Annotated in this window: 46 protein-coding genes and 4 pseudogenes (1 of these 50 running past the window's edge); 25 read left to right on the forward strand and 25 right to left on the reverse strand. The window is 73.0% G+C overall.

Annotated features, from left to right (window positions below):
- From ACIA6T_RS31610 to ACIA6T_RS31635, 6 genes are all read left to right on the forward strand, one after another.
- On the forward strand, nt 1-657 hold a 657-nt coding region (locus ACIA6T_RS31610), incomplete at its 5' end, for a DUF5753 domain-containing protein (RefSeq protein WP_399449944.1).
- Nucleotides 657-863 carry a DUF397 domain-containing protein gene (locus tag ACIA6T_RS31615; RefSeq protein WP_399449945.1) on the forward strand — a complete coding sequence of 69 codons (207 nt, stop codon included), beginning with the start codon at nt 657-659 and terminating at the stop codon, nt 861-863. The genes ACIA6T_RS31610 and ACIA6T_RS31615, both read left to right, overlap by 1 nt.
- Entirely contained in the window at nt 860-1,489 is a 630-nt protein-coding gene (locus tag ACIA6T_RS31620; protein ID WP_399449946.1) for a hypothetical protein, read from the forward strand. Before ACIA6T_RS31615 ends, ACIA6T_RS31620 begins: the two co-directional genes overlap by 4 nt.
- A gap of 67 nt (nt 1,490-1,556) precedes the next feature.
- Nucleotides 1,557-1,979 (forward strand): acyl-CoA thioesterase, encoded by a 423-nt coding sequence (locus ACIA6T_RS31625; protein WP_399449947.1) that lies wholly within the window; start codon nt 1,557-1,559, stop codon nt 1,977-1,979.
- A 228-nt stretch (nt 1,980-2,207) separates the two neighbouring features.
- A complete protein-coding gene (locus ACIA6T_RS31630; RefSeq protein ID WP_399449948.1) occupies nt 2,208-3,092 on the forward strand; it encodes a lysozyme in 885 nt (294 codons plus the stop codon).
- A gap of 86 nt (nt 3,093-3,178) precedes the next feature.
- Nucleotides 3,179-3,838, forward strand: coding sequence for a peptidoglycan recognition family protein (locus tag ACIA6T_RS31635; protein ID WP_399449949.1), 660 nt, complete (start codon nt 3,179-3,181; stop codon nt 3,836-3,838).
- Nucleotides 3,839-3,871: 33 nt separating this feature from the next.
- Here the strand turns inward: ACIA6T_RS31635 and ACIA6T_RS31640 are convergent, their stop codons facing one another.
- The 7 genes and pseudogenes from ACIA6T_RS31640 to ACIA6T_RS31670 all read right to left on the reverse strand — a co-directional run bounded on the left by ACIA6T_RS31640 (nt 3,872) and on the right by ACIA6T_RS31670 (nt 9,635).
- Nucleotides 3,872-5,257, reverse strand: coding sequence for a nucleobase:cation symporter-2 family protein (locus ACIA6T_RS31640; RefSeq protein ID WP_399449950.1), 1,386 nt, complete (start codon nt 5,255-5,257; stop codon nt 3,872-3,874).
- Nucleotides 5,258-5,463: 206 nt separating this feature from the next.
- A complete protein-coding gene (locus tag ACIA6T_RS31645; RefSeq protein ID WP_399449951.1) occupies nt 5,464-6,843 on the reverse strand; it encodes an 8-oxoguanine deaminase in 1,380 nt (459 codons plus the stop codon).
- A 111-nt stretch (nt 6,844-6,954) separates the two neighbouring features.
- Entirely contained in the window at nt 6,955-7,851 is an 897-nt protein-coding gene (pucL, locus tag ACIA6T_RS31650; RefSeq protein ID WP_399449952.1) for a factor-independent urate hydroxylase, read from the reverse strand.
- A gap of 7 nt (nt 7,852-7,858) precedes the next feature.
- Complete coding sequence (gene uraH / locus ACIA6T_RS31655) at nt 7,859-8,263, reverse strand: hydroxyisourate hydrolase (protein ID WP_399449953.1); 405 nt, start codon at nt 8,261-8,263, stop codon at nt 7,859-7,861.
- Nucleotides 8,264-8,379: 116 nt separating this feature from the next.
- Nucleotides 8,380-8,886: pseudogene (gene uraD / locus ACIA6T_RS31660) on the reverse strand (2-oxo-4-hydroxy-4-carboxy-5-ureidoimidazoline decarboxylase); the annotation flags it as partial.
- 132 nt (nt 8,887-9,018) lie between these two features.
- Nucleotides 9,019-9,387: a helix-turn-helix domain-containing protein gene (locus ACIA6T_RS31665; RefSeq protein ID WP_399449954.1), complete on the reverse strand. Its 369-nt coding sequence runs from the start codon at nt 9,385-9,387 to the stop codon at nt 9,019-9,021.
- Nucleotides 9,384-9,635 (reverse strand): hypothetical protein, encoded by a 252-nt coding sequence (locus ACIA6T_RS31670; protein WP_399449955.1) that lies wholly within the window; start codon nt 9,633-9,635, stop codon nt 9,384-9,386. Before ACIA6T_RS31670 ends, ACIA6T_RS31665 begins: the two co-directional genes overlap by 4 nt.
- Before the next feature lie 864 nt (nt 9,636-10,499).
- Here ACIA6T_RS31670 and ACIA6T_RS31675 point away from each other — a divergent pair.
- From ACIA6T_RS31675 to ACIA6T_RS31700, 6 genes are all read left to right on the forward strand, one after another.
- Nucleotides 10,500-16,160, forward strand: a complete 5,661-nt coding sequence (locus ACIA6T_RS31675; protein WP_399449956.1) for a hypothetical protein — start codon at nt 10,500-10,502, stop codon at nt 16,158-16,160.
- Nucleotides 16,157-17,800, forward strand: coding sequence for a hypothetical protein (locus ACIA6T_RS31680; RefSeq protein WP_399449957.1), 1,644 nt, complete (start codon nt 16,157-16,159; stop codon nt 17,798-17,800). Before ACIA6T_RS31675 ends, ACIA6T_RS31680 begins: the two co-directional genes overlap by 4 nt.
- A 1,283-nt stretch (nt 17,801-19,083) precedes the next feature.
- Nucleotides 19,084-19,905, forward strand: a complete 822-nt coding sequence (locus tag ACIA6T_RS31685; protein ID WP_399449958.1) for a TIM barrel protein — start codon at nt 19,084-19,086, stop codon at nt 19,903-19,905.
- 33 nt (nt 19,906-19,938) lie between these two features.
- A complete protein-coding gene (locus ACIA6T_RS31690) occupies nt 19,939-20,853 on the forward strand; it encodes a 2-hydroxy-3-oxopropionate reductase (protein ID WP_399449959.1) in 915 nt (304 codons plus the stop codon).
- 421 nt (nt 20,854-21,274) lie between these two features.
- On the forward strand, nt 21,275-21,514 hold the full coding sequence (locus tag ACIA6T_RS31695) for a hypothetical protein (protein WP_399449960.1): 240 nt from the start codon (nt 21,275-21,277) through the stop codon (nt 21,512-21,514).
- A 163-nt stretch (nt 21,515-21,677) separates the two neighbouring features.
- Nucleotides 21,678-22,379, forward strand: coding sequence for a TIGR04222 domain-containing membrane protein (locus tag ACIA6T_RS31700; protein ID WP_399449961.1), 702 nt, complete (start codon nt 21,678-21,680; stop codon nt 22,377-22,379).
- 229 nt (nt 22,380-22,608) lie between these two features.
- Here the strand turns inward: ACIA6T_RS31700 and gcl are convergent, their stop codons facing one another.
- Nucleotides 22,609-24,393: a glyoxylate carboligase gene (gene gcl, locus ACIA6T_RS31705; protein WP_399449962.1), complete on the reverse strand. Its 1,785-nt coding sequence runs from the start codon at nt 24,391-24,393 to the stop codon at nt 22,609-22,611.
- A 201-nt stretch (nt 24,394-24,594) separates the two neighbouring features.
- Here gcl and ACIA6T_RS31710 point away from each other — a divergent pair, with 201 nt between their 5' ends.
- From ACIA6T_RS31710 to ACIA6T_RS31720, 3 genes and pseudogenes are all read left to right on the forward strand, one after another.
- Entirely contained in the window at nt 24,595-25,263 is a 669-nt protein-coding gene (locus ACIA6T_RS31710) for a hypothetical protein (RefSeq protein ID WP_399449963.1), read from the forward strand.
- Nucleotides 25,264-25,393: 130 nt separating this feature from the next.
- Nucleotides 25,394-25,678, forward strand: a pseudogene (locus ACIA6T_RS31715) (GNAT family N-acetyltransferase); the annotation flags it as partial.
- A 117-nt stretch (nt 25,679-25,795) separates the two neighbouring features.
- Entirely contained in the window at nt 25,796-26,323 is a 528-nt protein-coding gene (locus ACIA6T_RS31720) for a GNAT family N-acetyltransferase (RefSeq protein ID WP_399450009.1), read from the forward strand.
- Here ACIA6T_RS31720 and ACIA6T_RS31725 read toward each other — a convergent pair.
- Nucleotides 26,320-26,550, reverse strand: a pseudogene (locus tag ACIA6T_RS31725) (AMP-binding protein); the annotation flags it as partial. The gene ACIA6T_RS31720 and the pseudogene ACIA6T_RS31725 sit on opposite strands and share 4 nt — an antisense overlap.
- A gap of 351 nt (nt 26,551-26,901) precedes the next feature.
- On the opposite strand from ACIA6T_RS31725, the gene ACIA6T_RS31730 reads away from it, so the two are divergent.
- The 3 genes from ACIA6T_RS31730 (at nt 26,902) to ACIA6T_RS31740 (ending at nt 31,364) form a co-directional block, all read left to right on the forward strand.
- On the forward strand, nt 26,902-27,420 hold the full coding sequence (locus tag ACIA6T_RS31730) for a hypothetical protein (RefSeq protein ID WP_399450010.1): 519 nt from the start codon (nt 26,902-26,904) through the stop codon (nt 27,418-27,420).
- A 156-nt stretch (nt 27,421-27,576) separates the two neighbouring features.
- The gene (locus ACIA6T_RS31735) at nt 27,577-30,387 is read left to right on the forward strand and encodes an AAA family ATPase (protein WP_399449964.1); all 2,811 of its coding nucleotides are present in this window, start codon (nt 27,577-27,579) and stop codon (nt 30,385-30,387) included.
- A 185-nt stretch (nt 30,388-30,572) separates the two neighbouring features.
- Entirely contained in the window at nt 30,573-31,364 is a 792-nt protein-coding gene (locus tag ACIA6T_RS31740) for a S1 family peptidase (protein WP_399449965.1), read from the forward strand.
- Nucleotides 31,365-31,465: 101 nt separating this feature from the next.
- Here ACIA6T_RS31740 and ACIA6T_RS31745 read toward each other — a convergent pair whose 3' ends face one another.
- Entirely contained in the window at nt 31,466-32,560 is a 1,095-nt protein-coding gene (locus ACIA6T_RS31745; RefSeq protein WP_399449966.1) for a winged helix DNA-binding domain-containing protein, read from the reverse strand.
- 100 nt (nt 32,561-32,660) lie between these two features.
- Between ACIA6T_RS31745 and ACIA6T_RS31750 the strand changes: the two genes are divergently transcribed.
- Nucleotides 32,661-33,590 (forward strand): polysaccharide pyruvyl transferase family protein, encoded by a 930-nt coding sequence (locus ACIA6T_RS31750; protein ID WP_399450011.1) that lies wholly within the window; start codon nt 32,661-32,663, stop codon nt 33,588-33,590.
- 63 nt (nt 33,591-33,653) lie between these two features.
- Here ACIA6T_RS31750 and ACIA6T_RS31755 read toward each other — a convergent pair whose 3' ends face one another.
- The 8 genes and pseudogenes from ACIA6T_RS31755 to ACIA6T_RS31790 all read right to left on the reverse strand — a co-directional run.
- Entirely contained in the window at nt 33,654-34,550 is an 897-nt protein-coding gene (locus ACIA6T_RS31755) for a glycosyltransferase family 2 protein (protein ID WP_399449967.1), read from the reverse strand.
- Nucleotides 34,547-35,422 carry a glycosyltransferase family 2 protein gene (locus tag ACIA6T_RS31760; RefSeq protein ID WP_399449968.1) on the reverse strand — a complete coding sequence of 292 codons (876 nt, stop codon included), beginning with the start codon at nt 35,420-35,422 and terminating at the stop codon, nt 34,547-34,549. The genes ACIA6T_RS31755 and ACIA6T_RS31760 overlap by 4 nt, the downstream gene beginning before the upstream one ends.
- Nucleotides 35,423-35,582: 160 nt before the next feature.
- Nucleotides 35,583-36,581: a glycosyltransferase family 9 protein gene (locus ACIA6T_RS31765; protein WP_399450012.1), complete on the reverse strand. Its 999-nt coding sequence runs from the start codon at nt 36,579-36,581 to the stop codon at nt 35,583-35,585.
- 224 nt (nt 36,582-36,805) lie between these two features.
- Nucleotides 36,806-37,756 (reverse strand): glycosyltransferase, encoded by a 951-nt coding sequence (locus ACIA6T_RS31770; protein WP_399449969.1) that lies wholly within the window; start codon nt 37,754-37,756, stop codon nt 36,806-36,808.
- Nucleotides 37,753-38,748 carry a glycosyltransferase family 9 protein gene (locus ACIA6T_RS31775; protein WP_399449970.1) on the reverse strand — a complete coding sequence of 332 codons (996 nt, stop codon included), beginning with the start codon at nt 38,746-38,748 and terminating at the stop codon, nt 37,753-37,755. Before ACIA6T_RS31775 ends, ACIA6T_RS31770 begins: the two co-directional genes overlap by 4 nt.
- Nucleotides 38,745-39,665 (reverse strand): HAD-IIIA family hydrolase, encoded by a 921-nt coding sequence (locus ACIA6T_RS31780; protein WP_399449971.1) that lies wholly within the window; start codon nt 39,663-39,665, stop codon nt 38,745-38,747. Before ACIA6T_RS31780 ends, ACIA6T_RS31775 begins: the two co-directional genes overlap by 4 nt.
- Complete coding sequence (locus tag ACIA6T_RS31785; RefSeq protein WP_399449972.1) at nt 39,662-40,666, reverse strand: glycosyltransferase family 2 protein; 1,005 nt, start codon at nt 40,664-40,666, stop codon at nt 39,662-39,664. Before ACIA6T_RS31785 ends, ACIA6T_RS31780 begins: the two co-directional genes overlap by 4 nt.
- Nucleotides 40,663-40,971 (reverse strand): annotated as a pseudogene (locus ACIA6T_RS31790) (carbamoyltransferase C-terminal domain-containing protein); the annotation flags it as partial. The pseudogene ACIA6T_RS31790 and the gene ACIA6T_RS31785, both read right to left, overlap by 4 nt.
- A 602-nt stretch (nt 40,972-41,573) precedes the next feature.
- Between ACIA6T_RS31790 and ACIA6T_RS31795 the strand changes: the two are divergent.
- Together ACIA6T_RS31795 and ACIA6T_RS31800 are read left to right on the forward strand one after the other, a co-directional pair.
- Complete coding sequence (locus ACIA6T_RS31795) at nt 41,574-42,350, forward strand: polysaccharide deacetylase family protein (protein ID WP_399449974.1); 777 nt, start codon at nt 41,574-41,576, stop codon at nt 42,348-42,350.
- Nucleotides 42,351-42,433: 83 nt separating this feature from the next.
- A complete protein-coding gene (locus ACIA6T_RS31800; protein WP_399449975.1) occupies nt 42,434-42,874 on the forward strand; it encodes an SRPBCC family protein in 441 nt (146 codons plus the stop codon).
- 14 nt (nt 42,875-42,888) lie between these two features.
- Here the strand turns inward: ACIA6T_RS31800 and ACIA6T_RS31805 are convergent, their stop codons facing one another.
- The 4 genes from ACIA6T_RS31805 to ACIA6T_RS31820 all read right to left on the reverse strand — a co-directional run bounded on the left by ACIA6T_RS31805 (nt 42,889) and on the right by ACIA6T_RS31820 (nt 48,067).
- A complete protein-coding gene (locus ACIA6T_RS31805; protein WP_399449976.1) occupies nt 42,889-44,040 on the reverse strand; it encodes an XdhC family protein in 1,152 nt (383 codons plus the stop codon).
- Nucleotides 44,041-44,214: 174 nt separating this feature from the next.
- Nucleotides 44,215-46,602: a xanthine dehydrogenase subunit D gene (gene pucD / locus ACIA6T_RS31810; RefSeq protein ID WP_399449978.1), complete on the reverse strand. Its 2,388-nt coding sequence runs from the start codon at nt 46,600-46,602 to the stop codon at nt 44,215-44,217.
- A 2-nt stretch (nt 46,603-46,604) separates the two neighbouring features.
- Nucleotides 46,605-47,177: a (2Fe-2S)-binding protein gene (locus ACIA6T_RS31815; RefSeq protein WP_399449980.1), complete on the reverse strand. Its 573-nt coding sequence runs from the start codon at nt 47,175-47,177 to the stop codon at nt 46,605-46,607.
- Nucleotides 47,177-48,067 carry an FAD binding domain-containing protein gene (locus ACIA6T_RS31820; RefSeq protein ID WP_399449981.1) on the reverse strand — a complete coding sequence of 297 codons (891 nt, stop codon included), beginning with the start codon at nt 48,065-48,067 and terminating at the stop codon, nt 47,177-47,179. The genes ACIA6T_RS31815 and ACIA6T_RS31820 overlap by 1 nt, the downstream gene beginning before the upstream one ends.
- A 344-nt stretch (nt 48,068-48,411) precedes the next feature.
- On the opposite strand from ACIA6T_RS31820, the gene ACIA6T_RS31825 reads away from it, so the two are divergent.
- Nucleotides 48,412-50,100, forward strand: a complete 1,689-nt coding sequence (locus ACIA6T_RS31825) for a PucR family transcriptional regulator (protein WP_399449982.1) — start codon at nt 48,412-48,414, stop codon at nt 50,098-50,100.
- 160 nt (nt 50,101-50,260) lie between these two features.
- Nucleotides 50,261-51,022, forward strand: coding sequence for a hypothetical protein (locus ACIA6T_RS31830; protein WP_399450013.1), 762 nt, complete (start codon nt 50,261-50,263; stop codon nt 51,020-51,022).
- A 200-nt stretch (nt 51,023-51,222) separates the two neighbouring features.
- Here the strand turns inward: ACIA6T_RS31830 and ACIA6T_RS31835 are convergent, their stop codons facing one another.
- Entirely contained in the window at nt 51,223-52,056 is an 834-nt protein-coding gene (locus ACIA6T_RS31835) for a GntR family transcriptional regulator (RefSeq protein WP_399449983.1), read from the reverse strand.
- Between the two features lie 167 nt (nt 52,057-52,223).
- Here ACIA6T_RS31835 and ACIA6T_RS31840 point away from each other — a divergent pair, with 167 nt between their 5' ends.
- The gene (locus ACIA6T_RS31840; protein ID WP_399449984.1) at nt 52,224-53,084 is read left to right on the forward strand and encodes a (2Fe-2S)-binding protein; all 861 of its coding nucleotides are present in this window, start codon (nt 52,224-52,226) and stop codon (nt 53,082-53,084) included.
- A 303-nt stretch (nt 53,085-53,387) separates the two neighbouring features.
- Entirely contained in the window at nt 53,388-54,431 is a 1,044-nt protein-coding gene (locus tag ACIA6T_RS31845) for a DUF2637 domain-containing protein (RefSeq protein WP_399449985.1), read from the forward strand.
- Between the two features lie 37 nt (nt 54,432-54,468).
- Here the strand turns inward: ACIA6T_RS31845 and ACIA6T_RS31850 are convergent, their stop codons facing one another.
- Both ACIA6T_RS31850 and ACIA6T_RS31855 read right to left on the reverse strand, forming a co-directional pair.
- On the reverse strand, nt 54,469-54,870 hold the full coding sequence (locus ACIA6T_RS31850; protein WP_399449986.1) for an ATP-binding protein: 402 nt from the start codon (nt 54,868-54,870) through the stop codon (nt 54,469-54,471).
- 167 nt (nt 54,871-55,037) lie between these two features.
- Nucleotides 55,038-56,393 carry the 3' portion of a pyruvate dehydrogenase gene (locus ACIA6T_RS31855; protein WP_399449987.1) on the reverse strand. The gene runs 387 nt beyond the window's last position, so 1,356 of the gene's 1,743 nt are visible here — the last part of the coding sequence; the start codon falls outside the window, past its right edge; it ends in the stop codon at nt 55,038-55,040.

Raw genomic sequence — 56,393 nt, forward strand, 5'->3', positions numbered from 1 at the left:
TCGACACCCTCCCCAAACGACGTCGGCTCCCAAGACCACAACCGGGTCTTGGGAGCCGACGTCACGCGAGGGCCCGAATTAACCAACAGCATCCCGAAGAAGGTACGGGACTTGGCCAAGCTGGAGGAAGAAGCGGTCGAGCTGTGCGCCTACGCGAATCACGTCGTGCACGGCTTGCTTCAGACGCCGGAGTACACGCGGGCCATCTATGGCATGCGGCGGCCTCCATATACCGAGGAGCAGGTGGACGAACTCGTCGAGGCTCGCTTGGCGCGCCAGAAGATCTTCGACCAGCAACCCGCTCCCGTCTTCGGATTCGTCCAGGAAGAGGTGACGCTGCGCCGCCCGCTCGGGGGCAGAATGGTGATGCGGAGGCAGCTCGAACGCTTGTTGGAGGTCGGTCAGCGGCGGAACGTGGAGATCCAGGTGCTGCCCACGGACCGCGAAGACCACGCGGGGCTCGCGGGGGCGCTTCAACTACTGCGGCTGAAGGAGGGGGCCACCGTGGGCCACATCGAAGTGCAGCTGATCAGTCGACTGCTCTCCGACCCCAGGGAGATCCAGATCCTCGAGATCCGCTATGGCATCATCCGAGCCCAAGCTCTCACACCCCGTGAGTCGCTGGCCTTCATCGAGAAACTGCTGGGAGAGACGTGATGACCAACCGCCCGACCGGGAACGGTCCCGCGCTGGAGTGGTTCAAGAGCAGCTACAGCACGAACGACGGCCCGGAGTGTGTCGAGGTCGCCCTCACCCCCGAAACCATCCACGTCCGCGACTCGAAGCACATACAAGGCCCCCGCCTGACCTTCGCCCCCCACCAGTGGACCGCCTTCCTCCCGTACGCCTCCGGACGACGATGACCCGACCGCTCACCGCCGCGCAGCGCCGCCTCGTCGATGCCGCCGATCCCGGCACGGGGCGGCTGAAGGGTACGCCGGCACAGCTCGCCGCGTTGGTGAAGCGCGGGCTCGCGTTCCGGCATCCGAGGCCGCCGCACGATCACTTCCTGACCCCGGCGGGGCACCGGGCGCGCGAGGCGGAGGCGGAGACGGCACCCGAGCCGGTGACTGCACCGGCCGCGACCGGGGTGTTCGCCGCGCGCGTCGGCGGTGAGCACCCCGCGCCGGAGTCGGGCCCCGCCCGGCTCCGGGAGGTGCGCGGCGCCTGGCAGGGGATGCTGGAGCTGCGCCGGATGACCAATCCCGACGGGGCGACGGACCGGCCCTGCGGCTGGGAGCGTTCGCATCTGGCGCAGGCCGCCGCGCTCGCCCTGGAGGCCGCCGGACACCGCCCGGCCACCGACGGTGAGGGCGGTTACCGCGTGCGGGAGACCCCGCAGCCGGAGGCGGTCGCCGTGCACGAGCCGGACGGTGAGGCGCTGCGGGCCTGCGCGGCCACGCTGGAGGGGGCCGGCTGGCAGGTCGGGGAGTACACGGAGCCGAGGACGCGGGCGCGCTATCTGCTGGCCTCCCCGCGCCGGGTGTGAGGGACATGCCAAGATCGGTGGGTCGGGCAACGGACTCGGCCGAGCAGGCGTGAAGGGGACAGACACCGTGAGCGAGCCGTTCTCCGTACGGGTGACCGTGCGCGGATACGAGACCGACGTGCAGGGCCACCTCAACCAGGCCGTGTACCTCAACTACGCGGAGCACGCGCGCTGGTCGCTGCTCCAGGAGGCCGGGATCACCCAGTCCGGCCTCATCTCCCAGGGCGTGGGACCGGTCGCCCTGGAGACCACCATCCGCTACAAGCGTGAGCTCCTCGCCGGCGACGAGGCCGACGTGAGCTGCGTCTTCACCTGGGGCGGTGGCAAGGTCTTCACCATCGAGCAGACGATCACCAAGGCCGACGGCACCCTGGCGGCCGAGATCGCGGCGGTCGGCGGGCTGATGGACCTCAAGCGGCGCAAGCTCGTGCCGCATCCGCAGGACGTCTTCCGGGACCTGGCGAAGGACCCGGGCCTGTTCGGGCTGTGACCGAGGTTTCACGCGCTGAAAGTTTCCGCCGCCCGGTTCCCAAGTTTCCAGGCCATCCACTCCTACAGTGGGCCAGACCACCAGAGAGGAACGAAGGCTCTTTACAGGCCCGGAATCTACGTGCGTAACTAATGACGCGCGCACGTCAATCAGCACGGATCTGCCCAGGTGGCAGCGGCCGACGTCACCTCCTTCGCTCATCCCCACATGTGTCAGGAGGCAGTCCCCATGTTCTCTGTCCCCCGCCCCTTAACCGGCCCCCGCAGACGGATCGCCACGGCGCTCGGCGTCCTCGGTGCCGCCCTCGCGCTGACGGCCACCACCGCGGGCGGCGCGACCGCCGCACCCCGGCCCGACCGGGACCGTGTCCACGTGGAACCCGGCGAGGCGTACATGGGTGTGGGCACCCGTGTCCACGAGGGCGGCCCGGCCGGCGCACCGTCGCTGAACGCCCTCGCCCCGACCGACGGTGTCCAGGGCATCGACGTCTCGCACTGGCAGGGCGCCATCAACTGGACCTCGGTGCGGGGCGCCGGCATCCAGTTCGCCTGGATCAAGGCGACCGAGGGCACCACCTACAAGGATGACCGGTTCAACAGCAACTACCCCGCCGCGTACCACGCGGGCGTGGTCCGGGGCGCGTACCACTTCGCGCTCCCCAACGCCTCCAGCGGCGCCACCCAGGCGAACTACTTCGCGAGCAGCGGCGGCGGCTGGTCGCGCGACAACCTCACCCTGCCGGGCGTCCTGGACATCGAGCACAACCCGTACGGGGCGATGTGCTACGGCCTGTCCACCACGCAGATGCGCAGCTGGATCAACGACTTCTACACCACGTACAAGGCGCGCACGAGCCGCGACGTCGTCATCTACACGACGGCGAGCTGGTGGAACACCTGCACCGGCAACTGGACCGGCATGTCCGGCAAGAGCCCGCTGTGGGTGGCGCACTGGACCTCGGCGTCGTCGCCGACCATCCCGAGCGGATTCCCCACCTGGACGGTGTGGCAGTACACCAGCACCGGTTCGGTCTCCGGCGTCTCGGGCAGCGTGGACCGCAACCAGTTCAACGGCTCCCGCGACCGGCTGCTGGCGCTCGCCAACAACACCTGACGCGCGATCACGCGGTGGGGCCGGCGGCCGTCCGTCGCCGGCCCCTTCACCTCCCCCCACCCCGCCTCCGTCCCCGAGGAGTGATCGTGCATCCCGAGAACGCCCTCCGGCGCCGTCTCCTGCTCGCCGGTGCGGCCGGGCTGGCCGCCGCCACCGCCGTGCCGGGCACCGCGCAGGCACGCGACGTCGACGCCATGGAGCCGGACATCGACTCCACCGGGACCTGGGACGCCCGTTCCCCGCAGGGGGACATCGGCGTCCTGCAGTACCGGCCGAGCAGGATCGTCGTCCACCACACGGTGAGCGCCAACACCTCCGACTTCTCCCGCGCCCAGGCGCACACGCACGCCCACTGGGTGCAGGACCTGCACCTGGACAAGAACGGCTGGGTCGACACCGGCTACCACTTCCTGGTCAGCCGGGGCGGCTGGATCACCGAGGGCCGGCACGGCAGCCTCCAGGCGCTCACCGGAGGCCGGAACTTCGTGCTCGGCTCCCACACCTCCGGGCAGAACGACCAGGCCGTCGGCATCGCGTGCGAGGGCGCGTACCACGCGGGCGCGGTACCGCCCGGCGCGCAGTGGGACGTCCTGGTGGTCCTGTGCGCGTACGTGTGCGAGCGGTACGGCATCCCCTCCGCGCAGCTCTACGGCCACAAGGACTACGGCGGGACGCTGTGCCCGGGCGTGTACCACGACATGCTGCCCCTGCTGCGGGAGGAGGTGGCGGCGGCGCGGGCGGCGTAGCCTGCGGCCGGGGGGCGGTGGTCGGGATGAACTCTATGGTGCGGCCGGGGTCTTCACGCCCGTGAGTTCCCCGCCCGCCTCCATCGGGTGGGTGACGTCGGTGGCCTCGCGGCGGCCGTCGCCGAGGTGGTTGAAGACGAAGTTCAGGAGGACCGCCACCACACAACCCGTGGAGATGCCCGAGTCGAGGATGATCCGGGCGGTCTCCGGGGCGGAGTGGTAGAACTCCGGCGCGCTGACGGGGATGATGCCCACGGCCAGCGAGACGGCCACGATCAGGACGTTGTTGTCCTTCTCCAGGCCGGCCCGGACCAGGGTCTGGATGCCGCTCGCCGCGACCGAGCCGAACAGGACCACGCCCGCGCCGCCGAGCACCGGGCGCGGTACGACGGCGATCAGCGAGGCGGCCATCGGGCACAGCCCCATCAGGACGAGGAAGCCTCCGCCGGTGGCGACGACGTACCGGCTGCGGATCCGCGTCATCGCGACCAGGCCGATGTTCTGGGCGAAGGCGCTGCACATGAAGCCGTTGAACAGCGGGCTGAGGGCGGAGCCGAGGGTGTCGGCGCGCAGGCCGGCCGCGATGGTCCTCTCGTCGGCCGGACGGTCGACTATCTCGCCCAGCGCCAGCATGTCGGCGGTCGACTCGGTCATCGACACCACCATCACCACGCACAGCGAGACGATCGCGGCGAGCTGGAACTGCGGTGCGCCGAAGTGGAACGGGGTCGGGAAACCGACGATGTCCGCGTCCGCCACCGGAGAGAAGTCGGTGACCCCGAACGGGATCGCGAGGAGGGTGCCGGCCACCAGGCCGAGCAGGACGGCGATCTGCTTGACGAAGCCGCGGGTGAAGCGGCGCAGGAGGAGGACGATCACGAGGGTGGCGGCGGCCAGGCCCAGGTTGGTCGCCGAACCGAAGTCGTCGGCCGAAGGGCTGGGTCCCTGGGCCCAGCCGAAGGCGACCGGCAGCAGCGAGACGCCTATGAGCGTGATGACCGTGCCGGTGACGACCGGCGGGAAGAAGCGGACCGCCTTGCTGAAGAACGGTGCCGCGAGGAAGCCGAGGAGTCCGGCGACGATCACCGCGCCGAAGATGACCGGCAGGGCGTCGTTCCTGTCGTCGGTGGAGACGACGATCGCGGTCATCGGGGCGACACCGGCGAAGGTGACGCCGTTGACGAAGGGCAGCCGGGCGCCGATCCTCCAGACGCCGAGGGTCTGCAGGAGGGTGGCGAGGCCCGCGGTGAACAGGCAGGCGCCGGTGAGGAAGGTGAGTTCGGTGCCGGTGAGACCGATGGCCGCGCCGACGATCAGGGGTGGGGCGACGACGCCCGCGTACATGGCGGCCACGTGCTGCAGGCCGGTCGTCGCCATCTTGAGTGCGGGGAGTTTCTCGTCAACGGGGTGGTCGGCCACTGCGGCTCTCCTCCGGTCGGGTACGCGTCGGCTCTGACGCGGGTGTCAAGGAGGTGGTGCGGGTGGTCGTGCGGGACCGGGGACGGGGGAGGTGGGTGGCCGTCTCCGGGACGTACACGCCCCGGAGACGGCCGTCGCGGACCCCGATGGGCGTCCGCGGGCGCCGGCCGGGAGCCGTCCCTCCCGGCCGGAGACTTCGACGGGGCTCAGCCCTGCGCGGCGATCCGCGCCAGCCGCTGGGCCTCCGTACGGGTGGAGCGGGCGATCTCGTCCTCGTCGGCCGTGAGCAGGCGTCCGTTCTCCACGATCTGCCGGCCGTTCACGAAGGACGCGGTGACCGGGGCCGCCGCGCCGAGCACCAGCGCGGTCACCGGGTCGGCGATGGAGGCGTGCGCGAGGGTGTCCATCCGCCACAGCACCAGGTCGGCGAGCTTGCCCGGCTCCAGGGAGCCGATCTCCCCCGCGCGGCCCAGCACCCGGGCTCCGCCGTACGTGCCGAGGCGCAGCGCCTGCCGGGCGTTCAGGGCGGCCTCGCGGTGGGCGCCGAGGCGGTTGACGAGGAGGGCGTTGCGCAGTTCGGTGTGGAGTTCGCCGGACTCGTTGGAGGCGGTGCCGTCGACGCCGAGGCCGACCGGGACGCCGGCCGCGAGCATGTCGGGGACGCGGGCGATGCCGGCCGCCAACCGTGCGTTGGAGGACGGGCAGTGGGCGACGCCCGTCCCCGTACGGGCGAAGGCGGCGATGTCGGAGTCGTTCATGTGGACGCAGTGCGCCATCCAGACGTCCTCGCCGAGCCAGCCGGTGGACTCGAAGTAGTCGGTCGGGCCCATGCCGAACAGCTCGTGGCAGAACTTCTCCTCCTCGACGGTCTCCGAGCCGTGCGTGTGCAGGCGTACGCCGAGCCGCCGGGCCGACTCGGCTCCGTACCGCATCAGTTCGGTGGAGACGGAGAAGGGGGAGCAGGGGGCGACGGCGACCTGGGTCATGGCGTCGGAGGAGGTGTCGTGGTGCCGCCGTACCGTCTCCTCGGTTGCGGCGAGCGCGTCGTCGAGGGTCTCGACGGCGAAGTCCGGGGGCAGTCCGCCGTCCTTCTCGCCGCGGTCCATGGAGCCGCGGGCGAGGGTGAAGCGCACGCCCATGTCCCGGGCGGCCCCGATGATGGCGCCGGACAGGTCGCCGGCGCCCCGCGGGAAGACGTAGTGGTGGTCCATGGCGGTGGTGACGCCGCCGCGGGCCATCATCGCGAGCGAGCCCCGGGCCGCCGCGCGCACCATCGGCTCGTCGATGCGCGCCCAGGTCGGGTAGAGGGCGACGAGCCAGTCGAAGAGGTTGTGGTCGGTGGCCAGGCCCCGGGTGATCCACTGGTAGAAGTGGTGGTGGGTGTTGACCAGGCCGGGGGTCGCGAGGTGGCCGGTGGCGTCGATCCGCCGTACGACGTTCTCCAGGCCCTCGGGGGCCGTGCCCGTGCCGAGCGACTCGATGCGGTTGCCGGCGAGGACGAGGTGACCGGAGGCGTACTCGGTGTCCTTCGCGTCGACGGTCGCGATCGCGCAGTTCTCGATGACGGTGCGCCGGGTTGCTGCCATGGTTCGTCCTTTTCGCGTACGTGGAGAGGGCACGGCAGGACCCTGGAGGTCTGAGTGCCGCGGCCGGTCGGCGGACCGTCCGGCCGCGGGTGCCGAAAGGGGTTCGCGGGCTTACAGGTTGGTGAGGTCCACCGGTATCCGCGCCTCGCAGCCCTCCCGCAGGACGGTGGCCTCGATCAGGCCGTAGGGGCGGTCGGCGGCGAAGTACACCTCGTTGTCGTTCTCGAGGCCGAACGGCTCCATGTCCACCAGGAAGTGGTGGCTGTTGGGGAGGGAGAAGCGGACCTCGTCGATCTCGCCGCGGTGGTCGATGATCCGCGTGCCCATCTGGTACATCGTCTGCTGCAGGGACAGGGAGTAGGTCTCGGCGAAGGCCTGGAGCATGTGCTTCCTGGTCTCCTCGTACGACGTCTCCCAGTCGGGCATCTCCTGCTCGTCGTCGGTCCAGTTGAACCGCCAGCGGCCGGAGACCGAGGTGGCGAGGACACGGTCGTAGGCCTCCTTGAGCGTCGTGTACCCGTCCTTGACGTAGCCCCAGAACTCGGAGTCGGTGGAGTTCAGCACCGTCAGGTCCTTCAGACCGGAGACGACCTCCCACTTCTCCCCGTCGAAGGTGATCTGGGCGAGCCGGGTCTCCTGGCCCTTGCGGACGAAGGAGTGCTCGCCCTCGCCGGCCGCCCCGATCCGCTCCCAGGCGTACTCCTCGACGCGGATGCGCGCCCGGTGTATGGGCTCCTGCGAGGTGACGAAGTGGCGGGCGAGGTGGATGCCGAACTGCTCGGCGGACTCGATGCCGTGCTCCTTGGCGAACGCGTACACCGTGTTCTTGGTGGTGTCGGTCGGCAGGACGTTGGCGTTGGAGCCGGAGTAGTGGACCTCGTCCATGTCGCCGGACAGGGCGACGGAGACGTTCAGGTCCTTGATGTGGTGGGTGGTGCCGTCCCGCGTGATCCTGACGACTCGGTTCTCTGCTTTGCCGTACTGGTTCTGGCCCAGAATCGTAGGCATGTGTCTGCTAGCTCCCTCGGTAAACGGAGTAGCCGAACGGGTTGAGCAGCAGCGGTACGTGGTAGTGCTCGCCCGGTGTGACGGCGAACGTGACCGCCACCTCCGGGAAGAACACTCCGGTGCCGCCGTCCCGATGCGCGGGGGCGTCCTGCCGTGCCTCGGCTTGGTTCCTCGCTGACGGTTCGAAGTACGCCTCGACCTCGAAGTCGAGCCGTACGTGGGTGGTTCCCTCCGGCAGGGCCGGCAGGTCCTTGCACCGCCCGTCCGCGTCGGTCGCGGAGCCGCCGAGCGCCCGCCAGTCCGCGTCCCGGCCCGAGCGGGCGGCGAGGCGGACGGCGACGCCCCCGGCGGGGCGGCCGACGCTGGTGTCCAGGATGTGCGTGGACACGGAGGTGGTGGTGTCGGTGCTCATGCGGGTCGGTCCTCTTCGGCTTCGGCTTCGGCTTCGAGTCCGGCTCCGGCCTCGACTTCGGTTTCGGCCTCGGCTTCAACTTCGGCCTCGGCCTCGGCTTCGGCTTCGGCTTCGGCTTCGGCTTCGACGAGACGGGCCAGCCGGATGCGGTTGATCTTCCCCAGTTCGGTGCGGACGATCTCGCGCTCCCGCTCCGGCGCGTTGCCGAGGCGTTCCCGGAGGGCGTCGCGCATCTGCTCGCCGGTCCGGCCGGTGGCGCAGATGAGGAAGACATGGCCGAACCTCTCCTGGTAGGCCAGGTTCAGTTCGAGCATCTCGGCCTTCAGCGCCTCCGGGGCGCCGGCCATGCCGCTCTGTTCCCTGGCGGAGGTCGGGTCCCCCGGTTTCGGGCGGCCGATCGGCGGGTGCCCGGCCATCGCCTCTTCCAGGCCGGCCGTGGTCAGACCGGCCGTGGCGGCGTCACTGGCGGCGTACAGGTCGTCGGCGGTGGGGTACGGGCGGGCGGCGAGCAGTCGCCGGGCCCATGCCGTGGAGGCGCAGGCCTCGTGGAGTGCGGCGAGGGCCGCGTGCTCCTCCAGGGCGTTGAAGCGGGCCAGGCCCGGAGGTGGGGAAGTCGACGTCACGGAAGCCTCCGTGGCCGCGAGCGGCCTTCGTGTCGAACGGGCGTGCCGACAGTGAACGCCGTCACGAACAACACGTCAACAGTTTGTTGAAAATTCGGCGTGACAAAGAGGAGCGCCCGTCGTCCGGGAGGTTCAGGCGCCCTTCTCGCGGTTGAGGTAGTTGTAGACGGTGAAGCGGCTGACCCCCAGCGCGCTCGCCACGGTCTCCACGCCGTGCCGCACGGCGAAGGCGCCGCGCGCCTCCAGACCGCGCACGATCTCCTGCTTGGCCCTGCGGTCCAGGTCCGCGAGCGGTCTGCCCTTCCGGCGTTCCAGCGCCGCGAGGATGTGGTCGAGGGAGTCCGCGAGCTGCGGCAGCCGTACGGCGACGACGGCGGCGCCCTCCCAGGAGAGCACCACGCCGTCGGTCCCGGCCTCGTCCGGCGGGACCATCTCGCCGCCCATGGCGTCGACCAGTGGTTTCACCGCCGCGATGAAGGCCTCGTCACCGGCGGCGGTCACCGGTCGCCCTCCTCGACGACGTTGACCTGGAGCGAGATCCGGGTGGCGCCGGCCGCCAGCGCCCTGTGCAGCATCGCGTCCACGGCGCCGAGCACCGCGGCGGCGCCGCCCTCGGCGGTGTTGCCGAACGGTCCGACGTCCACCGCGTCCAGCTCGGCCGCCTCGACGACCTCCCGCGCGACCACCGCGTGCGCGGGCGCCTCGTCGAGGTCGAAGGGCTCGGTCGTGAACTCCACTCTCAGACGCATCAATCTCACTGCACCCCATGCCGTCGGCTCTGACCTGCACGTTCTCTCAGTCCTCCGACCAAGAGGGCACACCCGGAGCACATTCCCCGTCAGGGCACCGAACGTCCGGCCCACCGCCGCCCTGACCCGCTCCCCCCGCTCGGGGAAGAGACGGCTGCAGACGTCCGGGGGCATCGCGGCGCTGGTGTGCCCCAGTCGTTCCGGCACGACCTTAACGGACTCTCCCACGGCGATCGGCGGAGATGCATGGGCAGGCTATGAATCCGGTAATCCGTACCGTCGAAGGTGGGGAAAAGATGGCCGCGGCTCTGAGCGAGACACCCGTCCAGCTGACCGACCGATCCGTCATGGAGCCTATCCGACTGAACCGTTCCGGATGCGATGGAGGACCGCATCGGGCGGTCGGCGGGAATAGCAGGGGAAGTATGGCCTACGGGAGGTCGTGGCAGCTCAGGGAAGACGGATTCCGTGCTGACGACTGCTCATTGTCGGTCTCCTCTGGTAAGACTGCTGCACATCACACTTATCGGTGCGAGGCCCGGCAGGAGTGACCATCGGAGGAGGTGGGTCCGCCGGGTTGCTGGCCTGCTAATCAGGGGTTGGGCACCGGGGACGCAAGGAGATCGGGCGATGCATTCCGTTTCTGGGTTCCGGCAGTGGCTTCTCGCGAGACCGCAGCTGGCGGTACGGATGATGCGCCACGTCGAGAAGGCTCACAGTCCGGCACTCCTGAACTACCCGGGTGCTCCCGCCCCTGCAGCCCGCCGGCGACCACCGGGCGCGCGGCTCTGGATTAGCCGGGCCCCGGAGGAAGCTCTGCACCTCCTGTGCTACTGCGGTCTGAGTGTCGGCTGTTCGCAGCTGGTGGAGCTGGGGCAGGGGGATTTCCTTGAGGACCCGGATCTGGACCAGCTCGTCCGGATGCTCGAGATGCTGCCGCCCGAACTCGCGCAACTGGTCTTTTACGGGCTGACGTTCGCGTCACACCTGCCGGCTCACCGGTTCACGGAAAGCCATGCCGAGGAACTCCGGAAGGCGGTGGCCATCGAGGGGGAACCAGTGGCGGCGGACATCTGGGAGCGCCCGTCCTGCATCCCGGCGATGTGGGGTGATGAGGCCGAGGGCGGGGCGGCGACCGGCGAGGGCGCCGGTTCGGTGGCGGAGACTCAGGCGCTGGCCGTGCCGGACTCTGACGTCCTGTCGCTGCGAACCACCGCGCTTCGCGAGGAAGCCGCTGAACTCGTGGACAAGCTGGGGGTGTTCATGGCTGCCGTCAGGGAGGGACGGCAGCCTGACGGACACGAGGCCTTGCTGAGCGCCGTGACGTCCTGGACACGGGAGCGGCAGTTCCTGGTCGAGGCCTTCGCCGAAGCGGTGCCTGCGACGGCCGAAGACGCGGAGCCTTCCGGTCCCTGGGGTCCGGAGGCCGGCTGGGTCGAGGCCGAGGCGCTGATCGAGCGGCTGTGCGAGGAGGAACGGGAACGGGAACGGATCACTCAGGAGATCGCCAAAGTCATGCAGGCGCGCGACGAGGCGGTGGGGTTGCTCGAGCAGGCCGTCAGTGACCTCATGCGGCAGACCCTCGTCGACCAGGTCGCGCAGTTCGACCGGAAGCTCCGTGAGCTCCGTGGTGACCCGGTGGCCGACACCACGTCGTCCGGCGTGGAGGGCGACTCCGCGACGGACGCCAGTGCGGACCGTGTGTCTCCAGACGAAGGGAGCGGTGAGACGGCCCCGGGGCCGACCCTCGGTCCCGGTCCCGGCGCGGACCACGAGGTTCGCAGCCAGGGTGACGCGCCCGCTCCTCAGGACGGGGGAGCCGGGGACTCGTTCGGTAGCGGGAACACCCCGGAACCGGTCGCGGTGGCGACGACGGGGGACGCGGTCCCCGGCCCGGAGGCCGAAGCCGACGACCGGCCTGACGAAACGGCGGCCCAGGACACTGGCGCTGCCCAAGTCCGGACGGAACCCGCTTCCCCCGGCTTCGGCGGGCACCACGATGACGAGGGCCGGACCGGTGGGGACCGGTGTGAGGCCCCCGCCCCCACCGTCCTCCGGCCCTCCACGCCGTCCTATACCAAGCCCGGCGCCGACGAAGCACTCCCCGCCCCGGCCGACGGCTGGGCCGGAGCCGAAGCCGCCGTGGAGGCCCTGGTCACCGAGGGCAGGCTCGCCGAGGCGTACTGGGTGAGCCGTGCCGCTGGCGCGTCGGAGCACCGCACGCTCGCCCTCGCCTTCGCAGACGCCGCGTTCCACGATTCGCCCGCCTCAGCCTCCGACCTGCAGGTGAAGGCCGAGGAATTCCTGGACGCCGTCACGCGAAACCGTCCCCTGGAGGACGACCGCGACGCCCAGTTCATGCTGCTGACGGCAGCCGTACGCAGCGGCATCTCGGCCCGCTGGGCGAGCAGCGTCCTCACCGGCGACCACACGTCTGTCCCCGGTCTCCCGGACCCTTGGGCGAGGGCTCTCGACGGTTTGGTGCTCGCCGTCCGCAAGGGCGCGGAGATCAAGCCGGGCGGTCTGCGCGCCGGCGTCGCGGCCACTGAGGCCAACCGATTCGAAAGAATCGCTGACCAGGCCCGTCAGCTCGCGGTCGACCTGCCGAAGCGGAAGATCCGCTACCAGCGGGCCACGGTCGTCCTACAGGCGCTGGCCGGGTCTGAAGGGATACTCGGCGAGACCCTGCACGCGATCGAGGAGTGGGCCAGGAAGGGCGGCGAGTCCGGCGCGGAGAAACTGTCCGGGCTGATGGAGGAGCACTTCCGGCGCGTCGATGCCGCGGACCGCCTGATCGACGACACCGACCGGGTCAAGCGCACCACCAAGCAGGCCAAGAACGACATCCACTCCGGCGCCCGTCTTCAGCTCCGCGCGCACGTCAAGAGTGTCCAGGACCTCCTGAAGGCGGCCTTGCGCGCCGCCGAGGCACCGGCGGTATCGGGCAGCGGCGCCATCGGTCCCGAGCTGCCAGCGGCGCTCGAGGCCGCCAGGGAGGCGGGGCGGCCCCCGGGTGTGGGCGGCGCGCTGTTCGACCTGCTGGTGCGATGGCTCGACCGGTCCTACGCGCCCGGGACCAGGGACGAGGACGTCCGGTTCCCACCGCCAGCGGACGCGCTGCTGATGCTACCGGGCCTGTCCTGGCACTCGGAGAACAGCAGGCACCTGCCCGACGTCGCCGGCCCGGAGGCGTTCTCCGTGCTCGCGGACATGCTCGGCCCGCATGACCCGGCCCGTGCCCTCACCTGGCACCGCACCCAGGGTGACCTGCACCTCGCCGAACGCCTGCTGAACCGGATCTCCCGGGGCGAGGTGCCCGGCGTTGAGCTCACGGCAGTCCAGCTCGCCGAGCAGCGGCAGGCGCTCTCCGACGCGGCCGACCAGTGGAAGGACCGGTGCGCCAAGGAGCACCGCAGCGCCCAGCTGGCGCTGGCCCGGGTCCGCGCGCAGAACCTGCTGACCCACGAGGTGGAACGCGAGTTCACCGGCCGTCTGCTGGACCTGGAGGGCGAGGGCCACGGCAAGAGCTTCGGAGAGCGTCTGCGCGCCGTCGAGCAGGTCACCGAGGACCTGCGCCTCCTAGAACAGGAGCGCAGCGACGACTTGCGCCGCCAGCTCGGGCAGGTGCGGCTGACGGAGCAGGACGCGAGCCGGATCCGTGACCTCCTGGACCGCGGTGAGACGGTGGCAGCGGAAGAGCTCCTGACGTTCGCCCGCCAGGGGCAGCCCTTGCCGGAGCCCGCCGAACCGGCCGGAGAAGTCCTCTCCCGCTTCCTGGCGGGCGTGGCCCACCCCGACGCACCCAGGCCCGACTCGTCCGGCGGCAGCGCCCGCTGGTGGGCGGACCACTATGCCTCAGGCGAGGCGCTGGTGCAGAACGCCCTATCCGGCCTCGACGCCTGGGACCGGCTGGGGCAAGTGATGGACGCCCGGAAGGTCGGCAAAGCGGTGGTCAGCGTGCTGCGGCTGCTCGGCCTGAACGCCTCCCAACCCAATGTGGAAGAGGCCAGGTGGGGCGTCACCCGGCTGAGCGTGCGGGCCGACATCACAGAGAGCACGCCCGGTTACGTCGCCGCCCTCGGCTCGCACGCCCGCCGCATGTACAAGGTCGTCGTCATCACCGACGAGTTGCGGGGTGAGGGCCCGCTGCGCCATCTGCCAGCGTCGGCGATCGAAGCCAACATCATCCTGTACACGCAGCCGCTGGGCGTCGAAGGCCGTCGCAGGCTCGCGCAGGAGTCGCGGGGCCGGAGCCACCAGGCGCTGGTCGTCGACCCGGCCGTCGTCGGCTGGGTGGCCGCGCACGCGCCGCGCTCCTTCCGCGCCGTCCAGCAAGTCACCCTGCCGTGGACCGGCTACACCCCGTACACCCCGCATGTCGCGGGTCTGGTGCCGTCCGAGGTGTTCAAGGGCCGCACCGACGAGATGCGCGCCGTCCTCGACCCGCAGGGGCCGATCTTCCTCTTCGGAGGGCGCCAGCTCGGCAAGTCATCCCTGCTCAGGCAGGCCGTGGAAGTGTTCCAGAAGGACGACCGGGAGAACCGGGTCGCCGTGTACGTCGACCTGATGAAAGCCGACATCGGGCACGCGGAACCACCAGAGGGCATCTGGCGGATGCTGCTGGCCGAATTGAAGCGGCGCGGCGTGATCAGCGAGAGCGTCGCCGACCGCGCGCCGGGCAATGTGATCGCGAACGAGGTCCAACAGTGGATCGAGGAGCGGCCCGAGCGCCGTCTGCTGCTGCTCGCCGACGAGGCCGACGCCTTCCTCACGGCGGACGCCCAGGCCGTCTACACCGGCGGCGGCCAGTCCACGTTCCCCACTGTGAAGCGGTTGCAGCGGCTGATGGAGGACACCGGGCGCGACTTCAAAGTGGTGTTCGCCGGTCTCCATCAGGTCCAGCGCTTCAACCGGCTGATCAACGTGGTCACCGCGCACGGCGGCCGCGACGTGCCGGTCGGCCCGCTGAAGCCGCAGGACGCCGTGGAGCTGGTGGAGGAGCCCATGGCGGCGGTGGGTCTCACCTTCGAGACCCGCGACCTCGTCTGGCACATCCTCGGCCTGACCAACTACCAGGCCAACCTGCTGCAGATCTTCTGCGACCGCCTGGTCACCTACATGCAGCAGCGTTCCATGTCCGCCGACGGCCGACACGCCCCGATCGCTTGGGAGGACGTCCAACAGGTGGCCGGCATGGAGGAGGTCCGCGGGCTGATCGCAGAGCGCCTTCGCTACACGATCAACCTGGAGGACCGCTACCGCGTCCTCGCTCTGCTGATCGCCCTGCGCAGCCTGGAGCAGGGCCACGGGCACGGGTACCGGCCCGCCGAACTCCTCGAGCGCGCCCACGAGCGCTGGCAGGACGGCTTCCCGCTCAACTCCGAGCGGCAGCTGACCATCTACCTCGAGGAGATGGTCAACCTGGGCCTGCTGATCCGGCTCCCCGGGGATGAGCGTGTCTACGCCATGCGCAGCCCCAACGTGGTGAACATGCTCGGCACCCAGGCCGAGCTGGAAAACGAGCTGCGCGACACCCAGTTCGACCTGCCCTACGACTACAACCCGAGCGTCGCCCGCCGCTCCCTCGGTACCGACCGGCGGACCCGAGTGCAGCGGATGAGCCCGCTGACCGACGGACAACTGAGCGACATCCTCACCCACCCGGCCCGCACTACGCTGGTGCCCTGCACTCCGGCGCTCAGCGCCGACCTGGTGGAGCGCGGCATCCAGCTCCACATCGACGGCCACGGCCTGGCCGTCGTGCGCATCGGACCGGACGACGACCTGACCGAGTTCATCACGGCCAACTCCCGCCGCAAGAGCGGCTCCCGGCTGCTCTTCGTCGATCTCAGGGGCCAGGACACGGTCCGGCTGCAGGAGGCCACGGACCGGCTCCTGGATCACACCCGGATTACCCAGCCCCGCTCCGACAGCTCGTCGTCTCTGCCGCGCCGTCACGCCGTCGTCCTGTGCGACCCGGACACCGCCGCGGGCGTGGTGTCGGCCGCCGGGCTGGTGCGCCCCGAGCGGTGGACGGTGGACAGCGTGCGCGCCTGGCCCGAGTCGCCCTTCGGCTCCCCGCCTGAGCGGCGCAGCCTGATCGAGGTGACCGGCGGCTGGCCGATGCTGGTGGAACTCGCCATGCACAAGGTCCGTTCCGGCATGCGGCAGCAGGAGGTCTTCGACGAGCTGCGCACCGAGATGACCGTACCGGAGCGTGCCAAGGCCCACCTGGAGCTGGCGGGCCTAAGCTCCGACGACGTTGGCCGACTCGCCACCTGGGCGCAGTTCTACACCGAGGAGGAGCACCGCGCCGGGGTCGCCGTCGCCGCCGCGGGCGACCTTCAGGCCGCCTTCCACGAGGCGCGTCTATACGACGAGAGCGACGCCGAGGACACGCTGCCCGCCGCGGAACGGCTCTTGGACCGCCTCGACCTGCTCGGCGTCCTCGACGTCACCGACAAGGGCGAGACCCTGGACCCGGTCACCTTCCGGGCCGTCAAGATGATCGGCGGCGACCTGTGACCGCCGGCCTGTGGGACGGGAATGAGCCGGACGGGGCGCACGGTCAGCAGGGGGCACAAGCCCGGGAGAGCGGGGCCGCCGTCCCGGCCCCGTCAGCTTCCGAGCGCGACCTGGTGCGCCTCCCCGGCCCGCGCCGCCACCTGGAGCGGCTGGAACGGGACCTGAGGTCAGGCCGCAGCTGCGTCTGGTACTTTCCGGACCCGATGGTCGACTCCGGCCGGGCGGAGCTGTTCCTGAGGGAGCTGTACGCCCGGTTCGAGGAACCCATACCGGTCCTGGGCCCCGTCACCACGCTCGCCGACCGCACCCGCGGCCGTGGAAACGTCGTCGCCATCCCGCTCCAGCGCTCCACCGCGCCCGAGCCGGAGACCGCGTCCGCCGGGGCCGGCAGCCACTTCGCGCTCTGGCACGATGACGACGGCTTCGATGCCGAAGACCCCTACGGAGCCCTGCTGGGCTCGCTGGTCGCCACCCCGGCCGGCCCGCCACCACCTTCCGGCCACCTCGGCGCGGCCCCAGGCGTCGCAGCGCTCGCCCCGATGTCGCTCAGCGAGCGCCTGGCCAAGGAACTCGGCGTCACCGGCGACCCGTTGAGCGAGCTGGTCAGGCGGGCGGTCCGGCTCCGGAACGACGTTCCCGGCGACGACGGTCCGGAGGACGACGCTCTGCCGAGCGCACCGCCGCTGATCGTGGTGCGCGGCTGGGAGGAGGACTCGCCCGAGGAGCTGGGCCGACTGCTCCGTACCGCCCATGCCACATTCCGCGACGAGGGCCTTGGCGCGGAACACCGTCCCCGCTTCCTCATCGCCGCCCGCATGGGGGACCTCCCCAGCATCGCCTTCGGCGTCGGCCCGAGCCACGACCACGTCACCCTGCATTGGTGGTGGCGGGTGTGGACCCGCCTCGACAGTGAGGTCCTGCTCGCCTGGCGGCCCCGTCCGAACGCCGGGGCCGCCGAGGCACTGCTCCATCGGGTGACCGACGCGGTCGTCGCCGAGGTCTGCGGCCCCGACGTCGACAGCGCACTCGCCCTCCGGGAAGCCTGGAAGGGCGGCGACCTGAACTCCCTGCGCCGCGCCCTGGCCGGCGTCCTCCCCGGCGAGGCGGCCGTCCTGGACCGGACCTGGCCCCGCCGCATGTCCACCGCTCACGCCTCCGCCCCCTCCGCGGAGCTACGCGACGCCTGGTCGACCGGCGCCGTCGACAGCTGGGACGGCCATGTCCGCCCTGTCCTCGGCCACCACCTCCTCGACCCCGATTCCATAGAGCTGCGCACCCTCGTCTGCCACGCCCAGAACCGCGTCCTGCTTCCCCTAGTGGACGAGGCCCGCACCGCCTTCATCGATCTAGTCCCCGGCCTCTTGCGCAAGGAGATCAGCCTCGACTACTTCCGGGAGCAGGCACGCTCCCAGTACCAGGTCAAGAAGCAGCTCCCCGCCGCTCCGCTCGTCGAACTGGAGGTGGCCGACCTCCAGCGCGCCTCCCGCCTCCTCACCCTCACCACCGAACAGCAGCGCCGCCTGGACATCCTCTGCGACGCCCGCAATTTCCTCTCCCATCTCCAGCCACTGGCCTATCGGCAGCTCATGGCCGTGGCTCAGGCGCTCATCAGCGACTGGCTGGCGGACGACATGGGATGAGAGGCTCCCAGGTCGGTCCGTGGCGGACGGACCGCTGCGGGCGCTGGACGGACGCGCTACGGATGGAGTCCCGCCGGGGCGGGGATCTCCCGCCTGTTCGCTGCCCGCGCCCCCCTTGAATCGCCCTACGCGGTCTGCTTGAAGAACGACGACGGTTTCGAGGTCGAACCCGTTGCGATCAAGTCACCCGAGTCGGCCCGAGACCGGCCGAGCGCACAAGTCTTGACGATTGTTCCCACGCCCCTGGGAAAACCTTCAAATCACCGAGCTCGGCAGGATCAATACCGAGGTCCACATCTCGACGAGCTGATCGACGTCCAGGCCGGTAACCCCCGCCCCACGCGCCTCCAGGTCACGGAGTCAGGCGGATGTCTCCGACCTGCGGGTCATGGCCATCTCCACGGCCCAGCCCTGCACGAGGTTCCGTAGCGGCGTCGCGGAGACACCGAGCCTGGCCTCGGCCGTGGCCGCCACCTCGTGCGCAGGCTCACTTCACGGTCCGGGCATTCGAGAACGCCCGACCGGCGAGCTGCGGCATGAAACGCACAAGCGCAATGCCCATGAGAGAAATACGGCACTGCGTCGCCTTCGGTGCGACTGTCGCGGCTGTCGCCGCAGAGGCGGCCCTCAGTGGCGTTCTCGCGGTAGTGACCGGGGGCCGGCCGCCGGAGAGCGGGCCATGGGCGAGGGCGCCATGCCGTAATTGCGCACGGTGGCAGCATGTCCTCGCGACGGCCCCGACTCGACGTTCGGGGGCGACCCGGAGATGCCCTGCCGCACGACGGGCCAGTCTCGATGCGTTCGTGACATCGAACATGTGTCGAAGTATCGAGCAACCTACTCAATGGGAAGCGGCGAACGATGTCAATACCTCTCACATGTATCGCCATCAAAATCGAAACATTTCGCAGAGCCTGCGCACGAAACGGTGCACGTCACACCCTCAAAAGTCTGGTTCACCCCACCACCCGGCGCCGAAGCCGAGTGATCTCACAGGCGGCGTCGACACCCGGTCTTCCGATTCCCCGACATCCGCGACCCTCCTACTTTCCGAATGACGCCGGAAATTTCGTCCCTTACTGCCCGAGCAGCGAGTGGCGGAACCCGCCGTTCTGCCGCAGGCACCCCTTGGGCGGATCGAGCCCAGGACCTGGGACCGCCGGGAAGCCGGGCGGAGGCCTCCGGCGGTCCGGCCCTCTTGACAAGTCCGGAGGGCCGACGGCAATCTTCCGTTAAGCAGAAATGAACTTCCATTATACGGAATTTCAGGAAGGGCGCATCCGATGGGATTCGCAGACCAGCGCTTCACCATCAACCTGTCGATCCTCTTCACGGAACTCCCCCTCCTGGAGCGCCCGGCGGCCGCCGCCGCGGCCGGCTTCACCGCGGTCGAGCTGTGGTGGCCCTGGGCCGACTCCCCCGTCCCCGAGCGGTCCGAGCCGGACGCGCTGCGGAAGGCGGTCCAGGACGCGGGCGTACGGCTCACGGGCCTGAACTTCTACGCCGGACGGCTGCCCGGACCCGACCGGGGCGCGCTGTCCGTGCCCGGCGAGGAGTCGGAGCGGTTCCGCGCCAACGTCGACGTGGCCGCCGACTTCGCCGGCTCCCTGGGCTGTACGGCCCTGAACGCGCTGTACGGCAACCGGGTCGACGGCGTGGACCCGGCCGAGCAGGACGCGCTCGCCCTGGAGAACCTCGTCCTGGCGGCCCGGGCCGCCGACCGGATCGGCGCGGTCCTGCTGATCGAGGCGCTGAACAAGCCCGAGTCGCCGCTGTACCCGCTGGTGTCGGCCCCGGCCGCCGTGGAGGTCGTCGACAAGGTCGACGCGGCCACGGGCCTGGGCAACGCCCGGTTCCTGATGGACCTGTACCACCTGGCCATGAACGGCGAGGACCTGCCGGCGGTGATCGACCGGTACGCCGGGAGGACCGGTCATGTGCAGATCGCCGACACCCCCGGCCGCGGCGCCCCCGGCACCGGCTCGCTCCCGCTGGAGGACCTGCTGGACCGGCTGCGCAAGGCCGGTTACGACGGCCGGGTCGGCCTGGAGTACAAGCCCGGCGGGCGTCCGAGCGCGGAGGCCTTCGGCTGGCTGCCCCGCTGACCACACCCCCTTGTTATCGAGAGGCACCCTCACATGAGCAACCTCCCCCCTTCCTCCCGCCCGACCCGCCCGGCGGTCGCCTGGATCGGCCTCGGCATCATGGGCTCCCCCATGTCCGAGAACCTGATCAAGGCGGGCTACGACGTCACCGGCCACACCCTGGAGCGGGCGAAGCTGGACCGGCTGGCCGCCGCCGGCGGCACCGCCGCCTCCTCCCTCGCCGAGGCGGTGCGGGACGCCGACGTGATCATCACGATGGTTCCCGCCTCCCCCCAGGTCGAGGCCGTCGCGTACGGCCCCGACGGCATCCTGGAGAACGCCCGGCCCGGCGCCCTGCTGATCGACATGTCCTCGATCACCCCGCAGACGTCGGTCGACCTGGCCGCCGCCGCGAAGGACAAGGGCATCCGGGTGCTGGACGCCCCCGTGTCGGGCGGTGAGGCGGGCGCCGTCGAGGCGGTGCTGTCCATCATGATCGGCGGCGAGCGGGCCGACTTCGAGGAGGCGAAGCCGCTCTTCGAAGCGCTCGGAAAGACGATCGTGCTGTGCGGTCCGCACGGCTCCGGGCAGACCGTGAAGGCCGCCAACCAGCTCATCGTCGCCGTCAACATCCAGGCGTGCGCCGAGGCCGTGGTCTTCCTGGAGAAGTCGGGCGTGGACCTGACGGCGGCGCTCGACGTCCTGAACGGCGGACTGGCCGGCTCCACCGTGCTGACCCGCAAGAAGGACAACTTCCTGAACCGGGACTTCCAGCCGGGCTTCCGTATCGACCTGCACCACAAGGACATGGGCATCGTCACCGACGCCGCCCGCGCCGTCGGCGCGGCACTGCCCGTCGGTGCCGTGGTCGCCCAGCTGGTGGCGAGCCTGCGCGCACAGGGCGACGGCGGACTGGACCACTCCGCGCTGCTGCGGGCGGTCGAACGGCTGTCCGGCGCGCGGGTCTGACCGGTCCGCGCCACTCACAGACCTCCGGGCGGCGTCGGCGCCGACACCTGTCCTGTCGCGCCCAAGGCGCCGGCGCCGCCCGGAACCCGGCCCTACGGGGCACAACGACTCGCGTACGGCCCCTGACGGGAGGTCGGGGCCGTACGCGCGGCCCGCGGAGAGCTCGTACGGCCCGGACGAGGGGTGACCGTACGGGACACCGCGGGCAGGGCGAGGGCACCGCGGCGGCGTGCGAGCCAGTGCGGTGGTGAAGGCCGCGGGACTCCTTCTTCGACCTGAGGGGAGGGGTCCCGGAGCCGTCGCGGCCGCCGCGGTCCCTGGCCCGTACGACCTCGCGGCGCCCGGATGCGGACGGTCCCGCGTCCGGGCGCTTCCCGGCGTCCGGGGTGCGGATCCGTCCGGTGCGCAGCAGCCTGGGGGCATGGCACATCCCACGGAGCACCCGCACATCGTGGTGCACTCCCCGGCCCTGGACGGCTCCCGGCGGGTCACCTCCGACGACGACACGCTGGGCATCGCCACGCACGTCGACGACGTGGCCGAGATCCTGCGGCTGGCCGACCTGTACGTCACCGATGTGGAGGGGACGGACCTGATCGAGTGGCAGGGCGGCGGCCCCGACGACTGGCCGGGACTGTCGGAGCACCACGGGACGACCTGAGCGCCGCTACGGCATCGGCCGTACGGCCGACTACGCCACCCTCAAATGAACCTCTGAAGGCGGCCCGGAACGCTTGGACCACCATCGCGGGCGGGCACACTCCTGGCACACGGGGCCCGCCGGCACGGGGGCGGCGGGCCCCGGCCGAGGGGGGTGTCATGCCATGACCGGCACCGGAGGCGTCCGGGGGACGCCGCACGAGCTCGCCCTGCTGGCCGGCGGCCCGCGCGCCGCGGTCACGGTGGCCGTCGTCGCCCTGCACCTGCGGGGCGCGGTCGAGGCGGGCGCGCCGGGTACGGTACGGGCGGTCGACGGGGAGGCGGGGCGGGCCCTGCCCCCGCTGCCGCCGCCGGGGGTCTCGCTGGACGTGGCGGCCGAGGTCGCCGTGGGGCGGGTGGACGCCCTCACGGGCGAGGTGCGCGCGTTGTACCTGGAGAGCGCGGTCTACCACTGCCTGGAGGAGCCCTCCGAGATACGGGAACTGCTGCGGCACCCGGACGTCCGCTGGGCGTTGGCCGAGGTGCGGGTCGGGCTGGCGGAGGCGGGGATGCTGCGCGCCGCGCCGCTCGGGCCGACCAGGGCCGCCCGCCGGCGGGTGAACGTCCTGCGGAAGGCGTTTCCGGTGCCGTCGGGCAGGCACGGCCTGCCCGACGACAGGAAACTGCTCGCCGTCGCCCTGCACGGCAAGTCCGCCCTGAGAGTCCTCGTACCGCGCTTCGCCCTCCGGGCGGGGCTGACCGACCGGGTCGGCATCAGGGACAAGGGGCTCCGCCACTCCCCGGGCAGCGGCACCTACGGCGGCGCGGGCCACACGTACTGCGGAGGCGGCGGAGGCTGCGGCGGCGGCGGGGGCGGCTCGGACTGAGCACGGCCGGGGCCCGTCCGACGGATCCGGGCCGAGCCGATCCACGGCGCGCCCGGCCGACCCCGCACCGTTCAGGGCGCCGCCACCGCGAGCGGGCGTCGCCACCCGGCGTACGGGAGCCCGGTCGGGTCGGCGACGCCTGGAAGGGGCCTCGCCGGCCGGACCGGAAAGCACGGGTGAGGGGCGGCCCGTCCCCGGCCAGGCCGCCCCTCACGTGCGCGCGTGTGCGTCAGACCTTCAGTGTCCTGATCGACGTCGGGGCGTGCCCCGGCTCGGTCGCGGGTTCCTCGAACTCGGTGACGTTCCCTATGTCGTTGGTCGTCGACATGGAGATGTCGGTCACGCGTTCCAGGATCGCCTCGACGACGACCGGCACCCGGAACTCCGCCGCGAGCTTCTTGGCCTGTTCCAGGACCGCGCCCAGTTCGTCCGGGTCGGTCACCCGGATCGCCTTGCAGCCCAGTCCCTCGGCGACCTTGACGTGGTCGACGCCGTAGACGCCCAGCTCCGGGGCGTTGACGTTCTCGAACTCCAGCCTGACCTGGAAGTCGATGTCGAACGCCCGCTGCGCCTGCCGGATCAGGCCCAGGTAGGCGTTGTTCACCAGGACATGGACGTACGGGATCCTGTGCTGCGCCCCGACCGCCAGTTCCTCGATCATGAACTGGAAGTCGTAGTCGCCGGACAGGGCGACGACCTGCGCCTCGGGGTCGGCCTTCGCCACGCCGAGCGCGGCCGGGACGGTCCAGCCGAGCGGACCCGCCTGGCCGCAGTTGATCCAGTGCCGTGGCCGGTAGACGTGCAGCAGCTGCGCGCCGGCGATCTGTGAGAGGCCGATGGTGGAGACGTACCGCGTCTCGGGGCCGAAGGCCTTGTTCATCTCCTCGTAGACCCGCTGCGGTTTGATCGGGACGTCGTCGAAGTGCGTACGGCGCTGGAGGGTGGCGCGCTTCTCCTGCGCGGCGGCCGCCCAGGCGGAGCGGTCGGGCAGCCGGCCCTCGGCCTTCAGCTCCTTCGCCACCTCGACGAACAGCTCCAGCGCGGCGCGCGCGTCGGAGGCGATGCCGTAGTCGGGGGCGAAGATCCGGCCGATCTGGGTGGGTTCGACGTCGACGTGCACGAAGGTGCGGCCGGCCGTGTAGACGTCGAGTCTCCCGGTGTGGCGGTTGGCCCAGCGGTTGCCGATGCCGAGGACGAAGTCGGACTCCAGGAAGGTCGCGTTGCCGTAGCGGTGCGAGGTCTGCAGGCCGACCATGCCGGCGTTGAGTTCGTGGTCGTCGGGGATGACGCCCCAGCCCATCAGGGTCGGCACGACCGGGGTTCCGGTCGACTCGGCGAACTGGACGAGCAGTTCGGCCGCGTCGGCGTTGATGACACCGCCGCCCGCGACGATCAGCGGGCGTTCGGCGGCGTTCAGCATGCCGATCGCCTTCTCGATCTGGGCGCGGGACGCGGCGGGTTTGTAGACCGGGAGCGGTTCGTAGGTGTCCGGGTCGAACTCGATCTCCGTCAGCTGCACGTCGATCGGCAGGTCGATCAGGACGGGGCCGGGCCGTCCGGAGCGCATGAGGTGGAAGGCCTGCTGGAAGACGCCGGGGACCTGCGCGGCCTCCAGGACGGTCACCGCCATCTTGGTGACCGGCTTGGCTATGGAGGCGATGTCGACGGCCTGGAAGTCCTCCTTGTGGATCACGGCGGTCGGCGCCTGGCCGGTGATGCACAGGATCGGGACGGAGTCGCCGGTCGCGGAGTACAGGCCGGTGATCATGTCGGTGCCGGCCGGTCCGGAGGTGCCGACGCAGACCCCGATGTTGCCGGGGCGGGTACGGGTGTAGCCCTCGGCCATGTGCGAGGCGCCCTCGACGTGACGGGCGAGGGTGTGGGTGATGCCGCCGGAGGCCTTGAGTGCCGCGTAGAAGGGGTTGATCGCCGCGCCCGGGACACCGAACGCGTCGGTGACGCCCTCACGCCTGAGGATCTCAACTGCCGCGCGGGCAGCGGTCATTCGAGCCATCGAGTACTCCTGCTTCGGCTGTCGGATGCGTACTCCCGTCGCGCCCCGCGGCAGCACTTCCGTATAGTGGAAAATTTTTTCTGCTATCTGGAATGAATGTAGAGTGGGTGGTCGAAGCCGTCAAGAGAGGGGCAAGCGCCGGACACACGGCGGACCGGTGCAGGACGATGGGCACCGCCTCGAGAACACGGGAGTGGGACCATGCCCGAGAGCGTGCCGGTGCGCTGCCCCGCCTGTCGGCGCTCGCACCGCTACACGGCACCGTCGTATCCCTGCGCGTGCGGCGCGCCCGTCACGCCGCCGCTGGACCCGGACGGGGTGGCCGGCCCGGTCGGGCATCGCGCCTGGGACGAGGAGTGGGTCGCCGTGCGGTGCGGGCGCTGCGGGCTCCGTGGCGAGTGGCCGCGGCCTGAACTGGGGTGCCCGTGCGGGACGGTGCTGCTGATCCCGGTGGCCGGGCCACGGGCGTCCGTCCCGGCGGGGCGGCCCGAGGCCTCCACCGCCCGTTCCGCGCGGGAGGCGGACCGGGACGCGGTCACGGCCGCCGTGCTGCATCTGCGCCGGCTCGGCCACGAGGACGTCCGCCGCACCGGCCGGCGCTCCCCGTCCGGTGTCGGACTGGCGGGCCGTGGCGTCCTCGCCCGGGTCGGCCCGCCGGCACGCCCGGCGACTCCGCGGGACGTGGAGTGCCTGTGGCTGACGGCGATGACCGAGTCCGCCGTCTGCCTGTACTTCTCCGTCGCCGGTTACACCGAGGAGGCGCGGGCCCGCGCCGACGCGCTGGACGTCCCGCTGTTCCTGCTCGGCCCCACCGGCACCCCGCAGCCGGTGAACGGCCCCGCCGAGCACCTGGACGCCGACGGGACCTGAAAACCCGGCGACGCGCCCCCCACCGGCGGCCGATACTCGGCGGATGCGCATCCGTCCCGCCGAACCCGGTGAACTGCCCGCCCTCCAGGACATCGAACGGGCCGCCGGCACCCCGTTCCGCGACCTCGGCATGCCGGAGATCGCCGACGACGCCCCGCCCGCACCGGACGTGCTGGAGCACTACCGCCGGGCGGGCCGCTGCTGGGTGGCGGCCGACGGACAGGACCGGCCCGTGGCGTACTTGACCGCCGAACCCGTGGACGGCGCCCTCCACGTGGAGCAGGTCTCCGTCCACCCGGACGCCGCGCGCCGGGGCGTGGGCCGGGCGCTGCTCGACCACGCCGCCGCCCACGCCCGCGAGCAGGGCCTGACCGCGCTGACGCTGACCACGTTCGCCGGCGTCCCGTGGAACGCCCCGTACTACGCGCGCCTCGGCTTCCGCACGCTGGGCGAGCCCGAACTCACCCCGGGCCTGCGGCGGATCCGCGCCGAGGAGGCCGGGCACGGACTCGACCGGTGGCCGCGCGTGTGCATGCGCAGGGACGTTCCCCCGTACCCGCGGCACGAGTGCCGGACCGCCCGGACGACGATCAGGCCGGCGCGCGAGCAGGACCTCCCCGGTTTCCTCGGTCTGGCGGCCCAGGTCGAGCAGTGGTTCGGCCCGATGGTCGAGGAGCCGGGCTTCCACGACGCGGTGCGGGAGCACATCGCCGGCTCCCTGGCGCTCGTCGCCGAGTCCTCGGGACCGGACCTCCTCGGCGGACTGCTGTTCGGGGGTGAGGCGCCGACGTACCACGTGCACTGGCTCGTCGTCTCGCACCGGGCCCGGGGGAAGGGCGTCGGCGGCGCGCTGATGGCGGAGGCGACGCGCCGATGGGTGCGCGGGCCGGGTGACATCGAGGTGGTCACCTTCGGGGCCGACCACCCCGGTGCCGTCGCCGGCGGCGCCCGTGTCTTCTACGAGCGGCTCGGCTTCACCCCCGCCGAGGCCGCCGCTCCGGGTCCGGAGGGCGGCTCACGGCAGGTCTTCCGGCGGGCGGTCGGCCGGGAACCGCGCTAGCCCGCCGCGTACCGCTCCCGCGGTTCCACCTTGCGCACCTTCCCCGACACCGTCATCGGGAAGGTGTCGAGGAGCTGGAGCCGGCTCGGGATCTTGTAGTGGGCGAGGCGGTCCGCGCAGAAGGCGCGCGGTTCCTCCGGGGTGAGCGGGTCGGCCGGATCGCGCGGGACGACACAGGCGAGCACCTCCTCGCCGTACCGCTCGTGCGCGATCCCGACGACCTGGACGCGACCGCTTTCATCGCGGCCCACTCGGTGTCGTAGTCGCGCAGCACCTGTAGCGTAAAACCAAGCGACGCGACTCCACCGAACTCAGGACACTCCGGAGTCCCTACCGAACCCGGAACGGTTCAAAGTCCCGGTGGGCGGTGGCGTAGTCCTCGCGGTGTTCCAGCAGGAAGTCCCGGGCCCTGCGGAACGCCTCCGTCGCCGTCGTCATCTGCTCCTCCCCGTGCCGGACCATTGCCGGGCGGCTCTTCCCCATCGTGTAATCCGTGATGCGTGTCTCACCACCCCCGAACGGGGGTGTGCGCCGCGCGGAGGCCGTGGTGAAGGGGCGAACAGGTGACAGCTGACCCGATGAGGGCGGGCGACGCGGTGGAGATCCGCGGGGCGCCGGCCCGGCCGCGGCACGCGACCGGGCTGCCGGTCGCCTCCTTCGGCGGACTGGTGGAGCCCGGCCGGCGGCAGGTGCGCATCAGCGGGCCGAGCGGCACCGCGACGCCCGCGCCGAGCACGCTCGCGGTGACCTCGGGCAACGGTCTGGGCGGCAAGGCGGTGGCGCTCGCCCGGCCGTGCGCGGTGACGGACCACTCCGTCTCGCGGCGGATCAGCCACGAGTACGGCCTCCCGGCCGCCGCCGAGGGCCTGCACGCCGTCGTCGCCGTGCCCGTGGTCGTACGGCGCCGGGTGCGGGCGGTGCTCCACGGCGCCCTGCGCGCGGCGCACCCTCCCCCACTGCCCGAAAGGGCGTGGGGGAGGTTGGGGGTGACGGCCGAGACCGTCAAGGCGTATCCGCGGTCGGCGACGCGGAAGCCGGGGGTGCGGACCCGGGGGCAGGCCGTGGTCGCGGCCCGCCGGGCGGGGTGGTTGCCGTAGGTTTGCGGTGTTTTCCCGAAGCGGGTATTACCAGCGGTACAACTTTGGATTTCGCCGTCGTCCGGTCCGCTGTAATTTGCCTCACTACACGGTCCGTCCGGAATTAAGGAGCCTGTTGCCTAATATTGGCCAGGACACGCCACACGGAGGGGAGCGGTGACCGTGCGACGGGACTTCAAGGAGCCTGCCAGGAGCCGCCCCGACCTGGTCATAGGCCGGGAGGAGCTGTACTCCGAGGCGCGGGAGCAGCTCGCCCGTGGGGGCAGCGTGCTGCTGCACGGCCCCGCGGGAATAGGAAAGTCGACCGTGCTGCGGGCACTCGCGGCGGAAAACACCGGTGCGACGGGGACGGTGTTGCGCTGCTCCGCCACGGAGTCCGAATCCCATCTTCCGTTCCTGGCGCTGGCCGATCTGTTCGGTCTGGTCCTCGACAGGGTGTCCGCCCGGCTGCCCGCCGCCCAGCGCACCGCCCTGGAGTCGGCGCTCACCGGGCGCGGCGAGTCCACCCTCCAGCGGGACGGGCTCGCGCTGCGCCTCGCGGTGCTGTCCATGCTGCGGGCGCTGGCCGCCGAGGGACCGGTCCTCATCGTCGCCGACGACCTCCAGTGGCTGGATTCCGCCAGTGCCGAACTCCTCGGCTTCGCCGCGCGGCGGCTCGGCGACAGCCCGGTGCGGATGCTGTGCGCGGTGCGCACGGACGGCGAGGAGTACGACCGTCATCTGCGCGCCTGCCCGCCGGACACGCTCGCGGTGCGGCTGGGCCCGTTCTCCCGGACCCAGGTGTCCGCGCTCCTCGACCACCGCGGCTACACCGCCCTGTCCCGCTCCACGGCCCGGGACATCCACCGCACCAGCGGCGGCAACCCGCTGTTCGCCCTCGAACTGGGCCGCGCCCTCGCCGAGAGCCCCACCCGGCCCAGACCGGGCGAGCCGCTGCCGGTGCCGACCTCGCTGCGGGCCCTGGTGCTGAGCCGCCTGGAGATGCTGTCGGACGAGGCGCGCCGCACCCTGCTGGTGGCCAGCGCGGGCGCCCGCCCCACCCTGGCGCTGCTGCACGCGGCCGGCCGGGAGAACGCCGAGGCGGAGACGGCGCAGGCCGCCGCGCTGGGGCTGCTGGCGACGGACCACGAGGAGCCGGCGCTGCGGTTCGCGCATCCGCTGATCTCGGCCGCCCTGTACGCGGAGGCCCCGGCGCGGGAGCGGCGGGCCGTGCACACGGCGCTGTCCACGGCGGCCTCCGACCCCATCGAGCGGGCCCGGCACCTGGCGCTGGCCGCCACCGGCCCCGACCCGGAGGTGGCGGCCCGGCTCGCCGAGGCCGCCGCGCTGGCCCGGGACCGGGGGGCGCCCTCGGTCGCGGCCTCGCTCGGGCTGCTCGCCGCCCGGCACACCCCGGCCGACGGTGGTCCCGGCCCCGACGAGCGGCGGCTCCAGGCCGCCGAGGACGCGATCACCGCAGGCGAGGTCGACCTGGCCCGGGACATAGCGCGCGAGGTGCTGACCCGGGCGACGGTGCCGGCGGAGCGGGTGCGGGCCTGGATGGTGGTCATCGAGGCGGCCGGGCAGGCACTCGGCGAGGTCGACGCCGTGTTCCCGCAGGTGCTGGCCGACGCCGGCGACGACCCCCGGCTGCTGGCCCTGGTCCACTACCAGCTCGCCTGGCGGGAGGTGGTGGTGGACGGCGACTTCGCCAAGTCCCGCCAGGAGGCCGCGCACGCCGCGGAGCTGGCCGCGCGGGGCGGGGACCGGCGCACCGAGCTGATGGCGCTGGCCTTCCAGTCGTCCACCGAGACCCTGATGGGTCACCCCGACGCCCCCGCGACCATCCGGCGGGCGCTCCAGGAGCCCCAGGACCCCGACGTGGCCTGCCACCACAACGGCGCCGCGATGGCGAGGTTCCGCTGGCTGCTGATGAGCGACCAGCTGCCGGAGGCCCGTACGGCCATCACGGCGCTGCTGCGGGAGGCGCGGCGGCGCGGCATGGTGGAGAGCGAGGTGCACTTCTCGCGGCTGCTCGCCGACACCGAACTGCGTTTCGGGCACTGCGGCCGGGCCCTGGACCTGGCCCGCGAGAGCCTGCGGCTGGCCCGGGACTCCGGGATCGGCGAGAGCGCCTCGGCCATGCTCGCCTCGCTCGCGGAGGCGTCGGGCGGGGACGTGGAGCGGGCGCTGACGCTGGCCCGCGAGGCGGCGGACCACGCCGAGGTGGACGGCGACCAGTTGTACCTCTCCCTCGCCCTGGCCGCCCTCGGTTACGCCCAGTTGGTGGCGGGGGACGCGCAGGCCGCGGTCCGTTCGCTGCGCCGGGTGCGGGAGCTGGAGCACGGCATGGGCGTCAGCGACCCGGCGCGGGGCCGCTGGCAGGGTGACCTCGCCGAGGCGCTGGTGCGGATCGGCGAGCCCGGCGAGGCGCAGGAACTCATCGACGTCACCCGTGTGCACGCGCTGCGCCTGAACCGCGCGAGTGTCCTCGCGGTGCTCGACCGCGCCGAGGCGCTGGTGCGCGCGGCACGCGGTGAACACCAGGCGGCGCACGCACAGTTGGCGTCGGCGCAGGAGCGGCTCGCCAGGCTGGGGTACGGCCTGGAGGAGGCGCGGGCCGCCTTCGCGCTGGCCCGGCTGCGCGGGCGGGGTCCGGCTCCGGCGGTGTACGACGAGGCCGCCCGGCTGTTCCGGCGCTGCCGCGCGCTGCCGTGGCTGCGCCAGGTGGAGCGGGCCGTGGCCGCCGGTCCCACGGAGCCGGAGACCGTGCCCGCCGCCGCGCCGGGCGCCCTGGACGGGCTGGCCGCGATGGAACGGCAGGTCGCCGCGCTGGTGATGGAGGGCGCCACCAACCGGGAGATCGCCGGGCGCCTGTTCATCAGCGTCAAGACCGTCGAGGCGACCCTCACCCGGGTCTACCGCAAGCTGGGCATCCGCTCACGGGTCGACATCGTCCGTCTGGCGGCGGGCCGTCGCACGAAGTAGCACCGGGGCAACCGAGGGTTTTCCCTGCCCCAACTCCCCTAGGGGGTTCCCTCATTGGGGCGATCGCGCTCCGGGCCGTAGCGTAACGGCGTGCCGCTCGCCGGGCACACGGGGGCCTGTCCCGAGGCCCCCGTGCTCGACCCCCACCCCGCGCGACCCCCCACCGGCAACCCGTGAGGAGACCCATGTTCGGGCTCACCCGTGCCAAGAAGGCCGCCGCCGTCGTCGCGGCCACCGCCGCCGCCGCCGCGACGGCGCTGATCGCCGCCCCCTCCGCCGTCGCCGCCCCGCAGCCGATCGTCGGCGGTACGACGACCACGACGTCCGCGTACCCGTTCATGATGCAGATCACCGACGCCTCGCAGAACCAGTTCTGCGGCGGCACCCTGGTCTCGCCCACCAAGGTGGTCACGGCCGCGCACTGCATGGTCGGCGAGACCACGAACAGCGTGCGTGTGGTCGGCGGGCGCACCTACCTCAACGGCACCAACGGCACGGTCGCCAGGGTCAGCAGGATATGGGTCCACCCGAGCTACAGAAGCGTCACCCGGGGCGACGACGTGGCCGTGCTGACCCTGTCGACGTCGATGCCGTACACCACGGCGCCCTACGTGTCCTCCTCCGACACCTCGGTGTACGCGGCCGGCACGACCGCCCGCATCATCGGCTGGGGCACCACCTCCTCCGGCGGCAGCTCCTCCAACCAGCTGCGCACCGCGACCGTGCCGACCGTCTCCGACACCAGCTGCCGCGGCTCCTACGGCGGCCGGTACGTGCAGAGCGACATGGTGTGCGCCGGCTACTCCTCCGGCGGCGTGGACACCTGCCAGGGCGACAGCGGCGGACCGCTGCTGATCGGCGGCCGGCTGGCGGGGATCACCTCCTGGGGCGACGGCTGTGCGGCGGCCGGCTACCCGGGCGTCTACACCCGGCTGACCACGTTCTCCGCGGACGTGACGGCACAGGTCAACGGGTGACGGACACCCCCGTGAACTCCTGAGTACCCCTCAGGTGACAGACCAGGGGGCGTTGCGAGCTTCCACGAGCAGCCCGCAACGCCCCCTCTCCATACCCGCGTTCACCCCCGTACGGTCCCGAAGCGGATGTCGTACGCCGTCCCCGGGTGCATCACGTGCAGCATCCGCTCCCCCTCCGCGACGACCTCTTCCCGCCGTTGCCCGTCGAGCCGGCCGAACGGCTCGATGACGAGGGCGTGTTCGTCCAGCCGCCACAGCCCCGCCAGGAACCCGTCGACGAGGAGGGCGCGGTGGGCGATGTTGCCCTGCCAGTGGCGGCCCCGGTACTCGGGCGGTACGACGCGGGTGCGGTCGGCGTGGGAGAGGAGCAGGTTGTCGAACTCGGGCAGGAAGCGGGGCGGGGCGGGGGTGTCCGGGTCGGGACGGGGCGCGTCCGGGAGGTCGAAGAGCTCGACGCCGGTTTCGTCGCGGAAGGTGACGAGGTCCGGACGGAGGCGTTCGAAGGCCTCGCGCAGCCTGGTCAGTCCGGCCCAGGTCTGCATGTCCTTCACGGAGGCCGGTCCGAAGGCGGCGAGGTAGCGCAGCACGGTGGCGTCCGGCGCCGGCGCGGGCTCGGCGGGCCTGCCCAGCCAGTGCTCGGCGGTGGTGAGCGTGACCTGGCCGCTGCGGCCCCACAGTCCGCGCGGGGTGATCTGCACGAGGGGGAGCCGGCAGCGGGCGGCGACGGAGAGGGACTGCGGGTCGGCGTCGGGCCACTCCTTCAGCAGGGCCTCGCGCAGCTGCTTCATGGTGCACGGTTCGGCCTCGACGAGTTCCCGGGCGAGTGCGGCGAGCCGGTCCAGGTCGACGCCCGTGAGCCCCTTGCGGAACTGGGTCAGCTCGCGGTCGCGGGCGGGCTGCACCAGGGGCCGCAGGGTGAGGCAGTCGCGGGCGGTGTGGGTGTGGATGGTCGAGCGCACGGTGACGATGCGGGCGACCGCGCGGCCGGCCATCGGCCGGGACAGCGCCTCGGGCGTGAACCCGTCGAGGCGGGCGGCGAGCGCGTAGTAGGGCGGCTTGACGTTCTGCGCCTGGAGACCGACGAGATGCCCGACCGCGTCCTCGGCGGACATCGGTGAGCGGCGCAGCAGCAGTTGCCGTGCGAGGGTGGCCCGGTTCAGCGCCCGTGTGCCGAGCGTCCGCTTCGTCGTCGTCATGCCCGCACGCTAGCGGCCATCGCGGTCGGATCCTGTCCTCGACGGCCGCCGGCGTGCGGTGCTGATTGCCTCCCGCCGGAGCGGGGCACTCGTGCGCACTGTGTACGGACGAGAGCGTTCGGGACCGCGAAGGGTCCTGCTGACCGGGTGGTTCAGCTTCCGCGACGGGGAGGCGACCGCCGGGGACGTGCTGGCGCTGCGCCGCGTGGAGGAGGTGCTGCGGGGCGCCGGGATGGCGTACGACGTCGTGTGGAGCCCCGGTTTCCGGCCGGAGGCGCTGCACTTCGACGGTGTACGGCCCGGCGACTACTCGCACCTGGTGTTCGTGTGCGGGCCGCTGCACGGGCCGCAGGTCGAGGAGTTGCACCGGCGCTTCGCGCACTGTGTGCGGATCGCCGTGGGGACGTCGGTGATCGACCCGGGCGGCGCGGCCGTGACCGGCTTCCACCGTGTGCTGGCGCGGGACGCCCCCGGCAGCGAGCCGTCCGAGGACCTGGCGGCCCGTGCCCCGGCGGTGTCCGCGCGGCCCGTGGTCGGGGTGGTCCTCACCCACGGGCAGCGGGAGTACGGGGAGCAGCGGCGGCACGGGCAGGTCGCGGAGCGGGTGACGCGCTGGCTGGCCGGGAAGGACTGTGCCCGGCTGGAACTGGAGACCCGGCTGGACACCCGTGACTGGCATCTGAGCGCGACACCGGCGCAGGTGCAGTCGGTGCTGGCCCGGCTCGACCTCGTCGTCACCGACCGGCTGCACGGGCTGGTGCTGGCGCTGCGGGTCGGCACGCCGGTGCTGGCGGTGGACCCGGTGGCCGGCGGCGCCAAGGTGAGCGCGCAGGCCAGGGCCTGCGGCTGGCCCGCGCTGCTCGCCGCCGAGCAGGTGGACGCGCGTCGGCTGGAGCGGTGGTGGGGCTGGTGTCTGACCTCGGGCCGGGTGGCCGCCCGGCAGCTGCGGGACGTGTTCCGCGAGGGGCGGGTGCCGGACGGGGCGGACCGGCTGGTGGAGGTGCTGGCGTCGCGCGCCGGCGCCGGTTAGGCGGGGCGGCTCCCGCGCACCACGGCCCGCCCGCCTTCGGTGGTGGGCGGGCCGTGGTGCGGCTCAGCCGGTGTAGCGGCGGGCCGTGGAGGTGCGTTGGGTGGATTCCAGGAGGCGTAGGCGGGACTCGACCTCGTACGGCAGGACCCGGCGTTCGCGCAGGACCCAGGGCAGGGCGGCGGCGGCCTCGGCGAAGGCGCGCAGGGAGGCGGTGTCGCGGGGGACGGTGCGGGCCAGGTCCAGCGTGCGGCGCAGGGCGGGGCGGGCCGGGCGGCGCAGCCAGGTGAACCACAGGGTGTTGCGGATGCCGTGCGTCCGGCGCAGGGTGGCGTCCCGCGCGGCCGACGCCCGGTGGTGGATCGTCAGGTGATCGGCGTAGGTGAGCCACCAGCCGTCGGCCGCCAGGTCGGCGGCCAGCAGCTCCTCCTCGCCGCCGAGCCAGAGGCGCGGGTTGAAGCCGCCCGCGGTGCGGAAGGCGCCGGTGCGCAGGACGGTCGCGGCGGCCAGGAAGGAGCCGAGGGCCGGGCCGGGCAGCCAGCGCGGGCCGGGGACGGGCGATTCACGCAGTTCGCGGACGATCGGGTCGTCGGTGCCGTCCGGTTCGACGATGATCCGCGCCGTGACCGAGCCGAGCGCGGGGTGCCGGTCCAGCAGGTCGGCGGCACCGGCGAGGGAGCCGGGCGACCACCAGGAGTCGTCGTCGCAGAAGGCGACGTACGGCGTACGGACGTCCCGTACGGCGAGATTGCGGCCGACGGCGCCGAGGTTGCGGCCGGGGCGCAGCAGCCGGACGTCCGGGTGACGGCGGGCGACGGCCTCCGCGGTGCCGTCGGTGGAACCGTTGTCGGTGACGGTCACCGGCGGTTCCTCGGGGAGGGCGGCGAGTTCGGCGAGGGTGCGCAGCAGTTCGGGGCGCCGGTTGTGGGTGATGACGACGACGGTCGTACGGGGGTCGGTCATGCGGTCGTCCTCTCCGGCTCCAGCAGGCGGGCGGCCCGTTCCACGTGCGGGGGCAGCGGCCTGCGCTCGCGCAGGGCCGCCGGCAGGCGGGTGAGGATCTCCCGCAGGGCGCGCCGGGCCTGGTCGTCGCCGCGCGCCTCGGCCGCGAGGGCCCCGGTGCGGGCGAGGGCATAGGGGACGGGGCGGCGCAGCCAGGCGGTCAGGACCGCGTTGCGGCGCTGGAGCGCCGGGCGGCGGGGGCGGGCCGTGGGGGCCGGGTGGTGGTGGGCGACGACGTCGGGGCAGTGGGTGACGCCCCAGCCGCGCGCGGCCAGGTCGTAGGCGAGCAGGGTCTCCTCGCCGCCGAAGAACAGCAGCCGGTGGAAGCCGCCCGCGTCGAGGTAGGCGTGCCGGCGGACGACGGCACCGCAGGCGAGGAAGCCGAGCACCTGGGTGCCGGGGAGATCGGAGGCCGGACCGAGGGGGGAGCCGGCGAGGACGTCGTTGAGCGGGTCGGGGTCGGCGGCCGGGCCGACGAGGGTACGGGCGGCGATCAGGCCGAGCCGGGGGTGGGCGTCGAACAGCTCGGCCGCCCGGCCGAGGGCACCGGGCGCCCACCAGGAGTCGTCGTCGCTGAACGCCACGTACGGGGTGTCGAGGGCGCGGGCCCCGTGGTTGCGGGCGAGAGCGCCGTGGTTGACGGGCAGCGCCAGCACCCGCACCCCGGGGAAGTCCCGGGCGATCATGGCGCGGGTGCCGTCGGTGGAGGCGTTGTCGACGACGAGGATCTCGGGCCGCTCGGGCAGGGAGCGCAGCTGCCGGAGGGTGACGGCGAGCCGGTCGCGGCGGTCACGGGTGGCGATGACGACGCCGAGCCGCGGGTGATCGGTCATGGTGCGTGCTCCCTTCCGCCGGCCGGCCCCGCACCGGGGACGGTCCCCGGCCGCAACCGTCCGCGGTCCGCGGGCCGCGGACGGGACGGTCGACGCGCGCCCCCTTCCGCAAGCGGACCGCCGGCCGGCCGCGCACGTCCGTGATCCGCGGACGGGGCGGTCATGGTGCGGCCCCCCGTGTCGAGGGCCGGTCGCCGGGCAGTCGGTCGAGGGCGTGCAGGACCTCGGTGGGGGTGATGCGGAGGAGGGCCGGGTCGGGGTGCCGGCCGTGGGGGTCGCCCTTCGGGCCGTGCCACAGGGAGAGGTGGCGGGGGTGTGCGGGCGGCCCCCACCGGGTGGGCGGGACGGGGCCGAAGAGGGTGACCGTCGGGGTGGCGTGGGCGACCGCCAGATGGGCGATGCCGGTGTCGCCGCTGACGACGGCGCGGGCGCCGGCGACGAGCGCGGAGAGCCGGTCGAAGGGCAGGCCGCCGGCGAAGACGTCGGTGTCGGGCAGCCGGGCCTCCTTGGCGAGCCGCGCCACCAGGTCGTCCTCGTCCGCTCCCCCGGTGACCACCACCCGCAGCCCGCGCCCGCGCAGGACCCCCGCGACGGCCGCGTACCGCTCCACGGGCCAGCATCGCGCGGGCGCTCCCGCGCCGGGGTGCAGGACGACCGCGCCGGGCGCGGGGGACGCGGCGTGCGGGCGGGGCAGCAGCAGGTCGGCGGGGTCGGCGTCGACGCCGTACGAGCGCAGCAGCCGGCACCAGCGGTCCCGTTCGTGTTCGTCCGCGTACCAGGGCGGGCCCTCGATCTCCGGGGTCTCCGGGTGCGCGAACGCGAACAGCCGCAGGGGGCGCAGGTCCTGCAGCAGGCGGTGGCTGGGTGGCCCGTTGCCGTGCAGGTCCACGGCGACGTCCGGGGGCGGGCCGGTCCAGTCGAGGGCGCGGGGTACGGCCCGTCCGGGCGCGGCGGCGGGCAGTACCCGGTCCACCGCTCCCGTGGCCCCGGCGGCCGGCTCGAGCCCGGCGGGCGCCGCCAGCACGAGTTCGTGCTCGGGGAACCCCCGCCGCAGCGCCCGCAGCGCGGGAACCCCGGCGAGCAGGTCACCGAGCCCGAGGGCCCGCAGGACCAGGAGCCGTGGCCGCTGTGTGCGCGTCCGTGCGCGCGTCCCCTTCATCACGGGGCCTTCGGCGGCACGGGCCGGCGGGCCGGTGGAGGAGCGGCCGTTCAGGTGCGGCAGGAGGGGCGCCCCGGGCGGGTCGGTGGCGGCGTGGTCGCCGCCCTTGACCCGGACACCGGGGCGCAGGCCGGACAGGAGGTGTTCGGGGGTGTCCTCGTCGAGGACCGCGACGACGTCGAGCGCGGCGAGCGGGCTCGCGTGTGCGGACACCAAGGCGGTCCTCATCGGGTCACCTCCTTCAGCAGCCGCTCCCAGTCGTCCAGGAAGCGGGGCAGCCCGTAGCGGGCGAGTGCCGCCGCGCGGGCGCGCTCACCGGTGCGGCGGGCGTGCGCCGGGTCGGCGACGAAGTCCCGCACGGCGTCGGTCAGTACGTCGACGCGGTTGGACACCACACCGGCGCCGGACGGTACGGCCTCGGTGACCTCGGTGGTGGCGAGGGCGACGACGGGCATGCCGAGGTGCATGGCCTCCAGCAGGGACAGGCCGAGGGAGGTCCAGCGCACGGGGTGGACGTAGACCCGGCGGCGGGCCAGCGCCCCGTGCAGTTCCGCCTGGGTCAGTTCGTACGAGCGGCAGCGGTCGCCGGGCAGGCCGAGGTGGCCGGCCAGGCCCTCGGTGCGCATGCCGAACACGTCGAGGGGCGCGGCGTCGGCGAAGGCCGGCAGCAGGTCGGTGCCGGTGGTACGGCCTCGCCGCACCGGCTCGTTGACGACGACGGCGGCGTGCGGGAGTTCGCCGGTCCACAGCGGTCCGGGGTCGACGATGCCGTGTTCGACGACGGTGGCGGGGGCGCCCCGGTCGTCCCACATCAGGCGGTTGAAGTGGGTGACGTGGACGAGGGTGACGCCGGGGATGTCCGCGGCGGGGTGGCGGGTGTCGGGCACGTCGCCGTGCGGGGCGTTGTGCTCCAGGTAGACCAGCGGCGGGCGGCGGCCCAGCCACTGGTCCACCAGGGCGAGTTCGTGCGGCCGTTGCAGGACGACGACGTCGATGTCCTCCTCACGGAGGCGTTCCGGGGGCACCTCGACGACCGAGTCGGGCCAGTCGAAGGTGCGGGCGCGGCCGAGTCCGTCGGGTCCGCGGTCCGGGGTGACGGGGACGACGTAGGTGTGCGGGCCCCGCACGAAGGCCGTGGTCCACGACCCGTGCACATGCCACAGCAGGATCCTCATGTCACCTCCACGAGCTTGTCGACCGCCGCGACGACGTCGAGCGCGGTCACGGTGTCCAGGCAGGGATGGCCGGGTACGGGGCAGCTCCGGGCGCGGGTCCCGGCGCAGGGTGCGTCCTGGTCGCCGAGCAGCACGTACGGCACCCCGTACGGCCGCCAGCGCTCGGCGGGGACGACCGGCGCGAACAGGGACACCACCGGGGTGTCGACGGCGGCGGCGAGGTGGGCGGGGCCGGTGTTGCCGGTGACCACGCAGGCGGCCCCGGCGAGCACTCCGGCGAGTTCGGCGGCTCCGGTACGGCCGCCCAGGTCGACGGCCCGGCCGCCGGCGACGTACGCGGTCAGGTCCCGTTCCCCCGCGCCGCCGGTGACGACCACCCGGCGTCCGGCGGCGGCGAGTTCGCGCACCGCCTGCGCGCAGCGGTCGGGGCTCCAGGCGCGGGCGGGGACGCTGGCGCCCGGGTGGACGACGACGTACTCCCCTTCCCCGAAGCCGGTCAGCGCGCCGGTCGCGGGCGGCGGGAGCACCCGCAGCCGTCCGTCGTCGACCCGGGGGAAACCGGCGGCCTCGGCGAGTTCGAGCGCGGCCTCGGCCTCGTGGGCGTGGGGGGCGCGGTGGTGGCGTACGTCGAGGAGGGAGCCGGGGTGGTCCTCGCTGTCGGCGGCGATGAAGCGGACGCCGGCCAGCCGCAGCAGCAGGGCGGTGGGCAGCGGGGACTGGTGGAAGGAGGTGAGGATCAGCGCGCTGTCGGCGTCGACGGCGTCGACGAGGCCGTCGATCTCCTCCCGGCTGACAGCGGGCGGCTGGAACCCGGTCCACGGCGAGTCCCAGACGAGCACCTCGTCCACGCCGGGCAACAGCCGCGCGGCGGGTGCCCCGTGCGGCCCGCACAGCAGGGTCACGGTGTCGGCCCGCGCGGCGACGGCCCGCACGGCGGGCCCGGCGAGCAGCACGTCGCCGAAGCTGTCGAGCCGGGTGACGAGGGCTTTCACACGGACCTCCCCCGCGGCACGCGCTCCGCGCCGGGGCCGGCCGGGGGCGCCGGCACGTCACGGGCGGGGCCGGCCGGCCGGCGGACACCGGCGGACGCCGAGCCGGCCGGGGCCCCCCGCTCGCCGGAAGCGGGGCCGGCCGGGCGGCCTTCCGCGTCCGTCCCGGCGGCGGCCGGGGTGTCGGCCTCGTCCGTCCCGGCGGCGGCCGGAGTGTCGGCCTCGTCCGTCCCGGCGGCGGCCGGGGTGTCGGCCTCGTCCGTCCCGGCGGCGGCCGGGGTGTCGGCCTCGTCCGTCCCGGCGGCGGCCGGGGTGTCGGCCTCGTCCGGGCCCGCGCTCCCCGGCGGCGCTTCCTCGGCCGGGCCGTGGGGCGGTGGGGAGGCCGCGGGCCCGTCCCACGGTGGGGTGTTCAGGAGCAGGTGTACCGCTGTCATGAGGTCCGGGGCCACGTGGGGGGCCGCGGAGGTTTCCTCGGGGCGGGTTTCCGGGGTGGGGACGAGGAGGGCGTGGGCGCCGGCGCGGTGTGCGGCCTCCACGTCGGCGCCGATGTCGCCGATGACGACGCAGTCGGCCGGGTTCGTGCAGACGCGGCCGGCGGCCCAGAGGATCATGCCCGGCCGGGGTTTGCGGCAGTGGCAGCCGTCGTCGGGGCCGTGCGGGCACATGGCCCAGACGTCGAAGGGGCCGAGGAGTTCCTCGACGCGCCGGTTGACGCGGCGGGCGTCGGCCGCGGTGAGCAGTCCGCGCGCGATGCCGGACTGGTTGGTGACGACACCGGTGCGGACGCCGCGTGCGCGCAGCGCGTCGAGCGCCTCGCGGGCGCCGTCGACGGGCCGTACCAGGCCGGGGTCGGCGTTGTAGGGGACGTCGTGGACCAGCGTGCCGTCGCGGTCGAACAGCACCGCCTTCACCGGGCTCATCGGACCACCTCCTGCCAGGCCGGGGCGTCGCGGTGGCGCCAGGCCCCGGCCAGCCGGTGCCAGGTCGCGGCGGGCGGGATGACGACGCTGGTGGCCAGCACGGTGGTCACCTCGTCGCGGGTGCGCGGGCCCGGCACGATGCGGGCGCGGGCGAACTCGGCGGTTCCGGCGGCCCAGCCGAGCGCGCAGGCGGTGGCGGCCCGGCGGTGCCCGGCGGCGGCGAGGGCGCAGGCGGCGGCACCGGCGGCGGTGATCGCGGCGTGCCGGCGGAACCGGCCGCGCGGCGCGACCGCCTTGTCCCACCAGTCGGGGCCGTGCAGCCGCCGCATCAGGGCGTCGTCGGCGTTGCCGCGCTGCTGCCCCACCGACGCCCAGCGGGACGCGGGGCGCACCGGGTGCAGCGTGGTGCGGCGGCCCTTGCGGATGCGCCAGCCGGCGTCGAGGAGGCGCAGCGCGAGGTCGGCGTCCTCGCGGAAGGCGCGGGGGAAGCGTTCGTCGAAGCCGCCGACCTCCCTGAGGGCCTCGGTGCGGTAGGCCATGTCGGCGGTGGTCCAGCGGGCCCGGGTGAGTCCGGCGGTGCCGCGTTCCCAGTCGGTGGGACGGCGTTCGCCGGGCAGCGGCACGGTGATGACGCCCTGGACGCCGGCGGTGTCGGGGGGCGCCTCCCCGAGGTCCTGGACGAGCTGCGCGCACCAGTGCGGCCCCACCTGGACGTCGTCGTCGAGGAAGGCGACCCAGGGCGCGGTGACGGCGCGCAGCCCGGCGTTGCGTGCGGCGGCGGGCCCCCGGCCGCCGGTGACGACGGTGGTGGTGCGTTCGCGCAGGTCGCCGAGGACGGTCAGCGCGTGGGCGAGCGCGTCGGGCGCGGGATCGGGGTCGGGCCGGTCGTCGACGAGGACGATCTCGTCGGGGTGCGGCCCGCGCGCCGCGGCCAGCGCGGCGAGACAGTCGGCGAGGGTGTCCCGCAGCAGGGTGGGGACCACGACGGCGTACGACGTCATCCGGACGCCCTCCCCCCGCGCACCGCGCGGGGCCCGGTCGCGAGCAGGCCGACGGGGGCGGAGCCGAGGCGCTCCAGGGCGTCGCGCGGGTCGTCGGCCAGGGGCCGGCCCGCGGTGTCGGGGCCGGTGACGGGCGGTCCGGTGCGCCGTTCGAAGCCGCGCGGCATCCGCGCGACCAGGGGCTCCTGTCCCTCGTCGGCGGCCTGGACGCGGGCGGTGCCGTCGACGTGGACGACGGCCGGGACGCGGTCGCGCCGCTCCGTCGCCGCGTCGCGCACGAGGAGCGTGTACGGGCCGGGCGGCGGGCGTTCGCCGTGCTCGCGCCGGCTGAAGCGCTCCTCCTCGGCCGCCGCCACCGTCCGGCCGCCGACGGGCAGTGCGGCGGCCGGGACGTGGAACAGGGCGTCGGTACCGGGGATGCGCATGTGAAGGGTGCTCCGTCCCTGCGAGAAGTGAGCACTGCGGGGGTGCGGGTGCCGCACCCGCAGTTGTCTCAAACACATGGAGACAACTCGAACCGTTCTGCACGAGTACGCACCTGTATGCACCACCGTCGGGCGGCGGGCAACCGCGCGGGCCGGGACGGGTGAGGCGGCTCAGGCGGCCACGGACCGCGAGAACCGGCCGACGGCGGGTCCAGGCCCTCGCTCCGGCCGGTCCCGGGCCGGCGGCCCGGTCGCTCACGGGCCGGCGCCGGGCGGGGCCGTCCACGGGGCGGATCCGGGAGCCGGACCCGGTGAGCTCGACGACGCGGCGGGCGGGCTCCGGCGCGGGGCCCTCCTCGCTCCCGTCGTCCGTGTCGGCGCGAGTGCCCCGGTGACGACCCTCACACTCCCCCACCGCTCCACGCGAGGGCACGCAAAACGGACTATACATATCGCGTATAGACGATGTGTACAGTCCGGCCATGCCTTCTCCGACCAGGAAGACGAAAAGACCGGGGACCGCGTTCCGGACGATGGCGGCCGTGATCGCGGCCGCGGCTCTGACGCCGGCGCTGAGCGGCTGTACGCGACTGGAGACGACCGCCCCCAGCGCCGTCCGCGCCACCGACGTCCAGGCCCGCTTCGGCACCGTCGACTGCCGCGAGGTCAAGTGCATCGCACTCACCTTCGACGCGGGACCCAGCGAGCATTCCGCCCGGCTGCTGGACGTCCTGGAGGAGGAACAGGTCCCGGCGACCTTTTTCCTGCTGGGCAGGCGGCACATCGAGAAGTACCCGGAGCTGGTCCGGCGGATGGCCGGCGAGGGACACGAGGTGGCCAACCACACCTGGACCCACCGCCGTCTGACGGAGCTGGAACCGGACGAGATACGCGAGGAGCTCCGGCGCACCGACGAGGAGATAGAACGCCTCACCGGCCGCCGTCCCACCCTCATGCGCCCCCCGCAGGGCCGCACCGACGACACGGTGCACGACATCAGCCGCGAACTGGGCCTGTCGGAGGTGCTGTGGAGCGTCACCGCGAAGGACTACACGACCACCGACTCCGACCTCATCACCCGCCGCGTCCTCGCCAAGGCCTCACGCGACGGCATCATCCTGCTCCACGACCTCTACGACGGCACGGTCCCGGCCGTCCCCGGCATCATCGCCGAGCTGAAGAAGCGGGGCTATGTGTTCGTCACGGTCCCCCAGCTCCTCGCCCCGGGGAAGGCGGAGCCGGGCGAGGTGTACCGGTAGTACCGGGAGCCGGGGACTGGGCCGGGCGGGTGACGCGTACCCGGACGTGCCGATGAGCGGGCGGGATTCCCTAGGATCCCCCCGTGGCCACCTTCCAGCTCCAGCGCACGGCGCCCCTGTCCCTCGACGAGGCCTGGCGCCGACTCACGACATGGCCCCGCCACGGGGAGGCGGTCCCGCTCACCCGGATGACGGTGACCACTCCCCCGCCCACCGGCGAGGGCACGAGGATCGTCGCCCGCACGGGCATCGGCCCGCTCTCCTTCGACGACCCGATGGACGTGACGGTGTGGCAGCCCCCGCGGGACGACTCCCCGGGGTTCTGCCGCCTGGAGAAGCGCGGCCGGGTCGTCACCGGCTGGGCGGAGATCGAGGTGCGGCCGGGGCCGGGCGGCCGGGCGCGGGTGGTGTGGCGGGAGGACATCGGCGTCCGCTTCCTGCCCTCCGCCTTCGAGGCGGTACTGGCACGGGCGGGCCGCCGGTTGTTCGGGCGGGCGGTGAACCGGCTGCTGCGGCAGGCGTGACGGCTCCGGGGCGCTCAGGCCACCGACCCGATCCGGCCCGCCGGTCCGGACGCGCCGTCGTGGTGGATCGGGGTGTGGGCGCCGGTGAGGGGCACGCCGCTGCCGCCGCGCCGGTCGGCGACGATCTCCGCCGCGATGGACAGCGCCGTCTCCTCCGGGGTGCGGGCGCCCAGGTCCAGGCCGATCGGTGACCGGAGGCGGGCCAGTTCGAGGTCGGTCACGCCGACCTCGCGCAGGCGGGCGTCGCGGTCCAGGTGGGTGCGGCGGGAGCCCATGGCGCCGACGTACGCCACCGGCAGCCGCAGCGCCAGCTTCAGCAGCGGTACGTCGAACTTCGCGTCGTGGGTCAGGACGCACAGCACCGTGCGCGCGTCGACGGACGTGCGCTCCAGGTACTCGTGCGGCCACTCGACGACGATCTCGTCGGCCTCGGGGAAGCGGGCCTTCGTGGCGAAGACGGGGCGTGCGTCGCACACCGTGACGTGGTGGCCGAGGAACTTGCCCACCCGGACCAGTGCCGCGGCGAAGTCGATCGCGCCGAAGACGATCATCCGGGGCGGGGGCACGGAGGACTCGACCAGCAGCGTGAGCGGTGCTCCGCGACGCGAGCCCCGCTCTCCGATCTCCAGGGTGCCGGTGCGGCCGGCGTCCAGGAGGGCGCCCGCCTCGGCGGCCACCGTACGGTCCAGTTCCGGACGGTCGCCGAAGCCGCCCTCGTACGAGCCGTCCGGGCGGACCGTCAGCGCGCGGCCCAGCAGCTCCGCCGGGCCGCTCACGATCCGCGCCACCGCCACCGCCTCCCCGCGCGCGGCGGCGGCCAGCGCGGACGCGAGCACCGGGCGGGCGGGGTCCGCCGCCCGTACCGGTGTGACCAGGATGTCGATGACCCCGCCGCAGGTCAGACCCACGGCGAAGGCGTCCTCGTCGCTGTAGCCGAAGCGCTCCAGGACGGTGTCACCGTCCCTCAGCGCCCGCTCGCACAGCTCGTACACCGCGCCCTCCACACAACCGCCCGAGACCGAGCCGAGCACCGTGCCGTCGGCGTCCACCGCGAGCGCGGCTCCGGGCAGGCGGGGCGCGCTGCCGCCGACCGCCACCACGGTGGCCACCGCGAAGTCACGGCCCTGCCCGACCCACCGGTCCAGTTCCTCGGCGACGTCCAGCATCTCTCGCTCTCCTCGACTGCGGTTGCGTGACAGGTGCCCGCGAACGGCGGCCGGCGCACGCCCGGCCGGCTCTCGATCGGGAGGTGCCCCCACCGCCCACCCGTGCCGCTGGGGGCACCTCCCAGGCCCTTCAGGCACTGGGGGAGGCACGACTGCCCGCAGTGGCACAGGGGGTCACGAGGTCCCGGTGGTGAGGTGTTCCGGACGGACCGGGGTTCTGTTCAATTCCAGGCCCGTGGCGTCGCGGATGGCTGCCAGGACAGCGGGAGTCGAGGACAGGGTGGGGGCCTCGCCGACGCCCCGCAGGCCGTAGGGGGCGTGGTCGTCGGCGAGTTCCAGGACGTCGACGGGGATGGTCGGGGTGTCGAGGATGGTGGGGATGAGGTAGTCCGTGAAGGACGGGTTGCGTACCTTCGCGGTCCTCGGGTCGACGACGATCTCCTCCATGACCGCCACGCCCAGGCCCTGGGTGGTGCCACCCTGGATCTGGCCGATGACGGACAGCGGGTTGAGCGCCTTGCCGACGTCCTGCGCGCAGGCCAGTTCGACGACCTTCACCAGACCGAGTTCGGTGTCGACCTCGACGACGGCGCGGTGCGCGGCGAAGGAGTACTGGACGTGGCCGTTGCCCTGGCCGGTGCGCAGGTCGAAGGGTTCGGTCGGCCGGTGCCGCCACTCCTCCTCGACCTCGACGGCCTCGTCGCCGAGGACGTCCACCAGGTCGGCGAGGACCTCGCCGCCGTCGGTGACGACCTTGCCGCCCTCCAGCAGGAGTTCGGCACTCGCCCAGGCCGGGTGGTACGGCCCGAACCTGCGCCGGCCGAGTTCCAGCACCCGCTCACGGACCAGTTCGCAGGCGTTCCTGACCGCGCCGCCGGTGACGTACGTCTGCCTCGACGCGGAGGTCGAGCCGGCCGACCCCACCCGGGTGTCGGCCGGGTGGATGGTCACCTGGCCGACGCCCAGCTCGGTGCGGGCGATCTGCGCGTGGACGGTGACACCGCCCTGGCCGACCTCCGCCATCGCGGTGTGCACGGTGGCGACCGGCTCCCCGCCGACCACCTCCATCCGCACCCGCGCGGTGGAGTAGTCGTCGAAGCCCTCGGAGAAGCCGACGTTCTTGATGCCGACCGCGTAGCCGACACCCCGTACGACACCTTCGCCGTGGGTGGTGTTGGACAGGCCGCCCGGGAGCTGGCGCACGTCGGCGCCCTCGCTGGACTCCCACTGGCGCTCCGGCGGCATGGGCATCGCCTTGACGCGGCGCAGGAGTTCGGCGACCGGTGCCGGGGAGTCGACGGGCTGCCCGGTGGGCATGAGCGTGCCCTGCTCCATGGCGTTGCGCTGCCGCAGCTCCACCGGGTCGATGCCGAGCCGCGCCGCCAGCTTGTCCATCTGCGCCTCGTACGCGAAGCACGCCTGGACCGCGCCGAAGCCGCGCATGGCGCCGCAGGGCGGGTTGTTGGTGTAGAGGGCGACGGCCTCGATGTCGACGTCGTCGACGACGTACGGTCCGACGCCGAGCGAGGAGGCGTTGCCGACCACGGCCGGGGAGGCGGAGGCGTACGCGCCGCCGTCGAGGACGATGCGGCACTTGACGTGGGTCAGCTTGCCGTCGCGGGTGGCGCCGTGCTCGTAGAAGAGCTTGGCCGGGTGGCGGTGGACGTGGCCGAAGAAGGACTCGAAGCGGTTGTAGACGATCTTGACGGGCCTGCCGGTGCGCAGGGCGAGCAGGCAGGCGTGGATCTGCATCGACAGGTCCTCGCGTCCGCCGAACGCGCCGCCTACGCCGGCCAGGGTCATCCGTACCCTGTCCTCGGGCAGGCCGAGGACGGGGGCGATCTGGCGCAGGTCGGAGTGGAGCCACTGGGTGGCGATGTAGAGGTGGACGCCGCCGTCCTCCTCGGGCACGGCGAGGCCGGACTCGGGGCCGAGGAAGGCCTGGTCCTGCATGCCGAAGGTGTACTCGCCCTCGACGATCACGTCCGCGCGGCGCCGGGCCGCGTCCACGTCGCCGCGCACGATGGGCTGGCGGTGGACGATGTTGGGGTGCGGGACGTGGCCGCTGTGGTGGTCGTCGCGGTTCTCGTGGACGAGGACCGCGTCGGGTGCGGTGGCGGAGGCCTCGTCGGTGATGACGGGGAGGTCGCGGTAGTCGACCTTGATCCTGGCGGCGGCGCGGCGGGCGGTCTCCGGGTGGTCGGCGGCGACGATCGCGACCGGTTCGCCGTGGTGGCGGACCTTGCCGTGCGCGAGGACGGGGGTGTCCTGGATCTCCAGGCCGTAGTTCTTCACGTCGGTCGGCAGGTCGTCGTACGTCATCACGGCGTGGACGCCGGGGGTGGCGAGGGCCTCACCGGTGTCGATCGACACGATCTCGGCGTGGGCGACGGTGGAGCGCAGGATGTGGCCCCACAACATGTCCTCGTGCCACATGTCGGAGGAGTACGCGAACTCGCCGGTGACCTTGAGGGTGCCGTCCGGGCGGAGGGTGGACTCGCCGATGCCGCCCTTGGTGCCCGAGCCCTGCGTGATCTTGGTGGGAACACCGTTCGTCGGCATGCTCAGACCCCCTCGGACTGGCGGGCGGCGGCCAGGCGGACCGCGTCCATGATCTTCTCGTAGCCGGTGCAGCGGCACAGGTTGCCCGACAGGGCCTCACGGATGTCCGCGTCGGTCGGGTCGGGGTCGCGCTCCAGCATCTCGTCGGCGGCGACCAGCAGACCCGGCGTGCAGAACCCGCACTGGACGGCGCCGGCGTCGATGAACGCCTGCTGGACCGGGGAGAGTCCGCCGCCCTCGCCGGTCCGCGAGTCGGTGCCCCCGGCCTGCCGGCCCTTGGCCTCGTCCAGTGAGGTGCCGCACGTGCCGGTACCGCGGGAGCGCTGCTCGGCGAAGTCCGCCAGGCCCTCCACGGTGACGACCTCGCGCCCCTGGACCTGACCGGCGGCGACGAGGCAGGAGCACACGGGCACGCCGTCGAGGCGGACGGTGCACGATCCGCACTCGCCCTGCTCGCAGGCGTTCTTGGAACCGGGCAGGCCGAGCCGCTCGCGCAGCACGTACAGCAGGGACTCGCCCTCCCAGACGTCGTCGGCCTCCTGGGGGCGTCCGTTGACGGTGAAGTCGATGCGCATTACGCGGCTCCCTCCGTGGTGCGGCGGGCGCCGCGGTACGACTCCCAGGTCCAGGTCAGGGTGCGGCGGGCCATGACACCGACCGCGTGCCGGCGGTAGCCCGCAGTGCCGCGCACGTCGTCGATCGGGTTGCAGGCGCCGGCGCACAGGTCCGCGAACCGCTTGGCGACGGACGGTGTGATGATCTTCCCGTTGTCCCAGAAGCCGCCCTCCTCCAGCGCCGCGTTCAGGAACTCCTCGGCGGCCCGCGCCCGGACGGGGGTGGGAGCGGCCGAGCCGATTCCCGTCCGCACCGTCCGCGTCCCGGGGTGCAGGGCAAGGCCGAAGGCGCACACGGCGATGACCATGGCGTTGCGGGTGCCGACCTTGGAGTACTGCTGGGGGCCGTCGGCCTTCTTGATGTGGACGGCGCGGATCAGCTCGTCGGGCGCCAGCGCGTTGCGCTTCACGCCGGTGTAGAACGCGTCGATGGGGATGCGGCGCGACCCGCGCACCGACTCGGCCTCGACCTCGGCGCCGGCGGCGAGCAGCGCCGGGTGGGCGTCGCCGGCCGGGGAGGCGGTACCGAGGTTGCCGCCGACGCCGCCGCGGTTGCGGATCTGCGGGGAGGCGACCGTGTGGGAGGCGAGGGCGAGGCCCGGCAGCTCGGCGCGCAGGTGCTCCATGATCTTCGAATACGGGACGGAGGCGCCGAGCCGTACGCTGTCCTCGCCGACCTCCCACTCGTACAGGTCACCGACGCGGTTCAGGTCCATCAGGTACTCGGGCCGGCGGTGGTCGAAGTTGATCTCGACCATCACGTCGGTGCCACCCGCGATCGGCACAGCGGCGGGGTGCTCGGCCTTCGCGGCGAGCGCCTCCTCCCAGCTGGCGGGGCGAAGGAAGTCCATGACCGGCTCTCTTCTTCGTCTCGTGGGGCGTACGGATCAAGCCAATCCGTGTGCGGCGGGCCCGGCTCGTTCCTGTGCGGTTCACTCGGAGTGCGGCCAGTACACCGCCGCGCGCTCCGCGGGGGTCAGTCACGGAAACCATGAAGGAGTTGGCTGGCCAGCGCAGGCATCTTGTAGATTCGTATGAACGGAGGCCCTCTGTAACCTCCCCACCTTCCTCCGGAAACAGGGGACACGGTCCAGGACACGGCCGACACCGCTGATCAGCCACCCGACGGGCCCTCTCCGGAAGATCCCCCCACGGGCCACCACAGCCATCGAGACAAGAAACGACGGAGACGAGAATGCGGCTGCGCGCACTGCTGGACACCGACGCGCTGGGCCTGAAGCTGCTCTGCGGCGAGGACGAGCTGGAACGCGGTGTGCGCGGGGTGATGACCACCGATCTGCGGGACCCCAGCCGCTATCTCTCCGGCGGGGAACTGGTGCTCACGGGCCTGGCCTGGCGCCGGGACGCGGCGGACTCCGAACCGTTCGTACGGATCCTGGCGCAGGCCGGGGTGGCCGCCGTCGCGGCCGGTACGGCGGAGCTGGGCGACGTGCCGGACGACCTGGTCGTGGCCTGCGCACGGCACCGGCTGCCGCTGTTCGCGGTGCACGAGTCGGTGGCCTTCGCGACCATCACCGAGCACGTCGTGCGGCAGGTGTCCGGCGAGCGCGCCGGGGACCTGGCGGCCGTGGTGGACCGGCACCGGCGGATGATGACCTCCGGTCCGGCGGGCGGCGGCCCCGAGGTCGTACTGGACCTGCTCGGTTCCGACCTGGACCTGCGGGCCTGGCTGCTGTCGCCCACCGGCCGGCTGATCGCGGGCTCGAAGGCCGCCGGGGCGCGGGAGGCGGAGCCGGCGCTGCCCGCCGACGTGTGCGCACGGCTCGCCGCGGAGCAGCTCGCGGCCTCCCGCAGCGGCCGGCCCGGCCCGCACCGGGTCGCGCTGGGCCAGACGACGTACAGCCTCTTCCCGGTGCGCGGCGGCGGGCGTTCCGCGCCGACGTCGCGCGACGTGCGCGAGACGGTGCTGTCGGACTGGGTGCTGGCGGTCGAGGCGGACGCCGGGGACTGGGCCGGGGAGCGGCTGGACCTGCTGCACGGCGTCACCCAGCTGATCGCCGTCGAGCGGGACCGCAGGGACGCGGCGCGCACGGTGCGGCGGCGGCTCGCGCAGGAGGTGCTGGAGCTGGTGCAGACCGGCGCCGCGCCCGCCGAGATCGCGGCGCGGCTGCGGGTGGCCGCGCCGGTGCTGCTGCCCGGGCTCGGGACCGCGCCGCACTGGCAGGTCGTGGTGGCCCGCGTCGACTGGGACGGCGGGGAGGTCGACGGCGGGCCGGTGGCCCAGGCGCTGCTGGAGGAGATCCTGGTCGACCCGGCGTCGACGGGGCCCGAGCACTCCGACCGCATCGCGGTGGCCCACACCGGCGACGAGGCGATCGCCCTCGTACCGCTGCCCTCGGTGACCGGCGGGCACGACGACTCCGGTACGGGGATCCACGCCGACGCGCTCCTCGCGTCCGTGCGCGACCCGCTCACCGCCGGGCTCGGCGACGACGGCCGGCTCACCCTCGGCGTCTCCGCCGCCGTGCACTCGGCGGAGGGGCTGCGCGGGGCGCTGGAGGAGGCGCGGCACGCCCGGCGCGTGGCCGCGGCCCGCCAGGGCCGGGTCTGCGCGGCCGGCCACCAGGAGCTGGCCTCGCACGTCCTGCTGCTGCCCTTCGTCCCCGACGACGTACGGCGTGCCTTCACCGCCCGCCTCCTCGACCCGCTGCGGGACTACGACCGCCGGCACCGCGCCGAGCTGATCCCCACCCTGGAGGCGTTCCTCGACTGCGACGGTTCCTGGACCCGCTGCGCGTCCCGTCTCCACCTGCACGTCAACACGCTGCGCTACCGCGTCGGCCGCATCGAACAGCTGACGGGCCGTGACCTGTCCCGGCTGGAGGACAAGCTGGACTTCTTCCTCGCGCTGCGGATGAGCTGAACCCGTCCGGACCCGGGCCCGCGATTCGGGCCCGTGATCCAGGACTTTGTGAAATCCTTCACCCACCCTCTTGGCCGGGCCCGGTGGTTCGTGCTGAGATGCGGCCACCACTCAACAGCTCGATGGCGTGCTCGGGGAGGGCAACGTGGCGCATACCGCCATGTCCGGTGACGGAACGACCGCCGATGACGATCCCCTCCAGACGGCGGTGTGGCGCCTGCGCTCCCGCGCCTGCTGGGCCGACGCCGCCGCCCTGCTCGAACCCGCCGGCCCCGACACGGCGCTGCAGCGGGCGTCGCTGCTGGTGGAGCGGTGCCTGTACACCGAGGCGGGGTGGGGGGAGGCCGAGGACGCGCTGCGCACGGCCGAGGCGCTGGCGCACACGGACGACGAGCGGGGGGCGGCCGCTTGTGAACGCGGGTACTTGGCCTACGCCGCCACCCTGTTCGCCGTACGCGACCGGGCGGACGAGGCGCGGGCCGCGCTCGGCCGGGCGGCGGCGCTGATCGCTCCTGGAGCGGTGGGGCGGGCCCTGCTGGACTTCCGGCGCGGCCTGATCGCCGAGAACCTCACCCGGTCGCCGCAGGCGGCACGGGCCGCGTACCGCCGCGCCCACGCGGGCGCCACCGCACACGCCGACCCGCTGCTGCTGTCGTCCACCTGGCGCCATCTGGCCGGACTGGCGCTGCGCGAAGGCGAGTTGGCCGAAGCCCGGCACGGCTTCGCCGAATCCCTCCGCATCCGCGAGGAGTTGGGCTACCTCGTCGGTACGGCCCCCGCCCTGGTCTCCCTCGCCGACACGGAGACCGAGCCGGAGGCCTCCCGCCTCCGTGAGGAGGCCCGTCGCCTCTTCCGCCTCCTGGGAGGCGTTCCCACGTGGCTCGCCCGCCAACTGGCGCCGCCGGGGGCTGCCACGGCGTAGGGGTTTCTCGCCCCCGCCGCCCCTTCCCGTCCCGAACCCGGGGCTCCGCCCCGGACCCCGCTCCTCAAACGCCGGAGGGGCTGGAGACAGCCCGTCCGGCGTTTGAGGACGAGGCCCGTTCAGGGCCGAAGGGGGTCCGGGGGCGCAGCCCCCGGGGACGGGACGGGAAGGGGCGGCGGGGGCGCACCAACCCCGTGCGCTCACACCGCCCCGTTGAAATGCTCCCCCACCAGCGACCGCACCACATCGAAATCCCCCGCGATCAACGCGTCCAGCAGGGCCGTGTGCTCATGGGCGTCAGCCACCAGCTCCGCCCGCCCGCGGCCACCGGGAGCACCCCCCACCAGGGGCCACTGCGCACGCCGGTGCAGATCCTCGGCGATGCGGACCAGCTGCTCGTTGCCCGCGAGCGCGAGCACCGCCCGGTGAAAGGCCCGATCGGCCTCCGCGTACGTGGCCCGGCACCCGGACGACGCCGCCCGAACCGTGGCCTCCGCCAGCGGCCGCAACTCGGCCCACCGCTCGACGGACACCGTCCGCGCCAGCCGCATCATCACCGGCACCTCGATCAACGCCCGGATCTCGGCGAGCTCGGCCAGCTCCCGCGCCCCCCGCTCGACGACCCGGAACCCCCGGTTGGGCACGACCTCGACCGCACCCTCCAGCGTGAGCTGCTGCATCGCCTCCCGGACCGGCGTCGCGGAAACCCCGAACCGCTCCGCCAGCGCAGGGGCCGAGTACACCTCACCGGGCAGCAGATCGCCCGTCACCAGCGCGGTGCGCAGGGCGTCGAGGACCTGCCCGCGCACGGAGGACCGCCGGACGACGGCCCGGGGCCGCGGAAGGGCGGTTTCGCCGTGCGTGTGCTCACCGCGCGCGGCACCCCCCTCGGCGCAGCCCGGCCGGTCACGCCGATCACGTTCCGGCTCCGCGTCCTGCGCCGCCGGCTGGACGGGAACCCGGAACCGCCCCATGGCGGCGGGCCCGGTCACCGCGTCCCCCGTCACGGCGGACCCCTGCGTGCCCTGCTTCACAAGGTCCTCCTGCGGACGTTTCGGTACTTGAGGTCATTACGGCGGGTTGTCACCTGTCCGTCAAGCACCCTAAGCGCACGGGGGCACCGGTTCACATCGCCACGATGTTCGGTAAGGTGAGCCTTACCTTTATTGCCCTGCTTCCCAAGACGTGAAGGGGTGGTCCCATGCCCGTGCCCGGTTCGGCCGTCGCGGACGCGTACGCCCGCCTGGCGGAGGCCCTCCCCGCCCTGGCCGTCACCGAACTCGGCACCGGCGAGGCGGCACCCACGGGCGGCGGCTGGGTCGCCGCGTCCGGTCTCGCCGAGGGCGGGTCCGAGCTGGAGCATTTCCTCACCTGGGACGACACCCAGGTGCTGCGGGACTACGGGCAGCAGGGCCGCCCGGACGTGATCGCCAGCTTCGGCCTGCACCGCTACGCCTGGCCCGCCTGCCTGCTGATCACCGTGCCGTGGTTCCTGCACCGCCGCGTGCCGTACTACCCCGTGACGCACGTCTCGTTCGACCGCACCGCCGCCGGCCTCGCCGTGGGCCGCATGGCCGTACGGCCCGACGGCTTCGCCTGCCTGCCCGGCGACCCCGCCGCCGCGCTGCCCGGTGCCCGCGTGGTGCCCGACGAGGACGCGCTGCGGGCGGAGGTGCGCACGGCGGTCGCCCAGCACCTCGAACCCGTGCTGAACGGCTTCGGCCCCCGGATGCGGCGTCGCGGCCGGGCCCTGTGGGGCATGGCGACCGACGAGATCGTCGAGAGCCTGCGGTACGTCTCCCAGCTGCTCGGCGAGGAGGAGCGGGGACTGCGGGAGCTGGAGCTGCTGCTGCCGGGCGCGACCAAGCCGTACGTCGGCGCGGCGGCCTTCCGCCGGCCGACCGGGCCCGACGGGGAGCCGGCACCCGTCACCCGGGACCGGGTGAGCTGCTGCATGTTCTACACCCTGCGCCCCGCGGACATCTGCGCCACCTGCCCGCGCACCTGCGCCACCGGAGGGACCGGGAAGCGGGCCCCCGAACTGGTCGCGCAGGCGAGTTGACGCCGCGCCGGGCGCCGGCACCCCCGCCCGGCGCGTAAGATCATCCGGTCAGCGGGCCGCAGAGGTCACGGGGGATTCACAATTCCCCCACCCGTCACGGGAACTTTCCGTGGAACCACCCGTACGGGTAGTCTTATTCGAACTCAACTCCTGCCCTTCACGCGGCAGTTCGAGCAGAACGCCGCCCTGGGCACCCCCCTCGCACCTCCTTGGCGGCCTCTTGCCCCGAAACCCCCTGAGGGCCAATGGAGTTGGGCCACTATGGCGGGCGTTACGCCCTATCCCAATGCAAGGGACCCCTAGATGAGACTGACCGACATATCGCTGAACTGGCTGCTTCCGGGCGCCGTACTGCTCCTGGGCATGCTGACGGCGGTGGCGGTGCTGGCGCGCGGGAAGCGCTCCTCGGTCAAGAGCACGAGCGCGGACGACTCGTGGGAGCGCAGCGAGGAACGACGCAGGCGCAAGGAGGCCCTCTACGGCACCGTCTCCTACGTCCTGCTGTTCTGCTGTGCGGCGGTGGCCGCCGCGCTCTCCTTCCACGGCCTGGTCGGCTTCGGCGAACAGAACCTCGGCCTGTCCGGCGGCTGGCAGTACCTCGTCCCCTTCGGCCTGGACGGCGCGGCGATGTTCTGCTCGGTGCTCGCCGTGCGCGAGGCCAGCCACGGTGACGCGGCCCTCGGCTCGCGGATACTGGTGTGGACGTTCGCCTTCGCGGCGGCCTGGTTCAACTGGGTGCACGCTCCCCGGGGCCTCGGACACGATGGCGCCCCGCACTTCTTCGCGGGCATGTCCCTGTCGGCGGCGGTCCTGTTCGACCGCGCGCTGAAGCAGACCCGCCGGGCCGCCCTGCGCGAACAGGGCCTGGTGCCGCGCCCGTTGCCGCAGATCCGTATCGTCCGCTGGCTGCGCGCCCCCCGGGAGACGTACGGGGCCTGGTCGCTGATGCTGCTGGAGAACGTGCGCAGCCTCGACGAGGCGGTCGAGGAAGTACGCGAGGACAAGGCCCGCAAGGAGACGGCGAAGCAGCGCAGGCGGGACCAGCAGCGCGTGGAGCGGGCCCGGCTGAAGGCGATCAGCCGTGGCCACCGCGGTTTCGTGGGCCGGGGCGGCGGACGCGAACTGGAGGCGCCCACGGTGGAGCGCGACTCCGACATGGTCTCCGCGGAGCCTGCCATACCGGCGCCGGAGGCCCTGCCCGTCCGCGCGCGTCCCTCCCTGCAGCCGGTACGCACCGGCGCTGACCCGAAGACCGTCGACCTCACCGCCGAGGACGACACCCAGGCCCTGCCGCGCCTGGACTCCCTGGAGCGCAAGCTCAAGGACCTGGAGCAGCAGTTCGGCTGACGCCCCGACGCGGCCTGAAGGGTGCGGACCGCACCCTTCAGGCCGCGTCCGCGTCGAGTTCGAACCAGACGGACTTGCCCACCCGGTGCTTCCTGACGCCCCATCCGTCGGCGAGGGACTCGACCAGCACCAGGCCCCTCCCGTGCGTGCCGTCGTCCACGCTCGGCACCCGCGGCCGGGGTCCGCCGTCCACGAAGTCCCTTACCTCCACCCGTAATCCACGCGGCCCGACGGTGACCGTGAGGACCGCCTCGTAGCCGGTGTGGACGAGCGCGTTGGTGACGAGCTCACTGGTGAGCAGTTCCGCGACCTCGGAGCGCTCCGGTGTCCCCCAGTGTCTGAGCAGTTCCCGCAACGCCCTGCGGGACTCGGGCACAGCCCGCAGATCCGCACGCCCCAGTGTGCGCCTCAGCCGATCCGCCGAAGCCTGACTCTTCATGGCCCCCGCCCGCGTGCCGATGTCGATTCCCCCTGTACTCGAACACCTTCACGGGAATCCTTGCCCGGTCGGCCACCCGCCAGTCATGCCGGACGGTCACGAACGGTAGTTGGCCGAAGTGCGACGGCCACGCAGATGGACACACGCGCGCACGGGGCCGTCCTGCCTCACGGCCGGGGTACGTTGCGCAGGTTGGAGCGGGCCATCTGCACCATCCGGCCGACCCCGCCGTCCAGCACCATCTTGGAGGCGGACAGGGCGAAACCGGTCACCATCTCCTTGCTGATCCTCGGCGGGATGGACAGCGCGTTGGGGTCGGTGACGATGTCGACGAGGGCCGGACCCTTGTGCCTGAACGCGGACTTCAGCGCCCCGGCGAGCTCCTTCGGCTTCTCCACCCGCACCCCGTGGGCGCCGCACGCGCGGGCGACGGCGGCGAAATCGGGGTTCTTCATGGCGGTGCCGTGCGAGGGCAGCCCGGCGACCAGCATCTCCAACTCGACCATGCTCAGCGAGGAGTTGTTGAACAGGATCACCTTCACCGGCAGGTCGTACTGCACCAGGGTGAGGAAGTCCCCCATCATCATGGTGAACCCGCCGTCGCCGGACATCGACACGACCTGCCGGCCCCGGTCGGTGAACTGCGCCCCGATCGCCATCGGCAGCGCGTTCGCCATCGAGCCGTGGGAGAAGGAACCGATCACCCGGCGGCGGCCGTTGGGCGAGATGTAGCGGGCCGCCCAGACGTTGCACATGCCGGTGTCGACGGTGAACACGGCGTCGTCGTCGGCCATCTCGTCCAGTACGGACGCCACGTACTCGGGGTGGATCGGCACATGCTTTTCCACCTTCCGCGTGTACGCCTTCACCACCCCCTCCAGCGCGTCCGCGTGCTTCTTCAGCATCCGGTCGAGGAACTTCCGGCTGTCCTTGGTGCGGACCCGCGGCGTCAGACAGCGCAGCGTCTCCTTCACGTCGCCCCACACCGCGAGGTCCAGCCTGGAGCGCCGGCCGAGGTTCTCGGGCCGCACGTCGACCTGGACGATCCTCACGTCGTCGGGCAGGAAGGCGTTGTACGGGAAGTCGGTGCCGAGCAGGATCAGCAGGTCGCACTCGTGGGTGGCCTCGTAGGCGGCGCCGTAGCCGAGCAGTCCGCTCATACCGACGTCGTACGGGTTGTCGTACTGGATCCACTCCTTGCCGCGCAGGGCGTGCCCGACCGGGGACTTGGTCTTCTGGGCGAACTCCATGACCTCGGCGTGCGCGCCCTTGGTGCCGGCGCCGCAGAACAGCGTGACCTTCTCCGCCTCGTCGATCATGTCGACGAGCCGGTCGATCTCGGCGTCGCCGGGGCGGACCGTGGGCCGGGAGGTGACGAGCGCGGTCTCCAGGGGCTTCTCGGGGGCGGCGTGGTCGGCGATGTCACCCGGGAGGGTGACGACGCTGACGCCGGAGCGGCCGACGGCGTGCTGGATGGCGGTCTGCAGCAGCCGGGGCATCTGCTGCGGGCTGGAGATCATCTC

The sequence above is a fragment of the Streptomyces sp. NPDC051740 genome (genome assembly GCF_044453165.1).
GTDB classification, from domain to species: domain Bacteria; phylum Actinomycetota; class Actinomycetes; order Streptomycetales; family Streptomycetaceae; genus Streptomyces; species Streptomyces atrovirens.

Excerpts from the sequence above, each read along its gene's own strand:
- ACIA6T_RS31685 (WP_399449958.1), top strand. The coding sequence starts at position 19,084 with ATGGGATTCGCAGACCAGCGCTTCACCATCAACCTGTCGATCCTCTTC.
- ACIA6T_RS31760 (WP_399449968.1), bottom strand. The coding sequence starts at position 35,422 with ATGACCGATCACCCGCGGCTCGGCGTCGTCATCGCCACCCGTGACCGC.
- ACIA6T_RS31755 (WP_399449967.1), bottom strand. The coding sequence starts at position 34,550 with ATGACCGACCCCCGTACGACCGTCGTCGTCATCACCCACAACCGGCGC.
- ACIA6T_RS31840 (WP_399449984.1), top strand. The coding sequence starts at position 52,224 with ATGCCCGTGCCCGGTTCGGCCGTCGCGGACGCGTACGCCCGCCTGGCG.
- ACIA6T_RS31695 (WP_399449960.1), top strand. The coding sequence starts at position 21,275 with ATGGCACATCCCACGGAGCACCCGCACATCGTGGTGCACTCCCCGGCC.
- ACIA6T_RS31630 (WP_399449948.1), top strand. The coding sequence starts at position 2,208 with ATGTTCTCTGTCCCCCGCCCCTTAACCGGCCCCCGCAGACGGATCGCC.
- ACIA6T_RS31745 (WP_399449966.1), bottom strand. The coding sequence starts at position 32,560 with ATGACGACGACGAAGCGGACGCTCGGCACACGGGCGCTGAACCGGGCC.
- ACIA6T_RS31710 (WP_399449963.1), top strand. The coding sequence starts at position 24,595 with ATGCCCGAGAGCGTGCCGGTGCGCTGCCCCGCCTGTCGGCGCTCGCAC.
- uraH (WP_399449953.1), bottom strand. The coding sequence starts at position 8,263 with ATGAGCACCGACACCACCACCTCCGTGTCCACGCACATCCTGGACACC.
- ACIA6T_RS31765 (WP_399450012.1), bottom strand. The coding sequence starts at position 36,581 with ATGAAGGGGACGCGCGCACGGACGCGCACACAGCGGCCACGGCTCCTG.
- ACIA6T_RS31645 (WP_399449951.1), bottom strand. The coding sequence starts at position 6,843 with ATGGCAGCAACCCGGCGCACCGTCATCGAGAACTGCGCGATCGCGACC.
- ACIA6T_RS31780 (WP_399449971.1), bottom strand. The coding sequence starts at position 39,665 with ATGAGCCCGGTGAAGGCGGTGCTGTTCGACCGCGACGGCACGCTGGTC.
- ACIA6T_RS31805 (WP_399449976.1), bottom strand. The coding sequence starts at position 44,040 with ATGCTGGACGTCGCCGAGGAACTGGACCGGTGGGTCGGGCAGGGCCGT.
- gcl (WP_399449962.1), bottom strand. The coding sequence starts at position 24,393 with ATGGCTCGAATGACCGCTGCCCGCGCGGCAGTTGAGATCCTCAGGCGT.
- ACIA6T_RS31720 (WP_399450009.1), top strand. The coding sequence starts at position 25,796 with ATGCGCAGGGACGTTCCCCCGTACCCGCGGCACGAGTGCCGGACCGCC.
- ACIA6T_RS31730 (WP_399450010.1), top strand. The coding sequence starts at position 26,902 with ATGAGGGCGGGCGACGCGGTGGAGATCCGCGGGGCGCCGGCCCGGCCG.
- pucL (WP_399449952.1), bottom strand. The coding sequence starts at position 7,851 with ATGCCTACGATTCTGGGCCAGAACCAGTACGGCAAAGCAGAGAACCGA.
- ACIA6T_RS31770 (WP_399449969.1), bottom strand. The coding sequence starts at position 37,756 with ATGAGGATCCTGCTGTGGCATGTGCACGGGTCGTGGACCACGGCCTTC.
- pucD (WP_399449978.1), bottom strand. The coding sequence starts at position 46,602 with ATGCCGACGAACGGTGTTCCCACCAAGATCACGCAGGGCTCGGGCACC.
- ACIA6T_RS31670 (WP_399449955.1), bottom strand. The coding sequence starts at position 9,635 with ATGCGTCTGAGAGTGGAGTTCACGACCGAGCCCTTCGACCTCGACGAG.
- ACIA6T_RS31620 (WP_399449946.1), top strand. The coding sequence starts at position 860 with ATGACCCGACCGCTCACCGCCGCGCAGCGCCGCCTCGTCGATGCCGCC.
- ACIA6T_RS31700 (WP_399449961.1), top strand. The coding sequence starts at position 21,678 with ATGACCGGCACCGGAGGCGTCCGGGGGACGCCGCACGAGCTCGCCCTG.
- ACIA6T_RS31825 (WP_399449982.1), top strand. The coding sequence starts at position 48,412 with ATGCGGCTGCGCGCACTGCTGGACACCGACGCGCTGGGCCTGAAGCTG.
- ACIA6T_RS31740 (WP_399449965.1), top strand. The coding sequence starts at position 30,573 with ATGTTCGGGCTCACCCGTGCCAAGAAGGCCGCCGCCGTCGTCGCGGCC.
- ACIA6T_RS31850 (WP_399449986.1), bottom strand. The coding sequence starts at position 54,870 with ATGAAGAGTCAGGCTTCGGCGGATCGGCTGAGGCGCACACTGGGGCGT.
- ACIA6T_RS31690 (WP_399449959.1), top strand. The coding sequence starts at position 19,939 with ATGAGCAACCTCCCCCCTTCCTCCCGCCCGACCCGCCCGGCGGTCGCC.
- ACIA6T_RS31815 (WP_399449980.1), bottom strand. The coding sequence starts at position 47,177 with ATGCGCATCGACTTCACCGTCAACGGACGCCCCCAGGAGGCCGACGAC.
- ACIA6T_RS31830 (WP_399450013.1), top strand. The coding sequence starts at position 50,261 with ATGTCCGGTGACGGAACGACCGCCGATGACGATCCCCTCCAGACGGCG.
- ACIA6T_RS31795 (WP_399449974.1), top strand. The coding sequence starts at position 41,574 with ATGCCTTCTCCGACCAGGAAGACGAAAAGACCGGGGACCGCGTTCCGG.
- ACIA6T_RS31615 (WP_399449945.1), top strand. The coding sequence starts at position 657 with ATGACCAACCGCCCGACCGGGAACGGTCCCGCGCTGGAGTGGTTCAAG.
- ACIA6T_RS31820 (WP_399449981.1), bottom strand. The coding sequence starts at position 48,067 with ATGGACTTCCTTCGCCCCGCCAGCTGGGAGGAGGCGCTCGCCGCGAAG.
- ACIA6T_RS31785 (WP_399449972.1), bottom strand. The coding sequence starts at position 40,666 with ATGACGTCGTACGCCGTCGTGGTCCCCACCCTGCTGCGGGACACCCTC.
- ACIA6T_RS31845 (WP_399449985.1), top strand. The coding sequence starts at position 53,388 with ATGAGACTGACCGACATATCGCTGAACTGGCTGCTTCCGGGCGCCGTA.